At 68.8% G+C, this 54473-nt stretch carries 54 protein-coding genes (2 of these 54 running past the window's edge); 26 read left to right on the forward strand and 28 right to left on the reverse strand.

Translation table 11 applies throughout. The annotated features are described in order from the left end of the window. Positions 1-524 carry the 3' end of an amidohydrolase family protein gene (locus C4F17_RS19975; protein ID WP_106936417.1) on the forward strand. 685 nt of this gene lie to the left of the window's left edge, so 524 of the gene's 1209 nt are visible here — the last part of the coding sequence; the start codon falls outside the window, past its left edge; it ends in the stop codon at positions 522-524. Further along, positions 521-988 (forward strand): RidA family protein, encoded by a 468-nt coding sequence (locus C4F17_RS19980; RefSeq protein WP_081268768.1) that lies wholly within the window; start codon positions 521-523, stop codon positions 986-988. Before C4F17_RS19975 ends, C4F17_RS19980 begins: the two co-directional genes overlap by 4 nt. On the opposite strand, the gene C4F17_RS19985 is transcribed toward C4F17_RS19980, so the two are convergent. The 13 genes from C4F17_RS19985 to C4F17_RS20045 all read right to left on the reverse strand — a co-directional run bounded on the left by C4F17_RS19985 (position 981) and on the right by C4F17_RS20045 (position 13378). After that, complete coding sequence (locus C4F17_RS19985; protein ID WP_106936418.1) at positions 981-1673, reverse strand: TetR family transcriptional regulator C-terminal domain-containing protein; 693 nt, start codon at positions 1671-1673, stop codon at positions 981-983. The genes C4F17_RS19980 and C4F17_RS19985 overlap by 8 nt on opposite strands. Continuing rightward, the gene (locus C4F17_RS19990; RefSeq protein ID WP_106936419.1) at positions 1670-2638 is read right to left on the reverse strand and encodes a PDR/VanB family oxidoreductase; all 969 of its coding nucleotides are present in this window, start codon (positions 2636-2638) and stop codon (positions 1670-1672) included. Before C4F17_RS19990 ends, C4F17_RS19985 begins: the two co-directional genes overlap by 4 nt. Before the next feature lie 35 nt (positions 2639-2673). Beyond that, on the reverse strand, positions 2674-3264 hold the full coding sequence (locus tag C4F17_RS19995) for an NAD(P)H-dependent oxidoreductase (protein ID WP_081268771.1): 591 nt from the start codon (positions 3262-3264) through the stop codon (positions 2674-2676). Between the two features lie 140 nt (positions 3265-3404). Continuing rightward, positions 3405-4433, reverse strand: a complete 1029-nt coding sequence (locus tag C4F17_RS20000) for an ABC transporter substrate-binding protein (protein ID WP_081268772.1) — start codon at positions 4431-4433, stop codon at positions 3405-3407. 240 nt (positions 4434-4673) lie between these two features. After that, positions 4674-6053, reverse strand: a complete 1380-nt coding sequence (locus tag C4F17_RS20005) for an FAD-binding oxidoreductase (RefSeq protein WP_106936420.1) — start codon at positions 6051-6053, stop codon at positions 4674-4676. Further along, on the reverse strand, positions 6043-6927 hold the full coding sequence (locus C4F17_RS20010; protein ID WP_199851872.1) for an ABC transporter permease: 885 nt from the start codon (positions 6925-6927) through the stop codon (positions 6043-6045). Before C4F17_RS20010 ends, C4F17_RS20005 begins: the two co-directional genes overlap by 11 nt. Then, positions 6905-7708: an ABC transporter ATP-binding protein gene (locus tag C4F17_RS20015; protein ID WP_081268775.1), complete on the reverse strand. Its 804-nt coding sequence runs from the start codon at positions 7706-7708 to the stop codon at positions 6905-6907. Before C4F17_RS20015 ends, C4F17_RS20010 begins: the two co-directional genes overlap by 23 nt. An 11-nt stretch (positions 7709-7719) precedes the next feature. Further along, positions 7720-8541: a creatininase family protein gene (locus C4F17_RS20020; RefSeq protein ID WP_106936424.1), complete on the reverse strand. Its 822-nt coding sequence runs from the start codon at positions 8539-8541 to the stop codon at positions 7720-7722. A gap of 169 nt (positions 8542-8710) precedes the next feature. After that, positions 8711-10336: an MFS transporter gene (locus C4F17_RS20025; RefSeq protein ID WP_106936426.1), complete on the reverse strand. Its 1626-nt coding sequence runs from the start codon at positions 10334-10336 to the stop codon at positions 8711-8713. Between the two features lie 32 nt (positions 10337-10368). Further along, positions 10369-11139 (reverse strand): amino acid ABC transporter permease, encoded by a 771-nt coding sequence (locus C4F17_RS20030; RefSeq protein WP_081268778.1) that lies wholly within the window; start codon positions 11137-11139, stop codon positions 10369-10371. Between the two features lie 86 nt (positions 11140-11225). Next, positions 11226-11984 (reverse strand): basic amino acid ABC transporter substrate-binding protein, encoded by a 759-nt coding sequence (locus C4F17_RS20035; protein WP_081268779.1) that lies wholly within the window; start codon positions 11982-11984, stop codon positions 11226-11228. Between the two features lie 79 nt (positions 11985-12063). Then, positions 12064-12837 carry a hypothetical protein gene (locus C4F17_RS20040; RefSeq protein ID WP_106936428.1) on the reverse strand — a complete coding sequence of 258 codons (774 nt, stop codon included), beginning with the start codon at positions 12835-12837 and terminating at the stop codon, positions 12064-12066. Positions 12838-12892: 55 nt separating this feature from the next. Further along, positions 12893-13378, reverse strand: a complete 486-nt coding sequence (locus C4F17_RS20045; protein ID WP_081268781.1) for an Lrp/AsnC family transcriptional regulator — start codon at positions 13376-13378, stop codon at positions 12893-12895. Positions 13379-13556: 178 nt separating this feature from the next. Here C4F17_RS20045 and C4F17_RS20050 point away from each other — a divergent pair, with 178 nt between their 5' ends. From C4F17_RS20050 to C4F17_RS20070, 5 genes are all read left to right on the forward strand, one after another. Next, positions 13557-17168, forward strand: coding sequence for an indolepyruvate ferredoxin oxidoreductase family protein (locus tag C4F17_RS20050; RefSeq protein ID WP_106936429.1), 3612 nt, complete (start codon positions 13557-13559; stop codon positions 17166-17168). A gap of 286 nt (positions 17169-17454) precedes the next feature. Beyond that, the gene (gene yajC / locus C4F17_RS20055) at positions 17455-17790 is read left to right on the forward strand and encodes a preprotein translocase subunit YajC (RefSeq protein ID WP_081268783.1); all 336 of its coding nucleotides are present in this window, start codon (positions 17455-17457) and stop codon (positions 17788-17790) included. Positions 17791-17879: 89 nt separating this feature from the next. Next, complete coding sequence (secD, locus tag C4F17_RS20060; RefSeq protein WP_081268784.1) at positions 17880-19760, forward strand: protein translocase subunit SecD; 1881 nt, start codon at positions 17880-17882, stop codon at positions 19758-19760. Between the two features lie 18 nt (positions 19761-19778). Continuing rightward, positions 19779-20738: a protein translocase subunit SecF gene (secF, locus tag C4F17_RS20065; protein ID WP_081268785.1), complete on the forward strand. Its 960-nt coding sequence runs from the start codon at positions 19779-19781 to the stop codon at positions 20736-20738. A 151-nt stretch (positions 20739-20889) separates the two neighbouring features. Then, entirely contained in the window at positions 20890-23304 is a 2415-nt protein-coding gene (locus C4F17_RS20070) for a DUF1631 family protein (protein WP_106936431.1), read from the forward strand. Between the two features lie 13 nt (positions 23305-23317). Here C4F17_RS20070 and C4F17_RS20075 read toward each other — a convergent pair whose 3' ends face one another. From C4F17_RS20075 to C4F17_RS20085, 3 genes are all read right to left on the reverse strand, one after another. Next, complete coding sequence (locus C4F17_RS20075; RefSeq protein WP_081268824.1) at positions 23318-23836, reverse strand: DUF494 family protein; 519 nt, start codon at positions 23834-23836, stop codon at positions 23318-23320. Between the two features lie 101 nt (positions 23837-23937). Then, positions 23938-25104 carry a DNA-processing protein DprA gene (dprA, locus tag C4F17_RS20080; protein ID WP_106936432.1) on the reverse strand — a complete coding sequence of 389 codons (1167 nt, stop codon included), beginning with the start codon at positions 25102-25104 and terminating at the stop codon, positions 23938-23940. Between the two features lie 30 nt (positions 25105-25134). Continuing rightward, on the reverse strand, positions 25135-26355 hold the full coding sequence (locus C4F17_RS20085; protein ID WP_106936434.1) for a LysM peptidoglycan-binding domain-containing protein: 1221 nt from the start codon (positions 26353-26355) through the stop codon (positions 25135-25137). A 159-nt stretch (positions 26356-26514) separates the two neighbouring features. Here C4F17_RS20085 and def point away from each other — a divergent pair, with 159 nt between their 5' ends. The 5 genes from def to C4F17_RS20110 are packed head-to-tail and all read left to right on the forward strand — an operon-like array spanning position 26515 to position 29575. After that, positions 26515-27033: a peptide deformylase gene (def, locus tag C4F17_RS20090; RefSeq protein WP_106936436.1), complete on the forward strand. Its 519-nt coding sequence runs from the start codon at positions 26515-26517 to the stop codon at positions 27031-27033. Between the two features lies 1 nt (position 27034). Then, the gene (locus C4F17_RS20095) at positions 27035-27547 is read left to right on the forward strand and encodes a hypothetical protein (RefSeq protein ID WP_199851873.1); all 513 of its coding nucleotides are present in this window, start codon (positions 27035-27037) and stop codon (positions 27545-27547) included. Further along, positions 27544-28500, forward strand: coding sequence for a methionyl-tRNA formyltransferase (gene fmt, locus C4F17_RS20100; RefSeq protein ID WP_106936438.1), 957 nt, complete (start codon positions 27544-27546; stop codon positions 28498-28500). Before C4F17_RS20095 ends, fmt begins: the two co-directional genes overlap by 4 nt. Further along, on the forward strand, positions 28500-29240 hold the full coding sequence (locus tag C4F17_RS20105) for an AzlC family ABC transporter permease (RefSeq protein WP_106936439.1): 741 nt from the start codon (positions 28500-28502) through the stop codon (positions 29238-29240). Before fmt ends, C4F17_RS20105 begins: the two co-directional genes overlap by 1 nt. Then, positions 29237-29575, forward strand: a complete 339-nt coding sequence (locus C4F17_RS20110) for an AzlD domain-containing protein (RefSeq protein ID WP_081268792.1) — start codon at positions 29237-29239, stop codon at positions 29573-29575. Before C4F17_RS20105 ends, C4F17_RS20110 begins: the two co-directional genes overlap by 4 nt. A gap of 9 nt (positions 29576-29584) precedes the next feature. On the opposite strand, the gene C4F17_RS20115 is transcribed toward C4F17_RS20110, so the two are convergent. Genes C4F17_RS20115 through C4F17_RS20140 form a run of 6 tightly spaced genes read right to left on the reverse strand, consistent with a single transcriptional unit; the run spans position 29585 to position 35087 of the window. Next, the gene (locus C4F17_RS20115) at positions 29585-30556 is read right to left on the reverse strand and encodes a Bug family tripartite tricarboxylate transporter substrate binding protein (RefSeq protein ID WP_081268826.1); all 972 of its coding nucleotides are present in this window, start codon (positions 30554-30556) and stop codon (positions 29585-29587) included. 43 nt (positions 30557-30599) lie between these two features. Further along, entirely contained in the window at positions 30600-31577 is a 978-nt protein-coding gene (locus C4F17_RS20120; protein WP_106936441.1) for an MBL fold metallo-hydrolase, read from the reverse strand. Then, entirely contained in the window at positions 31574-31780 is a 207-nt protein-coding gene (locus C4F17_RS20125) for a DUF2783 domain-containing protein (protein WP_106936443.1), read from the reverse strand. Before C4F17_RS20125 ends, C4F17_RS20120 begins: the two co-directional genes overlap by 4 nt. Next, positions 31777-33426, reverse strand: a complete 1650-nt coding sequence (locus C4F17_RS20130; RefSeq protein ID WP_106936445.1) for an FAD-dependent monooxygenase — start codon at positions 33424-33426, stop codon at positions 31777-31779. Before C4F17_RS20130 ends, C4F17_RS20125 begins: the two co-directional genes overlap by 4 nt. 7 nt (positions 33427-33433) lie before the next feature. Next, the gene (locus tag C4F17_RS20135) at positions 33434-34555 is read right to left on the reverse strand and encodes an alpha/beta hydrolase family protein (RefSeq protein ID WP_106936446.1); all 1122 of its coding nucleotides are present in this window, start codon (positions 34553-34555) and stop codon (positions 33434-33436) included. Continuing rightward, positions 34548-35087, reverse strand: a complete 540-nt coding sequence (locus tag C4F17_RS20140; protein ID WP_106936448.1) for a VOC family protein — start codon at positions 35085-35087, stop codon at positions 34548-34550. The genes C4F17_RS20135 and C4F17_RS20140 overlap by 8 nt, the downstream gene beginning before the upstream one ends. A 93-nt stretch (positions 35088-35180) precedes the next feature. On the opposite strand from C4F17_RS20140, the gene C4F17_RS20145 reads away from it, so the two are divergent. The 3 genes from C4F17_RS20145 (at position 35181) to pyk (ending at position 38906) form a co-directional block, all read left to right on the forward strand. Further along, positions 35181-36086, forward strand: a complete 906-nt coding sequence (locus C4F17_RS20145; RefSeq protein ID WP_106936450.1) for a LysR family transcriptional regulator — start codon at positions 35181-35183, stop codon at positions 36084-36086. Between the two features lie 91 nt (positions 36087-36177). Continuing rightward, a complete protein-coding gene (locus C4F17_RS20150; protein ID WP_106936451.1) occupies positions 36178-37371 on the forward strand; it encodes a phosphoglycerate kinase in 1194 nt (397 codons plus the stop codon). An 86-nt stretch (positions 37372-37457) separates the two neighbouring features. Further along, the gene (pyk, locus tag C4F17_RS20155) at positions 37458-38906 is read left to right on the forward strand and encodes a pyruvate kinase (protein WP_081268800.1); all 1449 of its coding nucleotides are present in this window, start codon (positions 37458-37460) and stop codon (positions 38904-38906) included. Between the two features lie 20 nt (positions 38907-38926). On the opposite strand, the gene C4F17_RS20160 is transcribed toward pyk, so the two are convergent. Further along, on the reverse strand, positions 38927-39943 hold the full coding sequence (locus tag C4F17_RS20160) for a 1-aminocyclopropane-1-carboxylate deaminase (protein ID WP_106936453.1): 1017 nt from the start codon (positions 39941-39943) through the stop codon (positions 38927-38929). 136 nt (positions 39944-40079) lie between these two features. Between C4F17_RS20160 and C4F17_RS20165 the strand changes: the two genes are divergently transcribed. From C4F17_RS20165 to C4F17_RS20180, 4 genes are all read left to right on the forward strand, one after another. Further along, the gene (locus C4F17_RS20165) at positions 40080-40565 is read left to right on the forward strand and encodes an Lrp/AsnC family transcriptional regulator (RefSeq protein WP_106936454.1); all 486 of its coding nucleotides are present in this window, start codon (positions 40080-40082) and stop codon (positions 40563-40565) included. Between the two features lie 35 nt (positions 40566-40600). After that, positions 40601-41539, forward strand: coding sequence for an alpha/beta hydrolase (locus C4F17_RS20170; RefSeq protein WP_106936455.1), 939 nt, complete (start codon positions 40601-40603; stop codon positions 41537-41539). A 65-nt stretch (positions 41540-41604) separates the two neighbouring features. Further along, on the forward strand, positions 41605-42669 hold the full coding sequence (fba, locus tag C4F17_RS20175; RefSeq protein WP_081268804.1) for a class II fructose-bisphosphate aldolase: 1065 nt from the start codon (positions 41605-41607) through the stop codon (positions 42667-42669). Between the two features lie 107 nt (positions 42670-42776). Further along, the gene (locus tag C4F17_RS20180) at positions 42777-43682 is read left to right on the forward strand and encodes a phosphoribosylaminoimidazolesuccinocarboxamide synthase (RefSeq protein ID WP_081268805.1); all 906 of its coding nucleotides are present in this window, start codon (positions 42777-42779) and stop codon (positions 43680-43682) included. An 11-nt stretch (positions 43683-43693) separates the two neighbouring features. On the opposite strand, the gene C4F17_RS20185 is transcribed toward C4F17_RS20180, so the two are convergent. Further along, positions 43694-44149: an META domain-containing protein gene (locus C4F17_RS20185; protein ID WP_106936456.1), complete on the reverse strand. Its 456-nt coding sequence runs from the start codon at positions 44147-44149 to the stop codon at positions 43694-43696. Between the two features lie 134 nt (positions 44150-44283). After that, positions 44284-45204, reverse strand: a complete 921-nt coding sequence (locus C4F17_RS20190) for a tetratricopeptide repeat protein (protein WP_081268807.1) — start codon at positions 45202-45204, stop codon at positions 44284-44286. A gap of 36 nt (positions 45205-45240) precedes the next feature. Here C4F17_RS20190 and purE point away from each other — a divergent pair, with 36 nt between their 5' ends. From purE to C4F17_RS20205, 3 genes are read left to right on the forward strand one after another with little or no spacing between them, the layout of a single operon-like run. Then, complete coding sequence (gene purE / locus C4F17_RS20195; RefSeq protein WP_106936457.1) at positions 45241-45792, forward strand: 5-(carboxyamino)imidazole ribonucleotide mutase; 552 nt, start codon at positions 45241-45243, stop codon at positions 45790-45792. Continuing rightward, positions 45789-46979 (forward strand): 5-(carboxyamino)imidazole ribonucleotide synthase, encoded by a 1191-nt coding sequence (locus C4F17_RS20200; RefSeq protein WP_106936458.1) that lies wholly within the window; start codon positions 45789-45791, stop codon positions 46977-46979. The genes purE and C4F17_RS20200 overlap by 4 nt, the downstream gene beginning before the upstream one ends. Then, positions 46976-47977 (forward strand): L-threonylcarbamoyladenylate synthase, encoded by a 1002-nt coding sequence (locus C4F17_RS20205; protein WP_106936459.1) that lies wholly within the window; start codon positions 46976-46978, stop codon positions 47975-47977. Before C4F17_RS20200 ends, C4F17_RS20205 begins: the two co-directional genes overlap by 4 nt. 13 nt (positions 47978-47990) lie before the next feature. On the opposite strand, the gene C4F17_RS20210 is transcribed toward C4F17_RS20205, so the two are convergent. From C4F17_RS20210 to C4F17_RS20220, 3 genes are all read right to left on the reverse strand, one after another. Beyond that, positions 47991-49577 carry an alpha/beta hydrolase family protein gene (locus C4F17_RS20210; protein ID WP_106936460.1) on the reverse strand — a complete coding sequence of 529 codons (1587 nt, stop codon included), beginning with the start codon at positions 49575-49577 and terminating at the stop codon, positions 47991-47993. Positions 49578-49747: 170 nt separating this feature from the next. Next, a complete protein-coding gene (gene dacB / locus C4F17_RS20215; RefSeq protein ID WP_081268812.1) occupies positions 49748-51172 on the reverse strand; it encodes a D-alanyl-D-alanine carboxypeptidase/D-alanyl-D-alanine endopeptidase in 1425 nt (474 codons plus the stop codon). Between the two features lie 7 nt (positions 51173-51179). Continuing rightward, the gene (locus C4F17_RS20220; protein ID WP_106936461.1) at positions 51180-51767 is read right to left on the reverse strand and encodes a GDP-mannose pyrophosphatase; all 588 of its coding nucleotides are present in this window, start codon (positions 51765-51767) and stop codon (positions 51180-51182) included. 80 nt (positions 51768-51847) lie between these two features. Here C4F17_RS20220 and C4F17_RS20225 point away from each other — a divergent pair, with 80 nt between their 5' ends. From C4F17_RS20225 to C4F17_RS20240, 4 genes are all read left to right on the forward strand, one after another. Beyond that, complete coding sequence (locus C4F17_RS20225; RefSeq protein ID WP_106936462.1) at positions 51848-52612, forward strand: DeoR/GlpR family DNA-binding transcription regulator; 765 nt, start codon at positions 51848-51850, stop codon at positions 52610-52612. A 114-nt stretch (positions 52613-52726) separates the two neighbouring features. Beyond that, positions 52727-53455, forward strand: a complete 729-nt coding sequence (gene tsaB, locus C4F17_RS20230) for a tRNA (adenosine(37)-N6)-threonylcarbamoyltransferase complex dimerization subunit type 1 TsaB (protein WP_106936463.1) — start codon at positions 52727-52729, stop codon at positions 53453-53455. Next, entirely contained in the window at positions 53452-53994 is a 543-nt protein-coding gene (rimI, locus tag C4F17_RS20235) for a ribosomal protein S18-alanine N-acetyltransferase (protein ID WP_081266028.1), read from the forward strand. The genes tsaB and rimI overlap by 4 nt, the downstream gene beginning before the upstream one ends. Further along, positions 53991-54473, forward strand: the 5' portion of a protein-coding gene (locus tag C4F17_RS20240; protein WP_106936464.1) for a uracil-DNA glycosylase family protein. Its footprint extends 354 nt past the window's final position; 483 of the gene's 837 nt are visible here — the first part of the coding sequence; it begins with the start codon at positions 53991-53993; the stop codon falls past the right edge of the window. Before rimI ends, C4F17_RS20240 begins: the two co-directional genes overlap by 4 nt.

Below are 54473 nucleotides of genomic sequence, written 5' to 3' on the forward strand. Positions count from 1 at the left end.
ACTTCAAGGGCGGCGTGGCCTGCGGCCATGCCTGCTCGCTGTCGGTGCAGGACGATGCGGTCGCGGGCGAAACCCTCGCGCTGTGCGCGGGCGCCGGGCTGCATCTCATCGCGCTGCCCACCACCAACCTCTACCTGCAGGGCGCATGGGACCGCACGCCGGTGCAGCGCGGCATCACGCGCATCCGCGAGGCGGCGGCACGGGGCTTGCGTGCGAGCCTGGCGACCGACAACGTGCAGGACGCCTTCTATCCCTACGGCAGCTACGACCTGCTGGAGACCTTCGGCCTCGGCGTGCAGGTGGCGCACCTGGCGCCCGCGGCCGACTGGCTCGACACCATTACCGTGAACCCCGCGAAGGCGCTGGGGCTCGCGTGGGACGGGCGCATCGCACCGGGCTGCCCGGCGGATCTGCTGGTGCTGTCGGCCACCGGTGAACACGAACTCATCGGCCCGCGCGGACGGCAACGCACCGTCATCCGCGCCGGCCGGATCATCGAGAAAAATCTGGAGAAAACCCAATGAGCATGGGCAAGCCAATGGCCAACTATGCCGCCGCCAAGCGCGTCGGCGATTTCGTCTTCATGAGCGGCGTGGTCGCGGTCGACCCGGCCACGCGCCGCGCCGTCGCCGGCTACGACGCCATTCCCGAAGAAGCGCGCACCGCGCTGCAGGGCGTGGGCTACGCCACCGGCCAGATGTCGGTGGACGTTTTCGAGGCGCCCATCGTGGCGCAGAGCTGGTTCGTGCTGGAGCGCATCCGCCAGATCGCCGCCGAGCACGGCGGCACCATGGAAGACGTGGTCAAGCTGGTGCAGTACTTCCGCCACCTGCCGCACTACGCCTTCTACAACCGCGTGCGCGGCCTTTTCTATCCGGGCGAGCCGCCGGTGAGCACGGTGGTCGAGGTGTCGCGCTTCCTGCCGGGGGACGAGGTGCTCGTCGAGGTGGAGGCCACGATGTACCTTCCTTCGAAGCGCTCTACCTGACCCCCGCGCCCTTGAGCAGGAAATCGGTCACCTGCTCGATCAGGTAGCGCCGGTCTTTCTCGTCGCCTTGCTGGGCCGTATCGCGGAAGTAGGCGGCCTGCGTGGCATGGTCGGCATAGAACTGCGTCACTGCCCAGATGTGGAACAGCACGAGCATCGGGTCGGCCTTGTCCATCAGGCCCTGGTTCATCCAGTTCCGGATCACGGCGGCGGCCTGGTCGGTGCGGGCCTTGCTCGTGGTCATCATGTCGTTGATGACCGGCGCGCCGCGCATCATCTCGGCCGTGAAGATGCGCGAGCGCAGCGGATGGTCGAACGAGAACACCATCTTGCGGTGGATCAGGTCGCCCAGCACCTTGCGCGGGCCGAAGGCTTCGTCGCTGAAACCGAACACCACGATCCAGTCGGTCAGGATGTCCTGCAGCACCTGCCGGTACAGCGCTTCCTTGCTCTCGATGTAGTAGTGCAGCTGCGCCTTCGACAGCCCCGCCTTGTCGGCGATGGCCTGGGTCGACGCGCCGGCCAGCCCCTCGCTCGCGAACACCTCGATGGCGGCCTGGTTGATGAGGCCGAGCACCTGCGTGTACTTGCGCGAGCGTCCGCGCGTGGCGGGGGCCTCGCCGTCGCCCTCGTCGGCAGCGGCGGGGGGCTTGGTGGTGGTGTTGTTGGAAGCGCGCGCGTTCACAGCTGAAGCACCAGCTCCGTGCCCCTGGCGCGGGAGCAGCACAGCGCCACCTTGTGGCGGCGCTCGCTGCCGGTCAGGCAGAAGTCGCGGTGCTCGGCGCCTTCGCCGTCGCCCTCGACCACGCAGGTTCCGCACAGGCCCTGCTGGCACGACACCGGGATGTCGATGCCGACTTCGTGCAGCGCATCGACGGCGGTCTGGTCGGCCGCCACCGGCACGCTGATGCCGCGCCGCGCGAGCTTGAGCGTGAAGGGCAGGCCGGTGGCGGTGTTGGCGTCGGTGGGGGCGGCGAAGTATTCGGCGTGCAGGGCGTCTTCGGGCCAATCCGTCATTGCGGCCGCGTCGCGCACCGCCTGCATGAAGCCGCCCGGCCCGCACACATAGAGATGCGTGCCCGGCGCGCGCTCGGCCAGCAGCGCGCGCAGGTCGATGCGCTGCGAGGCGTCGCCCTGGTCCAGGTGCAGCCGCAGATGCGGCGCCAGCGCGGGCGCGTGCAGCGCGTCTGCAAAGGCCAGGTGCTCCTCGCTGCGCGCGAACACGCACAGCGTGAACGAGGCGCCGCGCGCGGCCAGCGCCTGCGCCATCGCCAGCAGCGGCGTCATGCCGATGCCGCCGGCCAGGAGCAGGTGATGCGCGGCTTCCTCGCGCAGCGGGAAGGTGTTGCGCGGGGCGCTGATCGGCAGCAGGTCGCCTTCGCGCACGCGCTCGTGCATCGATGCCGAGCCGCCGCGGCTGCCGAGCTCGCGCTTCACGCCGATCACGTAAGGCGCCGCGTTGCCCGAAGGCGCCCGCGCCAGCGAGTACTGGCGCGAGAAGCCGCCGGGCATGTGCACGTCGATGTGCGCGCCGGCCTCGTAGGCCGGCAGCGGCCGGCCCCACGGATGGGCCAGCTCGAAGGCCAGGATTTCCGGCGTCTGCCGCGAGATGCGTTCGACGCGGACGGTGAGCGTGCGTTCGAGGCTCATGGTGCGAGCTCCCTATTCTTTCTGTTTGAAATGGCTCAGATGCTCTGCAGCTTGCGCGACACGCGCGCAATGAAATGGCTGCGGTCGTGCGCGGTCGCGGCGTTCATGTCGTGCAGCTGCAGCCACGTCACCTTGCAGCGCCATGCGAACAGCGCCCGCAGCGCGCGCGTGAACAGCCGCCGGCCCGGGTCGCCGATCGCCATCACGAACCAGCGCGGCGAGCCGCCCGTGGTCACCACCGTCAGCCGCTGGATGTGCCGCATGCCCGACTTCGCGAGCTGCCCCTTGCGCTCGGCCGGCAGGAAGGCCACGCCCGGCAGCCACACCCGCTCCAGCCAGCCCTTGAGCATCGACGGCGGCCCGTGGAACCAGGTGGGGTAGACGAACACCAGGTGCTCGGCCCACAGCAGCGCATCGACGTGGGGTTTCACGCGTTCGCGGATCAGTTCGGGGTTGTCCAGGTAGGCCATGCGCTCCTCGCGTGTCAGCGTCGGGTCGAAGCCCTCGGCGTACAGGTCGATGGCCTTGACGGAGTGCCGGGGCTCGAGCGCCTCGAGGGCGGTGCGGTAGAGCGCGTGATTGAAGCTGTCAGGGTTCGGATGGCAGTGGACGACGAGCGTTTTCATTTGAGGGCCGGTTCGCCTGTTCGGCGAGACGGGGTCAGAGCCCAAGGACAAAAGGCCGCGCAGTGCCTTATGGCAACCCAGGCGCCGGCATCTGACCCCGGCGCAAGCCCCGCGCGACCCACGGGAAAAAACCGGCGTGCTTACTTGCCGGTGAGCTTCTTGCGGACGTCGACGCCGACGCCCTTGTTCACGAACTGCGTGGTCACCACCTTCGACAGGTCGACCTCGCCGGGCTTGTACAGGCCGGCCTTGACCATCTTGTCGTAGAAGTCCTTCACGCGGGCCTCGTCCATGGCGCCGATGCCCTTGGTGAGCGACTCGCCGCTGTCGACGATGCCCATCTTCTTCATCAGCTCGATGGAGCCCTGCAGCGCGGCGATGGGCGAGTCGGGGTTGGTCTTGGCGATGAGTTCGTTGGCGGCCTTGTTGTCGCCGTAGAGGTAGTTGTTCCAGCCGATGATCGAGGCCTCGACGAACTTGCGCACCGTCTCGGGCTTGTTCTTGATGAGGTCGGCGCGGGTTTCGATGGTGGTCGCGTAGGTCGAGAAGCCGTTGTCGGCCAGCAGCTGCACCACGGGGTCGAAGCCGGCCTGCGCCTTGATCGACAGCGGTTCCGAAATGGCATAGCCCTGCTGGATGGACTTCTTGTCCGCCAGGAACGGGCCGACGTTGAAGGTGTAGGGCTTGAGCTGCGAGTCCTTGAAGCCGTACTCCGACTTCATCCACTGCCAGAAGCTGAACTGGCCGTCCTTGCCGATGAAGGCCACGGGCGCCTTGGTCATGTCCTTGAAGGTGTCGAAGCCCTGGCCCGGGTGCGCGAACATGGCCTGCGGGTCTTTCTGGAAGAAGGCCGCGACGACCACGGTGGGCACGCCGTTCTTCACGTTGTCGAAGGACTGCAGCAGGTTGCCGGTCATGAGGAAGTCGACCTTGCCGGCCGGCAGCATCGGCCGGTTGTTGACCATCGGGCCACCCTGCTGGATCTCGACGTCGAGGCCGTACTTCTTGTAGGTGCCGTCCACCAGCGCCTGGTAGAAGCCGCCGTGGCCGGCCTGCGCTTTCCAGTTGGTGGCGAACACCACTTTTTCCTGCGCCTGCACGGCGAAGGCGGCAGCAGCGAGGGCGAGGCCGAGGGCAAGCGGACGGATTGTCAGAGCGGGAACGCGCATGGCAGTGGACTCCTGGGTTGAATGCGGTATGGGATTTTGGTGTCGGTCGAATTTTTTCGGGGCGCGTGCGCAGGTCGTCGGGTACTCCCCTCCGCGAATGTCCCCCGGCCTGCGGCCTCCTCCTTTATTTCGCTGCGGGGAGCACCCGACGCCCTGTGCACGGGGCACGCTGCTGGAGCGCGGCCGATCAACGACTGCTCTGTCCAACGATCACGGCGAAAAGGAAGAGGAGATTTCATTTCAGCGCTCGACAGCCATGTCGGCAGTCCAGCCGCGCGTCTTGCCCGGGTTCATCAACCCCATCGGATCGCTGCGCTTCTTGAACTCGATCTGCTGCGTGTCGATGGTCTTCATGCCGCCGTCCTCGATGGTCACGACGTGCGGGTTGAAGATCTTGCAGCCGCCCTGCGACTCGATCTCGCGGATCAGCTCGTACTGGTGGGCCTCGCCCTTCCAGCGCACCAGCAGGATGCCGAAGGTGCCGCATTCGCCGTTGGCGCGGGCGAAGTCCTGGTGCTGCAGCACGTCGTCCCCGAAGATCTGCAGATGGCGCTCGACCACTGCGGGGTCGAAGGGCTGGGCGTAAGCCACCTGCAGATAGGTCCAGCCACGGTCGGCCTTCAGTGCCTGCAGCGTGGTGTGGTTGAACGCGCATTCGTAGGCCGGCGGCAGGCCGTCGGCCAGCAACTCGGCCTCGGTGCCGGCGACCGAGATGGTGCCGCCGTGCGCCTCGGCGAGCGCGCGGAAGTCCGCCATCGAATCGGGCGAGACCATGGTGAACACCGCATGCCGGTCTGGCGGAAAGCGGTCGCGCATGGCCGTGTAGTAGGGCGAGAAGCGTGCCTCCACCGTGGACAGCAGGAAGATGTCGAGCGTTGGCGCCTGCGCCGCGATGCCGAAGTCGAGCGCGCCGCGGTAGGTGTCGAACAGCACCGTGCAGTGCACCCATTCGACCGCGGGGCTCAGCGCCACTTCCACGTCGAGGATCACGCCGTTGGTGCCGTAGGCGTGGTGCACCTGCTGGATCTCGTCGCCGTGCAGCTCGATGACGCGCGGCTCGCGCTCCACCGTCATCACGCGCGCGCGCAGCAGGTTGCCGGGGTCGCGCAGGATGCCGTGGCGGAACGAGCCGATGCCGCCGAAGCCGCCCGCGATGAAGCCGCCGATGGAAGCCACGTGCCAGGTCGACGGCCACATGCGCAGCGCCTGGCCGGTTTCGCGCGCGGCGAGGTCGATGTCGTGCATGCGCGCACCGGCTTCCACGCGCATGCGGCCTTCGCCGATGTCGAGCACGCGGCACATCTGCGTCACGTCGAGCACGATGCCGCCTTCGAGCGGCACGCACTGGCCATAGTTGCCGGTACCGCCGGCGCGCACCGTGAGCGGCAGCTTCCACCTGGCGGCCACGGCCGCGGCCTGGCGCACGTCGTCTTCCGTGCTGACCTTGACCACGAGGTCGGCCACGCAGCCCGCGAGCTGCGCGGTGAGGATGGGGCTGTACCAGTAGAAGTCCTTCGACAGCTGCTTGCGCTGGGCCGGCGCGGTGACGACGTTGAGGCCGCGCAGGTCGGCGCGTACCGCGTCCCAGTCGACGGCGGGCACCGGCGTCCTAGCGTTCACGGCGCATCTCGCTTTCGTGCCAGTGGCCCAATACCAGGCGGGAGAGCGCGGCGAACACGATGAAGATCACGATGCCCAGCAACGAAACCAGCAGCAGCGCCGCGAACATCATCGGGATCTCGGTGCGGAAGCTCGATTCGAGAATGCGCGACGCCAGGCCCGTTTCCTTGCCGGCCGTGCCGGCCGTGAACTCGGCCACCACCGCGCCGATCAGGCTCAGGCCGCCCGCGATCTTCAGGCCCGCCATGAAGTACGGCAGCGCGCTGGGCGCGAGCAGGTAGCGGAAGGTCTGCCAGGGCGATGCCTTGTAGAGCTGGAACAGGTCGCGCAGGTTGCTGTCGGCGCTCTTCAAGCCGATGACGGTGTTCGACAGGATCGGGAAGAAGGCCACGATCCAGGCGCACAGCAGCAGCGCCGCCGTGGTGCTCGACACGTAGATCAGGATCAGCGGCGCGATCGCGATGATCGGCGTCACCTGCAGGATCACCGCGATGGGGAAGAGGCCGATCTCCACCCACTTGAACAGCGCGAACGCAATCGCCAGCAGCACGCCGCCGACGATGGCCGCCGTGAGCGCGAGCAGCGTGAGCTTCACCGTGAACCACAGCGCGCTGGAGAGCGAATCCCAGTTGTCGAACAGCGTGCGAAGAATGAGCGAGGGCGCGGGCAGGATGTAGTGCGGGATGTTGTTGGCGCGCACCGTCCATTCCCAGATCAGCAGCAGCGCGATGACGATGCCCGCGGGCACGACGATGCGCAGCAGCGACTCGCGGCGGCGCAGCCTGTCTTCGTGCGCGCGCAGCATGTCGGCGGACGGGGTGGCGTCGGTCGTGTCCATGGGCATCACGGGTTCAATGGTCGATGTCGAGGCCATGGAGCGCTCCGTGCAGGGATTGGGATACCGCCGTGCAATGCGCGTTGTAGCGGCTCGAGGTGCGGAACTCTTCGCCGCGCGGGTACGGCTCGTCGATGCGGATCTCGTCGATCACCCGGCCCGGGCGCGCCGCCATCACCACGATGCGGTTCGACAGGTACACCGACTCGTACACGCTGTGCGTGACGAACACGATGGAGAAGCGGTGCTCGCGCCAGATGGCCAGCAGGTCGTTGTTGAGCTTGATGCGCGTCATTTCGTCGAGCGCGGCAAAGGGCTCGTCCATGAGCAGCAGGCGCGGGTGCGTGACGAGTGCGCGCGCGATCGACACGCGCATCTTCATGCCGCCCGACAGCTCGCGCGGATACACGTCGGCAAAGCGCGAGAGGCCCACCAGCTCCAGCACCTGCTGCACCACCGGCGCGGCGGCGTCGCGGCTGGTGCCGGCCAGCTTGAGCGGCAGCCAGACGTTGTCGAACACCTTGGCCCATGGCATGAGCGTGGGCTCCTGGAACACGAAGCCCAGGTCGCGGTCGCTCTTGCTGTCCTTGGCCGAGCCGGTGTTGGCACCCGACCAGGCCATCTCGCCCGAGCTCAGGCGCGTGAGCCCCGCGATCAGCCGCAGCGCGGTGCTCTTGCCGCAGCCCGAGGGGCCGAGGAAGCTGATGAAGTCGTGCTCGCCGATGTCGAGCGACATGCCCTGCAATGCGAGCGTGCCGTTGGCGAAGCGCTTGCCTACGTTGCGCAGGCTGACCAGGGGAGGGGTCCGGGTGCTGTCCATGGCGTGCGAGCCTAGCGCCAGGCCGGCACGTTGGCCAGGCGGGAGAGCGGGAAGCGGTCGACTTCGTGCAGCAGCTCGACGAAGCGGCGGCCCACATGGTCGAGCACCGCCGCGCCCTTCTCGGCCGTGGCGCGCGTGGCGTCGCCGGCGGCGCCCGCGGGGTTGATGTCGTGCATCTGCCAGCCGAGCTTGCCGCTGGGCGTGATCGAGAGGAACTTGTTCTCGGCGGCCAGTTGCTCGGTCATGGAGCTGAAGTTCTGGAACTGGTCGCGGCGCACGTAGTCGGGCGTCAGGTGCAGCATCACCGAGCTTTCGAGGTCGCCGGCATGGATGCCGTGCCTGCCCTCGTGCGCGGTGAACAGGCCATCGGGCAGGCCCAGCGTGTACCAGTTGGCGGCCACGACCATCATGTCGTGCTCCTCGCGCAGGTCGCGCGCCACGATGTCCATGACGCTCATCTGCCCGCCGTGGCTGTTGTAGAGCACCAGCTTGCGCACGCCGGCTTTCGCAACGCAGGCGCCGATGTCTTTCCACATCGCGATCAGGGTGGCCGCCGACACGGTGAGCGTGCCCGGGTAGCGCGAGTGCTCGTTGCTCTTGCCGTAGGGCACGGTGGGCAGGAAGAGCACCGGCAGGTCGTCGGGCAGGTGGGGCAGCGTGGCGCGCACCATGCCGTCGATGGTCGCGGTGTCGGTCGACATCGGCAGGTGGGGGCCGTGCTGTTCGGTGGCGCCGACCGGCAGCACCGCGATGAGCCGTTCACGGTCGAGGCGGGAGAACTCTTCGCTGGTCAGGTCGGACCAGAAACGGCTGCGCAGGGGAGGTGTATTCATCGGGGCTGTACCTCGTGACGCCGGAGTTGGCGGTGGCTTAAATTATCCATATGGTCAAAAAAGACTGGCTATCCGTGGATACCCGGCGATTTTTCGCATGCAAGCGCCATGCCATCAAATTCACCCGTTTGGTCAAAAATTGACCCGCCGGGCGCCCCGAACCGGTGCGTCAGCGCCGCACCACGTAGCGCGTGATGACCGGCGCCGCCTCGCCGATGTGGAAGGCGAGCCTGCGTTCCCGCAGCGCCATGTCGCTCGCGGTGGCGCGGTTGAAGCGGCGCAGGTGGTCGGTCCACGAGTCGTCGACGATCTGCTCCACGTAGCGCTCGGGCTGCACGATGTCGTGCAGCAGCTCCCAGCCGATGGCGCCCTGGCTCAGGCGCGCGCGGCGCGTCTGCTGCATCACGAGGTGGAAGGCGGCGGCGCGGGCGGGGTCGATGATGTATTCGACCGTGATCACCACGCGGCCTTCTTCCTGCGGTGCCTCGGCCGGCGGGCCGGCGGCCCAGCCGGCCGCGGCGGGGCTGGTGTCGTCCTCGCCGCTCACGTCGGTCACCCAGCGCAGGGCCAGCAGCATCACCAGCGTGCCGCTGATGGCGCCGATGACCAGGCTCAGCTGCAGCGTCGTGACCGTGGCCACCTGGCCCCAGATGGCCGCGCCGATCGCGCTCGCACCCATGATCGCCATCTGGTACATCGACATGCCGCGCGCGCGCACCCAGTCGGGCAGCGCGAGCTGGGCCGACACCGAGAGCGAATTGGCCACCGTGATCCACGCCATGCCGCCGAAGAACATCGCCGGCACCGCCACCCAGGCATTGGGCGCGACGGCCATCACCGCCGTGGCGCCCGACTGCAGCAGCGTGCCGCGCAGCACCAGCTGGTCGCGCCCCAGCGCCTGGCGCAGCCGCGGCAGGAACAGCACCGCGATGATCGCGCCCGAACCCATGGCCGCCAGCAGCAGCGTGAAGGTGCCGGCGCCGCCGCCCTTCAGGTTGCGCGCCAGCAGCGGCAGCAGGGCCAGCAGGGCGGTGGAGTGGAAGAAGAAGATCGACACGCGCACCAGCACCGCGCGCATGCGCTGCGACTGCCGCACGAACTGCACGCCCACGCGCATCGCGCCGATGAGCTTCTCGCGGCCCAGCGGATTGGGCGTGTGCGCGCGCCGCCAGCGCAGCACCACGAAGCCCGAGGCCACCGACAGCACCGCGTTGAGCGCGAACACCCACACGGTGCCGGCGCTCGCGATCAGCACGCCGGCGGTGAGCGGGCCGACGATGCGCGATGCGTTCATGGCGATGCCGTTGAGCCCCAGCGCGGCCGGCAGCTGCGGCCGCGGCACCAGCTCGGGCACGATGGCCGCGAACACCGGCCAGCGCAGCGCCAGCCCGATGCCGTTGGCGAAGGTGAGCGCCAGCAGCAGCGGCGCCGTCATCACGTCGAGCGCCAGTGCCGCGCACAGCACGATGGCGGTGCCGGCCAGCCAGAACTGCGTGGCCACCAGCCAGCGCCTGCGGTCGAGGATGTCGGCCAGCGCGCCGCTGGGCAGGCCCAGCAGGAACACCGGCAGCGTGGAGGCCGACTGCACCAGCGCCACCCAGATGGGCGAGGAGGTGAGCGAGGTCATCATCCACGCCGCGGCCACATCGTTCATCCACATGCAGATGTTGGCGATGAGCCAGGTGCTCCACAGCATGCGGAACACGGGGAGCTTCAGGGGCTCGAGGGCCGCGAGCTTCGAGGGCTGCGGCCGCTTGGGCGGGATCGGTGTCTCTTCGGGGGATATGGGTGGCATGTGCCGTTATTGTGGCGCGCCCCTTTCCCGTCTCAGCCCCGATCGCTGCGGGCGAGACGGATTTCCAGGCGGCGCAGCATCGTCGTGAGCACCAGCGTCATCACCCAGTAGATCACCGAGATCGCAAGGTACGGCTCCCAGTAGCGCGCATAGGCGCCGGCCACGGTGCGGGCCGCGTAGGCCAGCTCGGCCAGGCCGATGGCGGACACCAGCGAGGTGTCTTTCAGCAGCGCGATCGCGTTGTTGCCCAGGGGCGGCAGCATGCGGCGGAAGGCCTGCGGCAGCACCACGTAGCGCATCACCTGCGCGGGCGAGAAGCCGAGCGAGCGGCCGGCATCGAACTGCCCGCGCGAGATCGACTGGATGCCGGCGCGGAACACCTCGGAGATGTAGGCCGCCGAGTTGAGCGTGAGCGCCACCACGCCCGAGATGAGCGCACCGTGCTCCTGCTTGAGCGTGCGCGCCAGTTCGCCGTCGATCAGCAGGCCGCTGGTCGGGTGGATGAACACCGGCATCACCGCGAAGTGGATCAGCAGGATCTGCACGAACAGCGGCGTGCCGCGAAAGAAGCTCACGTACACCGTGGCGGGCCAGCGCAGGAAGAAGCGCGCGACCCAGGTCCAGGGCGCGTGGCGCGGCTGCGCCAGCCGCGCGAGCGCGAGGCACAGGCCCCAGCTGGACCCCAGCAGCACGCAGACCACGGTCATGCGCAGCGTCATCCAGGCGCCCTGCCAGAACAGGTCCTTGTATTCGACCAGGATGTCCCATCGGAACCATCCGAACAGCAGCACCGGTTGTTCCATGTTTGCGTCCTCAAACTCTCTCGATCAGTCAACGGAAAACGAAACGGCCGCTTGGGGCGGCCGTATTCAATGAAATGCCGTGCGGCTCAGCGCACGTTCGGATCCTTGTTGAACCACTTCTTGTAGATGGTCACGTAGCTGCCGTCGGCGCGAATCGCAGCGAGGCCGGCGGTGAGCTTGTCGAGCAGGGCCTTGTCGCCCTTCTTCACGACGATGCCGAAGCCTTCCTCGGGGAAGGACTTGTCGTCGATGGTCTTGAGCTCGGGGTTCTGCGCCACGCGATAGGCGATGACGCCGTTGTCGCCCATGGCCGCATCGACGCCGCCGCCGGCCAGCTCGGAAATGATGAGCGGCGTGCTCTCGAAGCGGCGGATGTCGGGGTTGGTCTTGCCGAACTCGCGCGAGGCGATGTCGTCGGCGGTGGAGGCGCTGACCACGGCGATCTTCTTGCCGGCCAGGTCCTTCAGCGAGGCGACCTTGCTGTTCTTCGGCAGCGCGATCAGCTGGCGGGCCGCGAAGTAGGGCGGCGTGAAGTCGTAGCTCTGCTTGCGCTTCTCGTTGATGGTCACGCCCGAGATCACGAGGTCGACGTCGCCGTTGTTCAGCGCGCCGAAGATGCCGGTGAAGGGCGTGTTGACGACCTTGATCTTCAGGCCCTGCTGCTTGGCGATGGCATTGATGATGTCGATGTCGAAGCCGACGATCTGCTTGTCCTTGTTCTCGAAGGCGAACGGCGCGTAGGTGGCGCTGGAGGCCACGATCAGTTCGCGGTTCTGCGCCTGGGCGCCGAAGGCGAGCGTGGCGGCGGCAAGGCCGAGGGCCAGGGCGCGGCGGATGGGGTTCATTGAGGGTCCTCGTTTCCGCGGTTGGCGGGGTATGGTGGGCGACGATTTTAGGCGGCCGCCGGGCCGCGCCACGGCGCGATCAGCGCCCGAACAGGACGTACAGCACCACCAGGGCCGCCACGACGGCGCCGATCATCTTCCAGCGGGCGGGAACGAGGCCGGGCGAGGTGTTGACGGAAATCGTGGTCTTGGAGAAATACGCCGAGGTGGAAGAGGTCGAGGAAGACGCCGAGCTCGAAGTCGACGTGACGAACGACGTCGCCGTGCGCGAAGGCTTTCTGGCCTGTGCGACGCGGGCCGCCGCGTCGGCGACGATGTCGGCGTGTCCCGCGCGCCCGGCCAGCGCCGCCAGGTCGTCGTCGCTCAGGGCGCCCGATCCGAGCACTGTCCAGGCGAGCGTCGCGGGCAGCGAATCGGGCGCGGCCCAGGCTGCCTGGTGCGTGGGCAGCATCGTGAGGCTGTGCGCATGCTGCACCGCGTCGACGAGCCCGAGGGCGAGCAACCGGTCGAGCGCGTCGGCGCTCACGCCGTCCTGCATCCGGCGCTCCCGCAGGCGCAGCTGGAACTGCGCCCACGGCGGCAGCGGCAGCTCGCTGCTCACCAGGCCGGTCGCTTCCGACACGATCGCCTGCGCTTCGTTTGCGCGGCCGGCGGCCGCGCGGGCGGGCAGGTCGGCCAGCTGCGCGGTCGAGACGATCTCGCGCGCCACCACCCAGGCCAGGGCTTCGGCGGGCGTGCGCAGCGTGACCACGCTGAGCTCGGGGTCGCTGGCGGCGGCCGTGTGTTCGGCGTCGGTCAGCAAGCGCATTTCATGCAGCCAGGACAGTGCCCGGCGGCCGGTGTCGGGATTCATGGAGCAGCCCTTCCTCTTCGTTGTGATCGGCGCATGCTCGCACACCGCCGCGCGGCTACTTGCCCCGGGCGGCCAGGTGCCCCAGCGGCAGCGCGCTGCTGGCCTTCACCTCGCCCAGCGAGAAGCTGGTGTGCAGGTCTTTCACGTTCGGCAGGTTCATCAGGTGCTGGCGCGCGAAGGCCGAGAAGCTGTCCAGGTCCTGCGCCACCACCTGCAGCTCGAAGGTGCCGGTGCCGCTGATGTAGTGGCAGGCGACCACGTCGGGCAGCTTGCGGATGGCGTCTTCCAGCTTGCGGGTGGCCTCGTGCGTGACGCGCTCGGTGTCCACGCGCACGAAAGCGAGCACGCCCAGCCCTATCTTGTGGCGGTCGATCTCGGCGTGGTAGCCCTTGATGAAGCCGGCCTCCTCCAGCGCCCGCACCCGGCGCCAGCAGGGCGCGGCCGAGAGGCCCACGCGCTGCGCAAGCTCGGCGTTCGTGAGGCGTCCGTCGGCCTGCAGTTCTTGCAGGATTGCGAGGTCGAACTTGTCAATGCTTTCCATGGAGTCGAATCTTAAGCAAGATTCTTTCTGGAACAGGGTTTTTCAGGGCAAAGAACGCAAACACCTGTCGCGGACCCCGGCATACACTTTGCATGATCATGGGCTCGTGCCCTACCCGGGCGAAGACCCACAGCAATCAGCCAGGCCCACAAGGCCCTGCCATACGGAGACAGAAAAAATGAATGCACCGCTGCCCGCGCACATTCGCAAGGCCCTGGAAACGGTCACGCTCGACGACAAATACTCGCTCGACTACGGCCGGGCCTTCATGAGCGGCGTCCAGGCCCTCGTCAAGCTGCCCATGCTGCAGCGCCTGCGCGACCAGCAGGCCGGCAAGAACACCGCCGGCTTCATCAGCGGCTACCGCGGCTCCCCGCTCGGCGGCTATGACCAGGCCCTGTGGAAGGCCAGCAAGTTCCTGAAGGAACAGAACATCGTCTTCCAGCCCGGCGTGAACGAAGAGCTGGCCGCCACCGCGCTATGGGGCACCCAGCAACTGGGCTTCTCCCCGCAGGGCACCAACAAGTTCGACGGCGTCTTCGGCATCTGGTACGGCAAGGGCCCGGGCGTGGACCGCTGCTCCGACGTCTTCAAGCACGCCAACATGGCCGGCACCACCGAGTTCGGCGGCGTCATCGCGGTGGCGGGCGACGACCACATCTCCAAGAGCAGCACGGCCGCGCACCAGAGCGACCACATCTTCAAGGCCTGCGGCACGCCGGTGTTCTTTCCCGCGAACGTGCAGGAAATCCTCGACCTGGGCATCCACGCCTTCGCGCTGAGCCGTTTCTCGGGCGTGTGGTCGGGCATGAAGACGATCCAGGAGATCGTCGAGTCGAGCGCCACGGCCATGATCGACCCCGAGCGCGTCGAGATCGTCATTCCCACCGACTTCGAAATGCCGCCCGGCGGCCTGCACATCCGCTGGCCCGACCATGCGCTGGAGCAGGAAGCCCGGCTCATGCACTACAAGTGGTACGCCGCGCTGGCGTACATCCGCGCCAACCGGCTGAACCACAACGTCATTCAAGGCCCGAACGACCGCTTCGGCATCATGGCCAGCGGCAAGGCCTTCAACGACACCCGCCAGGCGCTGATCGACCTGGGCCTGGACGATGCGGCCTGCCGCCAGCTGGGCATCCGCCTGCACAAGGTGGGGGTGGTTTGGCCGCTGGAAGCGCAGCTCACGCGCGAGTTCGCCACCGGCCTGCAGGAGATCCTGGTGGTCGAGGAAAAGCGCCAGGTCATCGAATACCAGCTCAAGGAAGAGCTCTACAACTGGCGCTCCGATGTGCGGCCCAACGTGGTCGGCAAGTTCGACGAAGGCGAGGTGCACGCGGCGGAGGGCTACTCCGGCGGCGAATGGTCGATGCCCAACCCGACCGCGCACACCCTGCTGCGCGCCAACGCCGACCTGAACCCCGCCATGATCGCCAAGGCCATTGCCGGGCGGCTGCGCAAGACCGGCCTGCTGGCCGCCGCCGGCGCCGACATGGCCGCGCGCATCGACGCCCAGCTGGCCATCCTCGAGGCCAAGGAGCGCTCGATGGTGGTGCAGCAGGCCTCCACCAGCGTGGTCGACGCCACCCGCCAGCCCTGGTTCTGCTCGGGCTGCCCGCACAACACCAGCACCGTGGTGCCCGAAGGCTCGCGCGCGATGGGCGGCATCGGCTGCCACTTCATGGCGACCTGGATGGACCGCTCCACCATCGGCTTCACGCAGATGGGCGGCGAGGGCGTGCCGTGGGTGGGCCAGCAGCCCTTCACCACCGACCAGCACATCTTCGCGAACCTGGGCGACGGCACCTACTTCCACAGCGGCCTGCTCGCCATCCGCCAGAGCATCGCGGCGGGCGTGAACATCACCTACAAGATCCTCTACAACGACGCGGTCGCCATGACCGGCGGCCAGCAGGTCGGCGAGCGGCCCGAAGGCCACTCGGTGCTGCAGATCGCCGAGAGCCTGCATGCCGAAGGCGCGGTGAAGGTCGTGATCGTGACCGACGAGCCCGAGAAGTACGAGGGCGTGAACATCCCCGGCGACCATGTGCAGGTCAAGCACCGCGACCTGCTCGACGACGTGCAGCGCGAGTTCCGCAAGATCCCCGGCACCACGGCCATCATCTACGACCAGACCTGCGCCACCGAGAAGCGCCGCCGCCGCAAGCGGGGCACGGCCGTCGATCCGGCCAAGCGCGTGGTCATCAACGAGCTGGTGTGCGAGGGCTGCGGCGACTGCAGCGTGCAGAGCAACTGCCTGAGCGTGGAGCCGCTGGAAACCGAATTCGGCCGCAAGCGCACCATCAACCAGAGCAGCTGCAACAAGGACATGAGCTGCCTGAAGGGCTTCTGCCCGAGCTTCGTGACGGTCGAAGGCGGCCAGCTCAAGAAGAAGGGCAAGAACAAGGCGGCCACGCCGGCCGAGTTCGGCCTGCTGCCCGAGCCCGCGATTCCGTCGCTGGTCGGCGGCAAGGTCTGGGGCGTGGTGGTGGCGGGCGTCGGAGGTACCGGCGTCATCACCATCGGCCAGCTGCTGGGCATGGCCGCGCACATCGAGGCCAAGGGCATCGTCACGCAGGACGCGGCCGGCCTTGCGCAAAAGGGCGGCGCCACCTGGAGCCACGTGCTGATCGGCGACACGCAGGACGACATCCGCACCACGCGCGTCGGCACCGCGGCGGCCGACCTGATCCTGGCCTGCGACCCGCTGGTCACGGTCAACGGCGAAACCATGGCGCGCATGCGCGAAGGGCGCACGCACGTGGCGCTCAACAGCCACAGCTCGCCCACCGCCGCCTTCGTGCGCAACGCCAACTGGCAGAACCCGGAAGACGCCTGCGCCGCCGAGATCGCGCGCGCCGTGGGCATCGACGCCATGGGCACCTTCGACGCCGATGCAGCCGCCACCACGCTGATGGGCGACAGCATCTACGTCAACCCGATGATCCTGGGCTACGCCTGGCAGAAGGGCTGGATCCCGCTGGAGCACGAGTCGCTGATGCGCGCCATCGAGCTGAACGCCGTGGCCGTCGAGAACAACAAGACGGCCTTCGAATGGGGCCGCCAGGCGGCGGTGCGGCCCGAAGAGCTGCAAAAGCGCGTGCGCCCCGGCCAGGTCATCGAGTTCAAGAAGCGCGAATCGGTCGAGAGCCTGGTGGCGCGCCGCGTGGAGTTCCTGACGGGCTACCAGAACGCCGCCTACGCCGACGAATACAAGCAGTTCGTGGGCAAGGTGCAGCGGGCCGAGGCGGCCGTCGGCAAGAGCACCGCGCTGACCGAGACGGTCGCGCGCTACCTGTTCAAGCTGATGGCGTACAAGGACGAATACGAAGTCGCCCGCCTGCACACCGACCGCACGTTCCTCGACCGCGTCGAAGGCATGTTCGAGGGCGACTACAAGCTCAACTACCACCTGGCGCCGCCGCTCATCGCAAAGAAGAACAGCAAGGGCCAGCTGCAGAAGCAGAAGTTCGGTCCCTGGATGCTGACCGGCTTCAGGCTGCTCGCTAAGCTCAAGGGCGTGCGCGGCACGGCGCTCGACATCTTCGGGCGCACCGAGGAGCGCAAGGCCGAGCGCGCGCTGATCGGCGAGTACCGCGCCAGCATCGAGGAAGTGATCGGCGCGCTGCGGGCCGACAACTACGCGCTGGCGCTCGAAATTGCCGGCCTGCCCGAGCAGATCCGCGGCTACGGCCACGTCAAGGAGCGCAATCTCGCGGCCGCCCGCACACGCTGGAACGAGCTGCTGGCCAAGTGGCGCAACCCGCAGGCGCAGCGCGCGGCAGCCTGATTTTTCGACGGAATCCCACCGCAAAGAGCGCCCGACGGGCGCTTTTTGCTATTGAAAAGATAGCATCCGATGGGCGGAACGGATGGCCGGAAAGCCCTCCCCGCCGCGCCGGATAAGCCCGTGGAACGGCCATCCGCGCCGAATACAATGCCCGGTGCTGTGCGCGGCCAAGCCCCGCCGAGCTTTGACTTGCGGCCCCAATTCCGTTCGTGGCCGCGAAGCCATGAGAAGAGTCGGGACCGGCCCGCCTTCCTCTCGTTTTCTCTTCCCTCTGCTGGAGACTCTTTTGTTCATTTCCTCTGCTTTCGCCCAGACCGCGCCCGCTGCAGCCGGCGGCGGTGACATGTTGTCCTCGCTCGGCAGCATGCTGCCCCTGGTGCTGATGTTCGTGGTGCTGTATTTCGTCATGATCCGCCCGCAAATGAAGCGCCAGAAAGAAGCCCGCGCAATGATCGAGGCGCTGGCCAAGGGCGACGAAGTCGCCACCGCCGGCGGCGTGCTCGGCAAGATCACCTCGCTGAGCGACCAGTACCTGGGCCTGGAGATCGCCAACGGCGTCGAGATCAAGATCCAGCGCAGCGCCGTGGTGCAGGTCCTGCCCAAGGGCGCCGTCAAGCAATAAAAGCGTGAGCTGAACCTTGCGCTTTGCGGCGCAGGGCCCCAAGTCACGCGGTGTTCCATTTCTGAAAAGCTTGAGAAAAGCGCCCGCTCATGAACCGCTACCCGGTCTGGAAGTACACGATCATCGTGATCGTGTTGCTCGTGGGGCTCATCTACGCCCTGCCCAATTTCTTCGGTGAGGCGCCTGCGGTGCAGGTGTCGGCGGCCAAGACGGTCGTCAAGGTCGATGCCTCCACCCAGACCCGGGTCGAGGAGGCGCTCAAGGCCGCAGGCCTGACGCCCGACCTGATCACCCTGGACGCCACCTCGCTGCGCGCCCGCTTCGCAACCACCGACGACCAGCTCAAGGCGCGCGACGCCGTGCAGCGCGCGCTGGTGCCCGACGCGAACGACCCGCCGTACACGGTGGCGCTCAACCTGGTGTCGCGCTCGCCCAAGTGGCTGACCGCGCTGCACGCCTTCCCCATGTACCTGGGCCTCGACCTGCGCGGCGGCGTCGACTTCCTGCTGCAGGTGGACATGAAGGGCGCCATCGACAAGAAGGCCGAGTCCTTCGCCAGCGACCTGCGCACCACCTTCCGCGACAAGAGCATCCGCGGCACCGCGGTGAGCCGCAACGGCCAGACCGTCGAGGTGACCTTCCGCGACGCGGCCTCGCTCGACGCGGCCAAGCGCATCATCCAGGACCAGTTCCCCGACCTCGCCACCACCGACAGCCAGGACGGCGGCAACTGGCGCCTCGTGGCCACCATCAAGCCCGAGGCCGCGCGCCGCATGCAGGACGCCGCGCTCAAGCAGAACATCACCACGCTGCACAACCGGATCAACGAACTCGGCGTGGCCGAGCCCGTGATCCAGCAGCAGGGCCTGGACCGCATCGTCGTGCAGCTGCCCGGCGTGCAGGACACCGCCAAGGCCAAGGAAATCCTGGGCCGCACCGCCACGCTCGAAATGCGCATGGTCGACGAAAGCGCCGAGGGCCGCGCCGCCGAGCTGAGCGGCGGCCCCGTGCCCTTCGGCTCCGAGAAATTCCTCGACCGCCAGGGCCGGCCCGTGATCGTGAAGAAGCAGGTGCTCGTCACCGGCGAGAACCTCACCGACGCGCAGCCCGGCTTCGACCAGCAGAGCAACCAGCCCAAGGTCGACCTGACCATGGACGCCAAGGGCGGCCGCATCATGCGCGACGTCAGCCGCGAGAACTACAAGAAGCGCATGGCCATGCTGATCTTCGAGAAGGGCAAGGGCGAAGTGCTCACCGCCCCGTCGATCAACGGCGAACTCGGCAACCGCTTCCAGGTCTCGGGCTCCATGACCGTGGTCGAGGCCAACGACCTCGCGCTGCTGCTGCGCGCCGGCTCGCTGGCCGCGCCCATGGAAATCATCCAGGAACGCACCATCGGCCCGACGCTGGGCGCCGACAACATCGAGAAGGGCTTCAAGAGCGTGATGTACGGCTTCCTGGCGATCATGGTCTTCATGTGCGCGTACTACGCACTGTTCGGCCTGTTCTCCTCGATCGCGCTGGCCGTCAACCTGATGCTGCTGGTGGCCATCCTCTCGCTGCTGCAGGCCACGCTCACGCTGCCCGGCATCGCGGCCATGGCCCTGGCCATCGGCGTGGCGATCGACTCCAACGTGCTGATCAACGAACGCGTGCGCGAAGAGCTGCGCAACGGGGCGTCGCCGCAGGCGGCCATCCATGCCGGCTACGAACGCGCCTGGGGCACCATCCTGGACTCCAACGTGACCACCCTGATCGCGGGTATCGCGCTGCTGGCCTTCGGCTCGGGCCCGGTGCGCGGCTTCGCGGTGGTGCACTGCATCGGCATCGTCACCTCGATGTTCTCCGCCGTGTTCTTCTCGCGCGGCCTCGTGAACTTCTGGTACGGCCAGAAGAAGAAGCTCAAGACGGTGTCCATCGGCACGGTCTGGCGCCCCGCAACCGACGGCTCGGCCGTGGCAACCAAGTAAAGGGCGAGGACAAGCGTCATGGAATTCTTCCGCATCCACAGGACCATCCCGTTCATGCGCCACGCGGTGGTGCTGAACATCGTCTCCGTCGTCACCTTCGCGCTGGCGGTGTTCTTCCTGTTCCACCGCGGGCTGCACCTGTCGGTGGAGTTCACGGGCGGCACGGTGATCGAGGTCGCCTACGAGCAGTCCGCCGACATCGGCAAGGTGCGCGATGCCGTCACCAAGCTCGGCTACCCGGAGGTGCAGGTCCAGAACTACGGCACCTCGCGCGACGTGCAGATCCGCCTGCCGGCCCAGAAGGGCATGAGCTCCGACCAGCAGAGCGCGCAGGTCATGCAGGCGCTGAAGTCGGTCGACCCGTCGGCCACGCAGCGCGGCATCGAGGTCGTCGGGCCGCAGGTCGGCGAAGAGCTGACCACCAACGGCCTCAAGGCCCTGGGCATGGTGGTCGTGGGCATCATGATCTACCTGGCGTTTCGCTTCGAATGGAAGTTTGCGCTGGCTACCGTGCTGGCCAACCTGCACGACGTGGTGATCATCCTGGGCTTCTTCGCGTTCTTCCAGTGGGAGTTCTCGCTGGCGGTGCTGGCGGCGGTGCTGGCGGTGCTGGGCTACTCGGTGAACGAATCGGTGGTGATCTTCGACCGGATCCGCGAGAACTTCCGCCGCTACCGGAAGATGACGACCACCGAGATCATCGACAACGCGATCACCTCGACCATCAGCCGGACCATCATCACCCACGGCTCCACCCAGCTCGTGGTGCTGTCGATGTTCTTCTTCGGCGGGCCGACCCTGCACTACTTCGCCCTGGCGCTGACCATCGGCATCTGCTTCGGCATCTACTCTTCGTGCTTCGTGGCGGCGGCCATCGCCATGTGGCTCGGCATCAAGCGCGAAGACCTCGTCAAGGGCGGCCCGACCAAGCGCGACGGCGAATCGGGGGACGACCCGAACGCCGGGGCCGTGGTCTGACGGATACTTCAGGCTTAATTCAGGCGGCCAGGGCGGCGCCGCGGTATGCATGCAACGCCGCGCGCTCTCCACACTTGTGCGGTTGAGCATCCCGATGCAAGCTCGCGGTTGTCGCCGATAAACCGAACACCCTGGCCTTTCCGACTTTTCAATGAGCATTGCGCGGTCCGCTTCTTCCCTGCAGCTCGCTCGCGAGACGCGTGAGCGCTTCGTGGCGGCCACGGAAGGCGCGATCGTGCCGCTGGCCCGCGCAATCCGGGACCGGCTGACCGCGCTGGCCTCGGAAGCCGGCAACGCCCGCGCCATGCAGGAGCACCGCGACGATTTCGTGGCGTTCCAGGGGCAGGGCACCCGCTGGGTCTCGCTCGCGCAGACCGGCTGGCGCAAGGCGCTGGCGGGCTCGGGCGGCGGCGCGGCCGCGGCGTCTTCGGGTTTGCGCCTCGAGCTCATCGGCGACGAGGAGGTCGAGAGCAACATCCTCTCATCGCGCCTGGCGCAGGTGATCCACGACAAGGCCAGCTTCGAGCTGAGCGACCTGCGCCTGCGCATCCAGCACCTCGAAGGCACCTCCGAACTCGACGCCCACGACGTGCTCAAGCCCGAGACTCTGGCCAAGCTGCTGGTCGAGCAATGGCTCGGCGCGGGCCTGAGCCGCGGCATGTGGACCCGGGTGCAGGACACCGTGCAGCTGGCGCTGGTCGACGTGGTCGTCAAGGCCTACAAGGACGCCAACGTGTTCCTGGTCGCCAACGGGGTGATGCAGGAGATCGATCTCAAGAGCTTCGTGCGGCGCACGGGCAGCAGCGGCGGCGGCGCAGCGGGCGCAGGCGGCGGCTCCGGCGGCCCGACCACGTCGAGCGGCTCGATGGCCCGCGACAGCGGCATGTCCGGCGGCCCCCACAGCGCCCAGCGCCCCGGCTTCGGGTTCGCCGGCTCGCAGCAGGGCTCGGTGCCCTCGGCCGTGGCGCCTCCCGCAACCACCGGTGGATCGCCGTTGATGATCGCCCGGCAACGCGCGCAGACCGCCCTGCTCAGCCTCAAGCGGTTCGTGACCGCGCGCATCGGCGGCGACACGGGCGCAGGCGCGGGACAGCATTACCAGGCCGCGAATCCCGATGGACGCGCCACCGATGCCGGCGGCGGCGGGGGGCCGGCGGCTCCGCGCGTGTTCTCGCGCACCTTCGCCGGCGCCATCGCCGACGCCGAAGTCGCCTATCGCATGGCGGCCACCCAGTTCATGGACGGCCCGGGCGAGCAGGCCACGCTGATGCAGCAGACCGCCGTCGACCTGCGCAAGCGGACCACCGAGCTCAAGAAGCGTGCGCCGACCACCGCCGACAAGGCCACGGTCGAGATCGTGGCGCTGATGTTCCAGGCCATCCTGGCCGAGGAACGCATTCCTTTTTCGGCGCGCGTGTGGTTCGCGCGCCTGCAGATGCCGGTGCTGCGCGTGGCCATCGCCGAGCCCGAGTTCTTCGGCACCCTGCAGCACCCCGCGCGCATGCTGATCGACCGCATGGGCTCGTGCGTGATGGGCTTCGACGCGGCGGCCATCACCGGCAGCGCGCTCGAAGGCGAGATCCGCCGCGTGGTGCAGGTCATCGAGCAATATCCCGAAACCGGCCAGCGCGTATTCAAGCTGGTGTTCGACGAGTTCGTCGCCTTCCTCAACCGCTATCTGACCCAGAGCGACACCACGCAGCGCGTGATGAGCGTGGCGCAGCAGGTCGAGCAGAAGGAAACGATGGCGATCCAGTACACCATCGAGTTGCGCAAGATGCTGAACGACATGCCCGTGCGCGACGAGATCCGGGAGTTCCTCTTCAAGATCTGGGCCGAGGTGCTGGCCATTGCCGCGCTGCGCTACGGCGCGCAGGGCGAGCAGACGGTGATGCTCAAGCGCGTGGCCTCCGACCTGGTGTGGGCCGCGAGCGCCAAGCCCAACCGCACCGACCGCGCCCGCGTCATACAAGACCTGCCGCAGCTGCTGCAGCGCCTGCGCCAGGGCATGGCGCTGCTGGGCATCGTCGACGAGCCGCAGGAAGCGCACATCAAGATCATCGGCGCCACGCTGTCCGACGCCTTCCTGTCGAAGACCGAGGCGATTCCGCAGGCCAAGATCGAAGCCATGGCCGAGCGGCTGACGCACCTGGAAGACTTCGTGACCGACGTCGGCGGCGCCTCCGACCTGCCGCTCGACGCCCACAGCATCGAGCTGCTGCTCGGCGTGGACGCCGCCTCGATCGAGGTCGTTCCCGATGCCGCCGGCGCCAAGGTGGCCGAGGACATGCTCGCCTGGGCGCATGAGTTGCAGGTGGGCAACTGGTTCATGCTCGACCACAACGACCGGGTGAGCCAGGTGCAGTTCGTGTGGCGCAGCGACCGCAAGCAGCTGCACCTGTTCGCCTCCGCGGACGGCCGCAGCTTCCTGATCCAGGCCGGTCGCCTGGCCATGTACCTGCAGGCCGGCCTGCTGGTGCCGGCCGAGGAAGAAACGCTCACCGTGCGCGCCACGCGCGAAGCGCTGGCCAAGCTCGACGCCAACCCCGAGCGCCTGCTGAACTAGCCGGGAGGCGAGCTCAGTGTGCGGTGCGGCCTTCGCGGCTTTCGCAGAGTTCGTCGAGCACCAGCGCATCGGGCTCGATGCCGGTGCTCCAGTGGACCATCAGCACGATGATCTTCAGCTCGTCGATCGCGACCGGATCGCCCGGTGCGGCCATCGCGCGCTCGATCACGATCTCACGCAGCCCGCAGGGCAGCACGTCCGATGATTCGAGGAAGCGGATGAAGCCCAGGCATTCGGCGCCGAGGTGCTCCTGCTCCGCCTGGGAGTAGATGCGCATGGCATCGGGGGATTGGGGCAGGGCCGCTTCGGGTGCGCCGCGCAATGTGACGGTGGCCGAGGCCGCGTCGTCGGCGTGGTGCTCGATCTGCATGCCTTGCGTTGCAAGGCTCAGGCCGTCTAGCCAGTGAAGGGCTTCGCGGATTTCTTCTGCCTCGAAGCCGTGCGCGCTGAGCTTGCGGCCCAGTTGTTCGGGTTCGGGGCATGCATCGCCGCGCCAGTAGTTCTCGTAGACAAAAACAAGTACTTCGAACATGCGCACCAATATAGCCCAGGAAGTGGCCGATCGCCCCCGGGCTTTGCGCACTTCGCATCACTTTTCCTTCCTGCATGCGCAGGCGTTCGCGCGGACCTCGATCAGCTGCTGGCAGATCGCTGGAAGAGCCCGCCGGGCAGGCGCGAGACATGGCCGTCCAGTTCGAGCGAGAGCAGCTTCGCCTGCAGCGCGGCGGCGCTCCAGCCGGTGCGGGCGCTCAGTGCGTCGAGGCTGACCGGGTCGAAGCCCAGGGCCTCCAGCAGCGGGGCCTCGGTCGATGACGGCGCCTGCTGCGCTTCGGCTGCGTCGCTGCTGCCGTTGCCGTTCTTGGGCGGCGATGCGGACGGTGTGTGCTGCAGCGGCGGCAGCTCTTCAAGGATGTCGTTGACCGATTCCACGAGCTTGGCGCCCTGCCGGATCAGCGCGTGGCAGCCGCGCGACTGGGGCGAGTGGATCGAACCCGGTATCGCGAACACTTCCTTGCCCTGCTCCGAGGTGAGCCGCGCGGTGATCAGCGAGCCCGACTGCAGCGCCGCCTCGACCACCAGCGTGCCGCGTGCCAGCCCGGCGATGAGCCGGTTGCGCTTCGGAAAGTTCTGCGTGAGCGGCGGCGTGCCCAGCGGCAACTCGCTGACGATCAGGCCTTGTTGGGTGATGCGGTGCGCCAGGTCGCGGTGCCGCGCCGGGTAGACGCGGTCGAGCCCGGTGCCGACCACGGCGACCGTGGCGAGGCAGGGCGTCTCGCCGGCGGCGTCCAGCGCGCCCTGGTGCGCGGCGCCGTCCACCCCCAGCGCCAGCCCCGAGACCACCGGCAGGCCGGCTTCGCCCAGCGCGCGCGCAAAGCTGCGCGCATTGCTGGCGCCTTGCGGTGTCGGGTTGCGGCTGCCCACGACCGCGATGCTGTGGCCGAGTTGCGTGAGGTCGTAGTCGGCGGCGCCGAGCACATAGAGCATGGGCGGCGGATCGGCCATTTCGAGCAGCGAGGCCGGGTAGCCTGCATCGCCGAGCGTGACGAGCCGGCGCGAGCTGCCGTTGTCGGTGTTGTGCAGCCATTGCCAGGTCTGGTCGACCTGGGCCTGGAGATTGGCGGGCGGCTGCCGCAGTGCCTCGGCCTGCGCGAGCGACACCACTTCGCGCAGCGCTTCTTCCGGCTGCGCGAACACGCGCTCGGGCAGGCCGAACGCCGCGAGGAGCCGGCGCACGGTGCCGTCACCGATGCCGGGGGTCAGTGAAAGTCGCAGCCAGCCTGCGAGTTCTGCGCGTTCCAAACGAATGTGCGAAAGAGCCGTAGCCGTGGGTCAGGGATTGACGAGGAAGTCGCCAGCGCGCGGAGTGTCGTTGATTTCCAGGACCAGCGCGTAGGACACTTTCTCGAAAGTGCGAAACACCATCAGCAGGCCGATGCGTTCATTGGGCAGCTTGATGGTTTCCTTGCGGGCGCCGGTACGGTCGACGATGGTCTCGCCGTTCTTCAGGATGGCCAGCACGTGGCCGCTGTCGATGCCGTCGCGCGTGCCCTTGTTGATGGCCACCACCTGGTTCTGCGCCGCGAACTGCACCGCGTTGCCGTAGACCGAGATGATGCGGCCGTCGACCTGCGTCGAGGGCGCGCGCGGCACGTAGCTCAGCAGCTGGCGCGGCGGCTCGGGCAGCAGGCGGTCGCCGGCGCGGATTTCCTCGCGCGACGCGATGATGTCGACGGTCGCTGGCACCACCGTGATGACGTCCTTGTCCTCGACCGTCTCGACGGTGGTCGACTCGCCGCGCTGCAGCTGCGCCTTGCCCAGGTACTGCGCCTCGTAGCCGAGGATTTCGCCCGTGCCCGGGTCTTTCAGCGGGGTGGCGTTGCGGAACACGCGGAAATGCTGCACCGGGCCCGGGGCCTCGACCAGCGGGGAATTGGCGTTGCCGCGCGCATAGGCGCGGTCGCCGCGTGACAGCAGAACACGGTTGTCGTTGCCGGCCACGATGCGCGGCGCGCTCTCCAGCGTGCCGGCGTCGACCACGATGGGCTCGCTCAGGAACGGCTCGATGATGCTCGGGTTGAGCGTGGGCAGCGCCATGCCGGCCAGCGAATCGAAGCGGGTGCGCGGTGACAGCTTGATGGTGCCGCCGTCGCCGCTGAAGCCGCCGCGGCGGGTGGTCGTGAGGCGGGCGCGGCCGCCGGTCTTGTCCAGGTAGAGCACCTGGCCGGGGTAGATGCGGTGCGGGTTCGCGATTTCGTCGAGGTTCATGCCCCACAGCTCGGGCCAGCGCCAGGGGCGCAGCAGGTAGAGGCGGGAGATGGCCCAGAGCGTGTCGCCGGGCTTGACGGCGTATTCGTCGGGGGCGTTGGGGGAGAGTTCGCTCAGCGGCACGCCGGTCTGCGCGGTCTGCTGGGCCGTGGCGCGCTGCTGCGGCGTCACCGGGTAGTTCTGGGCCCAGGCCGTCGTGGCGCCGCAACTGCCGAGCACCGCCAGGGCGGTCAGCGTGGCAAGAAATGAGGGGCGCTGGCGTTCAGCTGATCTGAGCTTTTTCATGTCTGGATGGGTGAGCGCGCGAGGTATCGCCGCACATACGAATCTCACAATTTGCTACGAATTCTGCGCTGAAGCCCTTGGCAGGGCAACGTTTTCGGGCTCGCGGAACCCGCCGCGTCGCGGAATTGGCGAAAATAGCCACAACTTTCCCCCGATTTCATGGCCAAACGAATCATTCTGAGTTACCCGGACAAGCGCCTCCACACGGTGGCCAAGCCGGTGCAGGGCGTCGACGCGCGCATCAAGGCGCTGGTGGCCGACATGCTGGAAACAATGTACGACGCCAACGGCATCGGCCTGGCAGCCACGCAGGTCGACGTGCACGAGCGGCTTGTCGTCATCGACGTGTCCGAAGAGCGCAACGAGCCCATTGTGCTCATCAACCCCGAGATCACCTGGGCCAGCGACGAGAAGGTGCTGAACGAGGAAGGCTGCCTCTCGGTGCCCGGCATCTACGACGGCGTGATGCGCTCGACCTCGGTCAAGGTGCAGGCGCTCGACGAGAACGGCGAAAGCCGCACCATCGAGGCCGACGGCCTGCTGGCCGTGTGCATCCAGCACGAACTCGACCACCTGCTGGGCAAGGTGTTCGTCGAATACCTCTCCCCCCTGAAGCGCAACCGCATCAAGAGCAAGCTGCTCAAGCAGCAGCGCGAAGAACTGCGGGAACGGGCCTGACATGACGATGCGGCGCGGCTTTCGCACCTTCGCCACGCTGGCGGTCTTCGCGGCCGCCGGCCTGGGGCTGGCGGGCTGCGTGAGCGAGCCCGCGCGCATCCGGCCCGGCACCTCCGCCGCCGAAACGCTGCAGCTGCTGGGCACGCCCACGGGCCGCTATCCGCTCAACGGCGGCGGCGAGCGGCTGCAGTATTCGCGCATGCCCGCCGGCTTCGAGGTGACCGACATCGACGTCGACGCGTCCGGCAAGGTTGTCTCGGTGACCCAGGTGCTGAGCGAAGCGCGCTTCGGCCAGGACATCAAGGTCAACCAGTGGCGCCAGGACGACGTCATGGCCTTCTACGGCCGCCCCTATGAAATCTCCCGCGTCAGTTCCTTCGACGGTGCCGTCTGGACCTGGCGCTACAAGGCCGTGAACGAGCGCCGCATGCTGTACATCTACATCGATCCGACCGGCGTGGTCCGGCGCTATCACACGGGGGACGATCTCGAGCTCGATCGGATCCGCGATTGAGCCGCCTGCGCGTCGTTTTCGCGGGCACGCCCGAGTTCGCTCGCGTCGCCCTGGAGGCCATCGCCGCCGCCGGCCATGACATCGTGCTGGTGATGAGCCAGCCCGACCGCCCCGCCGGCCGCGGCATGAAGCTGCAGGCCTCGCCCGTCAAGCAGTGCGCAGCGGCCAACGGCTGGCCCGTGGCCCAGCCGCGCAGCCTGCGCCTGGACGGCAAGTACCCCGACGAAGCCTCGGCCGCGCGCGACACCCTGCTGGCCGCCAGGCCCGACGTGATGGTGGTCGCCGCCTACGGCCTGATCCTGCCGCAGTGGGTGCTCGACCTGCCGGCGCACGGCTGCCTGAACATCCACGCGAGCCTGCTGCCGCGCTGGCGCGGCGCGGCGCCGATCCACCGCGCCATCGAGGCCGGCGACGCGCAGACCGGCATCACCATCATGCAGATGGACGCGGGCCTGGATACCGGCGACATGCTGCTGCGCGAGTCGGTCGACATCGGCGACGACAACACCGCGCGCCTGCACGACCGGCTGGCCGGGCTGGGCGGCCGCATGATCGTCGAGGCGTTGGCGAACATCGGCGGCCTCACCCGCACGCCCCAGCCCGCCGAAGGCATCACCTACGCCCACAAGGTCGAGAAGCACGAAGCGCTGATCGACTGGGCCCAGGCCGCCGACGCCATCGTGCGTCGCATCCGCGCCTTCGACCCGTTTCCCGGCGCCAACAGCCCGCTCGACGGCGAGGCCATCAAGCTGTGGGCCGCCCACGCGACTGCGGCCACCGATGCGTCGGCTGCGCCGGGCACGATCCTGGCCGTCACCGACGCCGGCGTTGCCGTGGCCGCTTCCGGCTCGACCGTCACCATCACCGAACTGCAGCGCGCGGGCGGCAAGCGCCTGCCCGTGGCCGATTTCCTGCGCGGCTTCGACCTGAAGCCCGGGCAGGTGTTCGGCTGATGTTCCTGTCGACCGCCATCCGCTCGCGGCCCGAATTCCGGACGGGCGTGCGCGACATGTCTTCCGTGGCGCTGGGCATCGGCGCCTGGGGCCTCATGACCGGCGTGGCCATGGTCAAGTCGGACATGAGCGTGATCGAGGCGATTGCGATGACCCTGCTGGTCTACGCGGGCAGCTCGCAGCTGGCGGCCATTCCGCTGCTGGCCGCGGGCGCGCCGGCCTGGGTGATTCTGGCCACGGGCTTCTGCGTGAACCTGCGCTTCGTCGTGTTCAGCCTGCACCTGCGCCCCTACCTCATGCACATGCCGCGCTGGCGCCGCATGCTGCACGGCTACCTCACGGCCGACATGAGCTATGCGCTCTTCACCAGGAAGTACCCCAAGCCGCCGCTCACCATTGCCGAGGAGCAGTCGCAGGAGGCCTACCTCACCGGCAACTACTTCGTGACCTGGTGCGCCTGGATGGGCATGAGCATGCTGGGCGTGGCGCTCGCCAACTTCATTCCGCAGAACTGGGGCCTGGGCTTCGCGGGCGTGCTGAGCCTGGTGGCCATCGTCTGCTCGATGGCGACGACGCGGCTGCGCGTGCTGGCCGCGCTGATTGCCGGCGTCACCGCGGTGGCCGCCTATGCGCTGCCGCTGAAGCTCAACATCGTGGTCGCCATCGGCGTCGCGGTGCTGCTGTGCTTCTGGCTGGAGAAGCAGTTCGGGCTCGACCCGGCGGCGGAGGACGACAAGTGAGTGGAACCACCGACCTGTGGACCATTTGCGTGATCGTCGGGCTGGCGCTCGTCACCGTGCTCACGCGCTGCTTCTTCTTCATCCTGGACCGCCCCTGGGGCCTGCCCGAGTGGGCGCACCGCGCGCTGCACTATGCGCCGGCCGCCGCGCTCGCGGCGGTGATCGCGCCCGAGATCGTCATGACGCAGGGCCACCTGATCGGCACGCTGCACGACGCCCGCCTCTATGCGGCGGTCGTCGGCGCGGCTTACTACTACTGGCGGCGCGGCGTGCTCGGCACCATGCTCGCGGGCATGGCGGTGTACCTGCCGCTGCACTTGGGCCTCGGCTGGTAGTTCGCGTCTTCAGTCGAGCTTCACGCCGGCTGTTCTGATGATGTTGCCCCAGCGCTCGCTCTCGGCGCGCGATAGCTTGTAGAAGTCCTGCGGCGAGCCCGGCAGCGCCTCGAAGCCGAAGTCCGCGAACAGCTTCACCACCTTCGGCGCCTTCATGGCCTTGTGCAGTTCGGCGTTGAGCCGCGCCACCGCTTCCGGCTGCATGCCGGCCGGGCCGATCAGGCCGTGGAAGGCGTAGGCGTTGACGTCGGGAAAGCCGGCCTCGACGAAGGTCGGCACCTCGGGCAGCGCATTGGCGCGCTGCGGCAGCGCGATGGCCAGCACCCGCACCTTGCCCGACTTGATGATCGACAGGCCCGAGGCCAGGTCGAGCATCATCACCGGCACCTGTCCGCCCATCACGTCGGACATGGCGGGCGCGGCGCCCTTGTACGGCACGTGCACGATGCTCAGCCCGGCCTTCTGCTTGAACAGCTCCATCGCCATGTGATGCGGCGAGCCGTTGCCCGGCGAGGCATAGCTCACCTTCTCGGGGTTGGCCTTCACGTAGCGCACGAACTCCGCCACGTTCTTCGCGGGGAAGTCGGGGTGCACCACCAGCGCTACCGGAAAGCGGCCGATGGTGCCGATGTAGGTGAAGTCGCTCGCCGGCTTGTACGGCAGCTTGGTGAACATGTGTTCGTTGAAGAGCAGCGCCGCGTTCTCGGCCTGCATGATCGTGTAGCCGTCGGGCTTGGCCTGCATCATCACGGACACGCCGATGTTGGTCGACGCGCCGGGCCGGTTGTCGATGATCAGCGGCTGCCCCAGCGAAGGCTGCATGGCCTCGGCCAGCGAACGCGCCAGGTTGTCGGTGCCGCCGCCGGCCGAGTACGGCACGATCCACTTGACCGGCTGGTTCGGGTAGGCCGCCGGCTGCGCCGACGCGAAGGAAGCAGCCAGCGCGAGGGTCGCGGCCAGCAGGGGAAGGAAGCGTTTCATCATCGTCTCTTGTCTCCGTTGCCTGTTTTGAAATCGGTTCTGTTCAGTCGCCGCGCAGCACTTGCCACAGCTCGCGGTCGCGCTCGGCGGTCCACACCACGGGGTGCTCGATGCCGCGCAGCTCGTCATAGGCGCGCGACACGTCGAAGGGCAGCACATGCTGGAACACGGGCCAGCCGCCGAAGCGCGGCGTCATGGCCGCCTCTGCGCGCGCGAAGCAGCCCTTGAGCGTGTCGCCCGCCGCGATGCCGGCCTTCACGCTGTCCAGCAGCGTCGACAGGAATGCCTTGGTCAGGCCGATCGCCTCGGCGCATGCGGCTTCGTCCTGCAGCACCGCGCCGCGGCCCGGCACCAGCACGCGCGGGTTCAGCGCATGCACCGCGTCGAGCGTGCGGGCCCAGTCGCCGATGTAGGCGTCGCCCGCGTACACGCCGCAGTGGTTCTCGACCACGTCGCCGGAGAACAGCACGCCGCAGTCGGGCAGCCAGGCGACGGTGTCGCCGCTCGAATGGCCGCGGCCCAGCGCCATCAGCCGCAGCTCGCGGCCGGTGCCCGGGCGGGGGCCGAGCCACAGGCTCATTTCGCCCTGGAAGCTCATCGTCGGGAAGGTCAGGCCCGGAATCTCTTCCACGCCCGCGAACAGGCGCGGGAAGCGGCCCACCTCCGAATCGAAGTCGGCCTGGCCGCGGGTGCGTATCCAGTCGAGCGTGCCGTTGCTCGCGATGATCTGCTCCACCTCGTCGAAGGCGCTCGCGCCCATCACGCGCACCGCGTGGTAGTGGGTGAGCACGATGGTCCGGATCGGCTTGTCGGTCACCGTGCGGATGGCCGCGAGGAAGTCGCGCGCCATGCGCGGCGTGGGGCGCGTGTCGATCAGCACCACGTGGTCGTCGCCGACGACGAAGCCGCAGTTGGGATCGAAGTCGCTGATGTAGCCGTATGCATCGGGCGCGAGCTCGCGCAGCTGCGGCTTCTGCTCGCGGGTGTCCGAGGCAGAAGCGAAAGAGACGTTGGCGGTCATGGGGTGTGGTTGGTCGTGGGGTTGTCTTCGGCGGCCGCGCGGATGCAGGCGAGCAGCACGTCCTGGTCGGCGCACTGGTTGGCCAGCAGCAGCACGAGGCGGGCATTGAGGTCGGCGCTGTGCGCCTCGCTCATGCCTTCGTGCGCGGCAAGCAGGGCCGCGTAGAAGCCGTCGGGGTCGGGGATGCGGGGCGCTGTGTTCATGGGGCGGTGTCGTGGGCGAGGGCGGTGCGCAACGCGGCGGCGATGGCTTCGGGCGTGGCTTGCGTCAGCACGGCGGCGCGGTAGGCGTCGGGCCGCACGAGGACGAAGCCGCCCGCATGGCCGATGCCGAGATGGCGCGCCAGTTGTTCGTCGGGCTGCAGCGTGGGCAGGCCGCTGTCGCCGCCCACGGCCAGCAGGCGCAGCGGCAATGCGGCGGTGGCGTCGAGCGCGGCCCGTGCCTGTTCGCGCGTCGGCGCGAACCACAGGCCGATGCACTGCGTGCCCTCGGCCAGCAGCTGCATCAGCGTCGTCCCGCGGCCGTCGGTCCAGCGCAGCGCCAGGTTCTGCACCGTGCGGCCGCCTTCGGGCAGCGCGGGCGCGGGCGGGTAGTCGTTGGCGACCGACATGCGTCCGGTGTTCACCAGCGCCCGGGCGAAAGGATGGCGCGCCGCCAGCGCCACCACGGCGCGGCGCAGCGTGTGCTCCGCCGGCGAGCGCGGCGCCAGGAAGCGCGCCGAGCGGCTGGTCACCTGCAGGTTCTGCGCGGCGGCGGGCTGGCGCTCGGCGTCGTAGCTGTCGAGCAGCGCATCGCCGGCCTTGCCTTGCGCGACCAGCGCGAGCTTCCAGCCGAGGTTGGCCGCGTCCTGGATGCCGCTGTTGCCGCCGCGCGCGCCGAAGGGGCTCACCACGTGCGCCGCGTCGCCGACGAAGAACACGCGGCCGTGCCGGAAGCTGTCGAGCAGATGGTCGCGGTAGCCGTACGGCCCGATCCACACGAACTCGAACTCCACGTCCGGCCCCAGTTGCTCGCGCAGCCGCGCGCCGGCCACCTCGGGCTTGCTGATGTGGGCCGTGTCGCAGTCTTCGGGCATCTGGTAGTCGATGCGCCACACGCCGTCGGCCATCAGGTGCTGCCACACGCCGCGGCCTTCGTTGAAGGGCGCGTCGACCCAGGTCCAGCGCTCGGTGGGCAGCGGCTTCCTGAAGCGCACGTCGCTGATGCACCAGCGGTCGGTGCTGCGCGAGGCGTGCGCCTCGATGCCGAGCTGCGCGCGTATCGGGCTGTTGGCGCCGGTCGCGTCGATCAGCCGGTCGGCCTCGATGGTGTAGCTGCCCGCGGGCGTCTCGATGTCCAGGCGCACGCCGTCGGCCAGTTGCTCGACGCGCGTCACGCGGCTCTTCCAGCGCACTTCGGTGCGGCCGAGTTCGAGGATGCGCTCGACCAGGAACCACTCGACGTAGAACTGCTGCAGGTTGATGAACGGCGGCTGCCTGGAGACGCTGTTCGCCTGCAGGTTGAAGTTGTAGACCTCCTGCTCGCCCGAGAAGGTGCGCCCGAACGACCAGGTGATGCCCTTGGCCGCGATGCGCTCGTAGATGCCCAGGCGCTCGAAGATCTCCAGGCTCTTCTGCGCGTAGCAGATTCCGCGCGACGACGCGCCGCGCACGCCGACGGTGTCGTCCTCGTCGAGCAGCACCGCATGCACGCCGCGCTGCGCGAGGTCGCAGGCCAGCGTGAGGCCCGAGGGGCCGGCGCCGACGATCACGATGGGGTGGCGCACGACCTTCGCGCTGTTCAGCTCGGGCGGGGGCGTGAAGGGCCAGACCGGCAGCTCGTAGGCCGGTGCGAATGCAAAGTTTTCCATGTCTCTTCTACAGCGCGTGGGCGAACTCGGCGATGGCGTCGGCCGCCTGCGGAATCAGGTGCGGCTGGCCCGCCAGGTAGTGGTTGCCGCCCACGATGTCGACGTTGCGGATGCGAGATCCGCCCGCCGCCATCCATGCGTCGCGGGTGCTCGGGAAGGTCGACTGGTCGCCGGTGTAGGTCAGCAGCAGCTTCGGCACCGTGGTGCGCGCGAGGTTGGTCGGCCCGTCGGCCTGCGAGCGCGAGGACCACTGCGACAGGAAGGCCGTGAGCGAGGTGGTGCGGCCCATCGCGTTGGCCGAGTAGTTCACCTGCCGCGCGTCGCCCCACACGCTGCCGGGCAGGCGGTCGTTGGGGTCGAGCGAGACGTCGACGCAGCGCGGATCGGCATGCGTGCGGTAGACGATGAAGGTCTGGTCGCGCGGCGCGCCGGGCGTGTTGCGCAGCAGCGCGAGGCGGTCGAGGCACCACTGCTCGATGCGGTCCAGCCGCGCCTTCTGCGCGGCGCTGAAGCGGGCGAGGAAGTCGCTGTCGTAGGGCACGCGGTGGCGCGGGTCGTACATGTCGAGCTCGGGGTCCACCGAGAGCGGGTCGTGCTCGTCGGTGACAGATGGGTCGATCCAGTCGCGCATCAGCCGGGTGCGGCCCAGGTGCGCGGCGCACAGCGCGATGCCGTCCACCGGGGGCAGGTCGCCCGGGTGCAGGTGCGTCGGGTCGCCGTCGGGCAGGTGCGTGGCGGTGAGCTTCTCGGCCTGCGCCTGGTAGAAGGCCGAGAGCGCGGCGCCGCCGGAGTTGCCGACGAGGAACACCTTCTCGTAGCCCGCCGCGCGCAGGTACTGCACGCCGGCGCCCAGGTCTTGAATGGCGCGCTCCATCAGCAGCACCGTGTCGTTCCCCACGAAGCGCGAGTTCAGCCCCATGCAGCAGATGCCGCGCTCGGCCAGCGGGCCGATCAGGTAGTGGCCCATGAAGTTGCTGGTCGGGTGCATCACGATGGCCGCGACCTTCTTCGGCCCCTGCGGTGCCTGGCAGGCGCCGTAGATGCGCGGGCGCAGCAGCTGCAGGCCCGACTGGCTCTCCATCGAGGCGCCGGGCTTCACGTCGATGACGGCGAGTTGCAGCTCAGGCATTCGACGCACTCCTCGCAGCGCGCAGCTCGGCCTTGCGCGCGGTCCAGGCGTCCAGGTCGGCACGGGCGCGCAGGGCATGCGCGTCCATCTCGGACTGAGGCACGGTCGGCGTGGTCAGCTCCACGCGGATGCCGTTGGGGTCGAAGAAGTAGATCGACTCGATGATGTGGTGGTCGGTCACGCCCAGCACCTCGACGCCTGCGCCCTCGAGCCGCGCCTTGGCGGCCAGCAGGTCGTCCACCGAATCGACGCGCAGCGCGATGTGGTTCACCCATGCGGGCGTGTTGGGCGAGGGCAGCGCTGCAACGTCGTCGCCCAGGTCGAAGAAGGCGATGTACGAGCCGTCGCGCATCTGGAAAAAGATGTGCACGTAGGGGCAGTACTCGCCCGTGCTCGGCACGTGGTCGCTCTTGATGACGTGGGCCAGCGGCAGGCCCAGCAGGTCTTCGTAGAAGCGGCGGGTTTCCTCGCTGTCGCGGCAGCGCCAGGCGAAGTGGTGCAGCCCGCGCACGGGCGGTGGTGGGGTTGGCATGGCTCTGGTGTCTCCGTTGAGCCGGTATTGGGCGACGCCGGGTCTTATGATGCAATCGAAATTAATTCATCGATTGATGAAATAACCATATATATGAACCTGACCCTGCGCCAGTTGCGCGCATTCGCCGCCGTGGCCGAAAGCGGCAGCTTCACCGCCGCGGCGCAGCAACTGCACCTCACGCAGTCGGCGCTCAGCGTGCTGGTGCGCGAGCTCGAACGCGAAATGGGCGTGCAGCTGCTCCACCGCAACACCCGCAGCGTGCAGCTGTCGGAGGCGGGGCGCGAGTTTTTGCCGTCGGTGCACCGGCTGCTCGGCGACCTGGCGGGCGCGGTGGCTGGCGTCACCGACCTGCGTGACAAGAAGAAAGGCTTGTTGCGGCTTGCGGCGCCGCAGCTCATGGCCTGCACGCTGATGCCGCGCGTCATCGCGGTCTACCGCGAGGCCTATCCCGACGTGGACGTGCGGCTGGCCGACACCCTGCCGGAGCACCTGCTGGCGGGCGTGAGCGCCGGCGACGTGGAGCTGGCCGTGGGCCAGGACGTGGCGGTGGACGGCGCCATCGAGCGCCGCACGCTGTTCCGAGACCGGCACTGGCTGATCTGCCCGCCGGAACACGCCTTCGCCAACCGCCGCAAGGTGCGCTGGCACGAACTGGGCCCCTACACCTTCATCGCGCCCACGCGCGACTTCCGCCAGCGCGTGCTGCCCGAGCTGGCGCCGGCCGAGCGCGACTACATGCTGCGCCCCGGCACGCAGGAGGTTTCGTACATGACCACCGCGCTCGGCATGGTGGCCTCGGGGCTGGGGCTCACGGTGTGCCCGACCTATTCCGCGCCGCTGGTGCGCGCCCACGGGCTGCGCATGGTGCGGCTCGAGTCGCCCGACTTCCACCGCGAGGTTTGCGTCTACAGCGCGGCCCGGCGCAGCCTTTCGCCGGCTGCCGCGGGCTTCGTCGAGATCCTGGAGCAGTTCGCCAGCGCGCAGCAAAAGGCCTGAAAAGCATCGGCCCGCGGCAACAGGCGCTCAGGGCGGGCAAAGTGCAAAACCTACAATGCAGGCCGACCCGTCTTCCACCTCTTCCAGACCCATGAACGTCATTCGATTCACCGACCTCTGCGCACAGGGCAAAGCCGCCGGCCAGCGCGTCTTCATCCGTGCCGACCTCAACGTGCCGCAGGACGACGCCGGCAACATCACCGAAGACACGCGCGTGCGCGCCTCGGTGCCCTGCATCCAGCTGGCGCTCGACGCCGGCGCGGCCGTGATGGTCACCTCGCACCTGGGCCGCCCGACCGAAGGCGAATTCAAGCCCGAAGACTCCCTGGCCCCCGTCGCCAGGCGCCTGGGCGAGCTGCTCGGCCGTGAAGTGCCGCTGGTCGCCAACTGGGTCGACGGCGTCGACGTCAAGCCCGGCCAAGTCGTGCTGCTCGAGAACTGCCGCGTCAACAAGGGCGAGAAGAAGAACGACGAGGCGCTGGCCCGCAAGCTGGCCGCGCTCACCGACATCTACGTGAACGACGCCTTCGGCACCGCCCACCGCGCCGAGGCCACCACCTACGGCATCGCGCAGTTCGCCAAGATCGCCGCCGCCGGCCCGCTGCTGGCCGCCGAGATCGACGCCATCACCAAGGCGCTGGCGCAGCCCAAGCGGCCGCTGGTGGCCATCGTGGCGGGCTCGAAGGTCAGCACCAAGCTCACCATCCTCAAGAGCCTGTCGGCCAACGTCGACCAGCTGATCGTGGGCGGCGGCATCGCCAACACCTTCATGCTGGCCGCCGGCCTGAAGATCGGCAAGTCGCTGGCCGAGCCCGACCTGGTCGACCAGGCCAAGGCGGTGATCGACGCCATGCGCGCGCGCGGCGCCGACGTGCCGATTCCGGTGGACGTGGTCACGGCCAAGACCTTCGCGGCCGACGCGGCCGCCACCGTCAAGGACGCGAGCGACGTGGCCGACGACGACCTGATCCTGGACATCGGCCCCAAGACCGCCGCGATCCTGGCCGCGCAGCTGCGCGAAGCCGGCACCATCGTCTGGAACGGCCCGGTGGGCGTGTTCGAGTTCGACGCCTTCGCGGGCGGCACCAAGGCCATCGCGCAGGCGATTGCCGAGAGCAGCGCGTTCTCGATCGCCGGCGGCGGCGACACGCTGGCGGCCATCGCCAAGTACGGCATCGAGAAGCAGGTCGGCTACATCTCGACCGGCGGCGGCGCCTTCCTGGAAGTGCTGGAGGGCAAGACCCTGCCGGCCTTCGAGATCCTGTCCAGGCGCGCGGCCGGCTGATGCCGGCGGCGGGAAAGCCCGTGGGGTGACTTCCGTCAGACACACAAAGTGTATACAGTAGCGAATACAAAACGGAGACTACCCTCATGAGCACGGACCGCATTCCCCGCCACGCCACCAAGATCGTTGCCACGCTCGGTCCGGCGTCCAACACGCCGGAACTGCTGGAAAAGATGATCCTGGCCAAGGTCAGCGTGGTGCGGCTGAACTTCAGCCACGGCACGGCGCAGGACCACATCGACCGCGCGGCCATGGTGCGCGAAGCCGCTCGCAAGACGGGCCGCGAAGTGGCCATCATGGCCGACCTGCAGGGCCCCAAGATCCGCGTGGGCAAGTTCGCGCAGGGCAAGGTCTGGCTGGAGCCGGGCGCCAAGTTCGTGCTCGACGCCTCGCGCACCGAGCCCGGCGACGTCGATGCCGTGGGCCTGGACTACAAGGACCTGCCGCGCGACGTGAAGCCCGGCGACAAGCTGCTGCTGAACGACGGCCTCATCGTGCTCACGGTCGACGCCGTCAAGGGCGAGGCGGTGCACACCACCGTCAAGCTCGGCGGCGAGCTGTCGAACAACAAGGGCATCAACAAGCAGGGCGGCGGCCTCACGGCGCCCGCGCTGACGGCCAAGGACATGGAAGACATCAAGACCGCGATGAGCTTCCAGGCCGACTACGTGGCCGTGAGCTTCCCCAAGAACGCCACCGACATGGAAATGGCGCGCCAGCTGTGCAACGTGGCCGCGGCCGAGTACGGCCACAAGCCCGGCATGATCGCCAAGATCGAGCGGGCCGAAGCCATTCCCAAGCTGGAAGAGATCCTGCGCGCCAGCGACGGCATCATGGTCGCGCGCGGCGACCTCGCCGTGGAAGTGGGCAACGCGGCAGTGCCCGCGCTGCAGAAGAAGATGATCCGCATGGCGCGCGACATGGACAAGGTGGTCATCACCGCGACCCAGATGATGGAGTCGATGATCACCAACCCCGTGCCCACGCGCGCCGAGGTGAGCGACGTGGCCAACGCCGTGCTCGACGGCACCGACGCCGTGATGCTCTCCGCCGAGACCGCCTCGGGCCGCTACCCGCTCGAGACCGTGCAGGAGATGAGCCGCATCTGCGAAGCCGCGGAAGCGGCCGAAGACAAGACGCTCGACGCCGACTTCAGCGGCAAGACCTATAGCCGCATCGACCAGTCGATCGCCATGGGCGCGCTGTTCACGGCGCACCACCTGGGCGCCAAGGCCATCGTGGCGCTGACCGAGTCCGGCGCCACCATGCTGTGGATGAGCCGCCACCGCGCGCACATTCCCATGTACGCGCTGACCTCGCGGCTGGCCACGCAGCGCAAGCTGGCGCTGTACCGCAACGTGCGCCCGCTGCTGATGGACTCGGAAAGCGACCGCGACACCGCGCTGCTGCAGGCCGAGAACCACCTGAAGAAGCGCGGCATCGTGCAGACCGGCGACGTCTACGCCATCACCTGCGGCGAGCCGATGGGTGCCCCCGGCGGCACCAACATGCTCAAGATCTGCAGGGCGAGCTGAACCCGCCCGGCTGAGCTTGCTCAGCCGTTGCGGAACAGGAAGCTGTAGGCGTTCAGCGCGGGCACCCCGCCCAGGTGCGCATACAGCACCTTCGAGCCGGCCGGGAATTCACCCAGCCGCACCTTCTCGATCATCCCGTGCATCGACTTGCCCTCGTACACGGGGTCGGTCAGCATGCCCTCGAAGCGCGCGCTCAGGCGAATGGCCTCCAGCGTGCCCTCGTTCGGCAGGCCGTATTCGGGGCCGCCGAAGCGGCGGTCGAGCACCACGTCTTTCTCGGTGATGTCGCGGCCCAGCTCGACCAGCTCGGCCGTGTTCTTCGCGATGCGCACGATCTGCTCGAAGGTCTGCTGCGGCTTGGCCGAGGCGTCGATGCCGATCACCCGGTCGGCCCGGCCGTCGGCCGCAAAGCCCACCACCATGCCGGCCTGCGTGCTGCCGGTGACCGAACAGACCACGATGTAGTCGAACTTGAAGCCCAGCTCGGCCTCCTGCTGGCGCACTTCCTCGGCAAAGCCCACGAAGCCGAGCCCGCCGCGCGGATGCTCCGAGCAGCCCGCCGGAATCGGGAACGGCTTGCCGCCGGCCTTGCGCACGCTCTCCATCGCGTCTTCCCAGCTCTTGCGGATGCCGATGTCGAAGCCGGAGGCATCGAGCCGAACGTCGGCGCCCATGATGCGCGACATCTCGATGTTGCCCACGCGGTCGTACACCGCGTCGGAGTAGTTGACCCAGTTCTCCTGCACCAGCACGCACTTCAGGCCCAGGTGCGCGGCCACCGCGGCCACCTGCCGCGTCTGGTTCGACTGGATGCCGCCGATCGACACCAGCGTGTCGTAGCCGCCTTCCAGCGCCTCGGGAATCAGGTATTCGAGCTTGCGCGTCTTGTTGCCGCCGAAGGCCAGGCCGCTGTTGCAGTCCTCGCGCTTGGCGTACAGGTCGACCTTGCCGCCCAGATGGGCGCTCAGCCGCTTCAGCGGGTGGATCGGCGTCGGGCCGAAGGTCAGGGCGTGGCGGGGAAATTTCTTCAGGTTCATGAGGCTGGCTCCGGTGCGTTGAAGCCATCGATCGTAGGAAGAAGGCTTCGCAACGTGCTTGCGAAGTTTGGTGGCTTTCCGTAAGAAAAAAAGGCAGGATCGGCATATTCAGGAATTTCAATCTGCAAGGCAGCCGATGAGCACAACAAAGTTGCGTACACCGCCGGAGCTGGACCGCATCGACCGCGCCATCCTGCGCGCCATGCAGCGCGACTCCTCGCTGTCGAACGTGGCGCTCGCGGCCAAGGTCAACCTCAGCGCCGCGGCCTGCCTGCGCCGGGTCGAGCGGCTCAAGGCGGCGGGGCTCATCAAGGGCGTGGTGGCGCTGCTCGATGCCGATGCGCTCGACCTCGGCATGCTGGTGATGATCGGCGTGGTGCTCGACCGCTCCACGCCCGACTCCTTCGCCGACTTCGAGAAGGCCGCGCAGAAGGTCCTGGGCTGCCTCGAATGCCACGTGGTGACCGGCGAGTTCGACTACTTCATGCTCGTGCGCACCCGCGACAACGACAGCTTCAACCGCCTGCACGCCGAGCAGCTGCTCTACCTGCCCGGGGTGCGCCAGATCCGCACCTTCGTCGTTCTCAAGCAGGTGCTGTCAACCACGCAGCTTCCGATCTGACGAAACCGCCGCCCGCCTTCGTGCGTACTGGTGCGATGAGCTTTCCCACCTTCGCCACCTTCGAGTCCCTCCGCCGGCGCCGCAGCGCTTTCTTCACCGCCTTCACAGTCACCGCCGCCGCCGTGCTCTCGGCCTGTTCGCCGGTCAAGGTGCTCAACGGGCTGGTGCCCGGCGACACCTACCAGTTCCAGGGCGGCATCGCCTACGGCCAGGCGCCGCGCCAGCTGCTCGACGTGTACCAGCCGCTGCCGTCCACGCAACCGGCGCGGGGCTCCCGCCCGCTGGTGGTGTTCTTCTTCGGCGGCACCTGGACCAACGGCGACCGCGCCAGCTACAAGTTCGTCGGCGAGGCGCTGGCCGCGCGCGGCGCGGTGGTGGTGGTTCCCGACTACGGCCTGTCGCCCACCTTCACCTATCCGGTCTTCGTGCGCGACAGCGCGCTGGCCGTGAAATGGGCGCTCGACAACGCCGCGCAGTTGGGCGCCGACCCGAAGCAGGTCTACGTGATGGGCCACAGCTCGGGCGGCTACAACGCCGCGATGGTGGCGCTGGATGATCGCTGGCTGGCCGAGGTGGGCGCCAGCCCCAGGCAGCTCGCGGGCTGGATCGGCCTGGCCGGGCCCTACGACTTCCTGCCCATCGGCGACCCGCAGGCGCAGGCCGCCTTCAACTGGCCGGACACCCCGCCCGACTCGCAGCCGCTGGCGCACGTCACGTCCACATCGCCCCGCGCGCTGCTCCTGGCGGCCTCCAAGGACAACCTGGTCTACCCCGACCGCAACACCGGGCGGATGGCCCAGGCGCTGCGCGCGGCGGGCGTTCCGGTGCAGGTCAGGCTGTACGACAACCTGAGCCACGTGACGCTGATCGGCGCTTTCGCCAAGCCGATCCAGTGGCTGGGCGGGCCGGTGCTGCCGCCGGTCATGGAGTTCCTCGGGTTGGCGTCAGTGCCGTCCGACAAGGCCGCTCGGTAGAATTGGAGTAGTTTTTCTCGTCTTCCAGCCTTCTCTTTTTCCAATTTCCCGCGAGGTATTTCCCCATGGCACTCGTCTCGATGCGCGAACTGCTCGACCATGCCGCAGCCAATGGCTACGGCATTCCGGCCTTCAACGTCAACAACCTCGAACAGGTCCAGGCCGTGATGGAGGCCGCCAAGGAAACCGGCGCCCCCGTCATCCTGCAAGCCAGCGCAGGCGCGCGCAAATACGCCGGCGAAGCCTTCATCAAGCACCTGATCCAGGCCGCCATCGAGCAGTACCCGAACATCCCGCTGGTCATGCACCAGGACCACGGCCAGAACCCCGACGTCTGCAAGGGCGCCATCGACCTGGGCTTCAGCTCGGTCATGATGGACGGCTCGCTCGAGGCCGACGGCAAGACCATCGCCAGCTACGACTACAACGTCGACGTCACCAAGAAGGTGTCCGACATGGCCCACCGCCTGGGCGTGACGGTCGAAGGCGAGCTGGGCTGCCTCGGCTCGCTCGAGACCATGAAGGGCGACAAGGAAGACGGCCACGGCACCGACGACACCATGACGCGCGAACAGCTGCTCACCGACCCCGAGCAGGCCGCCGACTTCGTTAAGCGCACCCAGATCGACGCGCTGGCCATCGCCATCGGCACCAGCCACGGCGCCTACAAGTTCACGCGCGAGCCCACCGGCGACATCCTGGCCATCGACCGCATCAAGGAAATCCACCGCCGCATTCCCAACACCCACCTGGTGATGCACGGCTCGTCGAGCGTGCCGCAGGAGCTGCTGGCCATCATTCGCCAGTACGGCGGCAACATGAAGGAAACCTACGGCGTGCCCGTCAAGGAAATCCAGGAAGCCATCAAGCACGGCGTGCGCAAGATCAACATCGACACCGACATCCGCCTGGCCATGACCGGCGCGGTGCGCAAGTTCCTGTTCGAGAACCCCGAGAAGTTCGATGCCCGCGAATGGCTCAAGCCCGCGCGCGAAGCCGCCAAGCTGATCTGCAAGCAGCGCTACATCGAGTTCGGCTGCGAAGGCCAGGGCGCCAAGATCAAGGGCGACACGCTGCAAGTGGTTGCCGCCAAGTACGCCAAGGGCGAGCTGGCTCAGGAAGTCGTTTAAAAACCTCTCCGCGATTCGAAGGCCACCGTTCGCGGTGGCTTTTTTCTGCGCGCACAATCCGCTTTCACCGTCTTTCAGTTTCCGTCGTTTCCCCACCGCAATTGCCCATGACCACCGTCCACACCTCCTCCATCCAGAGCCTGCCCCTGCTTGCGCGCGGCAAGGTGCGCGACAACTACGCCGTCGGTGAAGACCGCATCCTCATGGTCGCGAGCGACCGGCTGAGCGCCTTCGACGTCATCATGGGCGAGCCGATTCCCGGCAAGGGCGAGATCCTGACCCAGATGGCGCTGTGGTGGTTCGAGCGGCTCGGCCAGCTGTGCCCCAACCACCTGACCGGCGATGCGCCCGAGAGCGTGGTCACCGAGGCCGAGGTGCCGCAGGTCACCGGCCGCTCGATGCTGGTCAAGCGCCTGAAGCCGATCCCGGTCGAGGCCGTGGTGCGCGGCTACCTGGCCGGCAGCGGCTGGAAGGAATACCAGGAAAGCCAGTCGGTCTGCGGCGTGCCGCTGCCCGAGGGCCTGACCAACGCCAGCAAGCTGCCGCGCCCCATCTTCACGCCCGCGGCCAAGGCCGCGGCCGGCGAGCACGACGAGAACATCAGCTACGAGCGCGTGGTCGAGATCGTCGGCCCCAAGCTGGCCCAGCAGATCCGCGAGACCAGCATCGCCATCTACGAAACCGCGGCGCAGATCGCCCTGGCCAAGGGGATGATCATTGCCGACACCAAGTTCGAGTTCGGCCTCGACGAAGCCGGCACGCTGGTGCTGATGGACGAGGTGCTCACGCCCGACAGCTCGCGCTACTGGCCGGTGGAGGGCTACCAGGCCGCGCTGGCCGCCGGCGCCAACCCGCCGAGCTACGACAAGCAGTTCGTGCGCGACTGGCTCGAAGCCACCAAGATCAACGGCAAGCCCTGGGACAAGACGCCGCCGGCGCCGCGCCTGCCGGCCGAGGTCATCGAGAAGACCGCCGCCAAGTACCGCGAGGCGCTCGAGCGCCTCACCGGCTGATCAGCGGCTGATCAGCGCGCTCCGGCCGAGCTGAAGGTCGCCACGGTCCGGCCGCCGGCGTCCAGCAGCGCCAGCCGGCCCGGCCCCGCGAGGCTGTAGCTCGCGGTGTTCTGCAGCGCCGAAATGAACTGCGCCTCGTTGGCGCCGCGCGTCGGGTCGAGGCAGGCCATGCGGGTCGAGGCCAGCTGGCCGATCTTCAGCGAGATGCCAGCGCGCGTGAACGAACCCGAAAGGCGGTTGCAGCCGCCCGATCCGCTGACCCGTCCGCTGCTGCGGTCGAACTGAACCTGCGCGCCGCTGTTGGGCGCGATGGTCTCGTCGCCCAGCTGCACCAAGCGCCAGGTCGGCCCCTCGATCGGTTCGTCCAGGCTGATGCCGCTCCCGCATCCGGCCAGGGTGGTCGACAGCGCCGCCGCCGCGAGGGCAAGCAGTGCGATGCGGCTGGTGGGGCGGGCGAATGAGCGCATGGCCGGTCTTTCCTTTTCAAATCTGCAACAAGTTGAATCGGGCGTGATCGTATGCGACCGCGCCGGCCGCGCCAATGCCGTCCCCGCGTGCGGCCGGGCCATGAAAAAAGCGACCCGGAGGCCGCTTTGGGGGATCAGCTCAGCACCACGCTGCTCAGGCGGCGGCGGTAGGTGGCCACCACCGGGTCGTCCGGCGGGATCTGGCCGTCGGCCACCTTGACCTTCGGCGGCTCGATCAGGTCGAGGATCGCGATGTAGGTCTTGCGCGCGAGGTCTTCGCTCCAGGTCTTGTCGCGCATCAGGATGTCGAGCAGCTCGTCCATCGCGTCGGTCCAGCGCTGGGCGGCCATCAGCAGGCGGGCGCGGCCGAAGCGGGCGTCGAAGTCGCGCTTGTTGGCCGCGATCTTCGCGTCGAAATCGGCGACGGCCGGCGCGGCACCGGTGGGCGGTGCTGCGAAATCGATAGCATCCATCCAGCGCTGCAGCGCGTCGAAGCGGCGCACCAGCGTGGTCTTGGCGATCACCGGGGCGAACGCGACCTTGGCGTCGTCGTGGCGGCCTTCCTGCAGCAGCAGCTTGACGTAGTCGAAGCGGGCGTCGTCGTTGGCGGGGTCGGTGGCCACGGCGTGCTGCAGCTTCTCGAGCGCGCCCTGGGTGTCGCCGCCGGCCAGCGCTTCCTGCGCGGCGGCTTCTTCCGAGGCAGCCTCGGCTTCGTCGGCGCCGGGCACGTGCTTGTCGAGGAATTCACGGATCTTCTCGGCCGGAATGGCGCCGACGAAGCCGTCCACGGGCTGGCCGTCCTTGAACATCACGCAGAACGGGATGCTGCGCACGCCGAACATCTCCGACAGCTGGGAGGAGATCTGCGGCACCTTGTCGGCGTCGAGCTTGGCCAGCGTGAAGCGGCCGCCGTACTCGACTTCGAGCTTTTCGAGCACCGGGCCGAGCTGTTTGCAGGGGCCGCACCATTCGGCCCAGATGTCCAGCAGCACCGGCGTGGCGACCGAGCCTTCGATCAGTTCGGCCTGGAAATTTTCGAGAGTGATGTCGATCATCGGAACCAACTGAGGGTGAAACGTAAAATTGAAACCATGAACGAAACCATTCAGGTCGGTGTAGTGATGGGCTCGAGCTCCGATTGGGAGACGATGCGCAACGCGGTCGAGATTCTCCAGCAATTCGGAATCAGCCACGAGGCAAAGGTGGTCTCGGCCCATCGCATGCCCGATGCGCTCTTCGCGTATGCCGAAAGCGCCGCCGGGCGCGGGCTCGCCGCGATCATCGCCGGCGCGGGCGGGGCGGCCCACCTGCCGGGCATGCTGGCGTCCAAGACCACGGTGCCGGTGCTCGGCGTGCCGGTGGCCAGCCGCCACCTGCAGGGCGTCGATTCGCTCTACAGCATCGTGCAGATGCCCAAGGGCGTGCCGGTGGCCACCTTTGCCATCGGCAACGCCGGCGCGGCCAACGCGGCGCTGTTCGCGGTGTCGATGCTGGCGGTGAACGACCCGGCGCTGCGCGCGAAGCTCGACGCCTTCCGCACGGCCCAGACCGCCGCCGCCGAAGCCATGACGCTGCCGCCGGCGCCCGCTGGCGAAGCACCCCCCGTGTCCCCCTTCTCGCCCCAGGGCGGAGGTGCCCTGTGAGCAATGCCGACCTGCCCATTCTTCCGGGCGCCACGCTCGGCGTGCTCGGCGGCGGACAGCTGGGGCGCATGTTCGTCCACGCTGCGCAGCGCATGGGCTATTTCACGGCGGTGCTCGACCCCGACACCGACAGCCCCGCCGGCCGCGTGAGCCACCACCACATCCACACCGACTACGACGACGTCGACGGCCTCGCCCGCCTGGCCGGGCTGGCCGACGCGGTGACGACCGAGTTCGAGAACGTGCCCGCGCCTTCGCTGGAGCACCTGGCGGTGGCGCGGCCGGTGTCGCCGGGCGCCCCGGCCATCGCCATCGCGCAGGACCGCATCGCCGAGAAGGCGCACTTCACCCGCTGCGGCGTGCCCTGCGCGCCCTACGCGGCCATCGAGACGGCAGCCCAGCTGGCCGCGGTGGACGACAGCCTGCTGCCCGGCATCCTGAAGACCGCGCGCCTGGGCTACGACGGCAAGGGCCAGCAGCGCGTGAAGACGCGCGCCGAGCTGGTCGATGCCTGGCAGGCCACGGGCTGCGTGCCCTGCGTGCTCGAGAAGATGCTGCCGCTCGAATTCGAGTGCTCGGTGATCCTCGCGCGCGGCCGCGACGGGCAGGTCGTGCACTTTCCGCCGCAGCGCAACCTGCACCGCGACGGCATACTGGCCGTCACCGAGGTGCATCCGCAGAACATGCCCAAGACGGTGGCGCAGGGCGCCATCAATTCGGCCAAGAGCATCGCCAACGGGCTGGGCTACGTAGGCGTGCTGTGCGTCGAGTTCTTCGCGCTGGCCGACGGCTCGCTGGTGGTGAACGAGATGGCGCCGCGCCCGCACAACAGCGGCCACTACACGATGGAAGCCTGCGACGTGTCGCAGTTCGAGCTGCAGGTGCGCACGCTCGCCGGCCTGCCGCTGGCCGCGCCGCGCCAGCACAGCCCGGCCATCATGCTCAACCTGCTGGGCGACCTGTGGTTCCCGGCCGATGCCGACAAGCCGGTCTCCCCGCGCTGGAGCGAAGTGCTGGCACTGCCGGGCGTGCACCTGCACCTCTACGGCAAGATGGAACCGCGCCGCGGCCGCAAGATGGGCCACCTCACGCTCACCGGCGCCACGCTCGACGCGGTGCGCGCCACGGCCTCGCAGGCAGCGCTGCTGCTGGGCCTGCCGGCGGTGACCTCCACCGACCTCGCATGATCCTCGACGGCCGCTCCCCGGACGCCATCGCCGAAGCCGTGCGCGTGCTGCGCGCGGGCGGGCTGGTCGCCTTCCCGACCGAAACCGTCTACGGCCTGGGCGCCGACGCGAGCAGCGACACCGCCGTGGCCGGCATCTTCAAGGCCAAGGGGCGGCCCGCCGACCATCCGCTGATCGTGCACGTGGCGGCCGGCGTCAAGGGCACCGAATCGCTGTCGCGCTTCGCCCAGCCGCTGCCGGCTTTCGCGCAGAAGCTGGTGCAGGCCTTCTGGCCCGGCCCGCTCACGCTGATCGTCACGCGCCAGCCCGGCGTGGGCGCGGCGGCGGCCGGCGGGCAGGACACCATCGGTCTGCGCTGCCCCTCGCATCCGGTGGCGCAGGCGCTGCTGCAGGCCTGCGCCGAGCAGGGCGTGCCGGGGCTCGCGGGCCCCAGCGCCAACCGCTTCGGCCGCGTCAGCCCGACCACGGCGCAGCATGTGCAAGACGAATTCGGCGACGCGCTGCCGGTGGTCGACGGCGGGGCCTGCGAGGTCGGCATCGAGTCGACCATCGTCGACTGCAGCCGCGGCGCGCCCGTGCTGCTGCGCCCCGGCCTCATCACCCGCGCGCAGATCGAGGCGGCCTGCGGCGAGAAGCTGGCCGACCGCGAAGTGCTCGAGACACCCGACCCGCGCGCCTCGGGCACGCTGGAGGCGCACTACGCGCCCGACGCCAAGGTGCGCCTGATGGACGCCAAGGCCATCCAGACCGGGCTCGACGTGCTGGGCGCCAACGCCGCGCACATCGCCGTGTGGTCGCGCGCCGTGGTGCGCAGCCGTTCGCAGCGCGTGCTGCTGCGGCGCATGCCCGACGACGCAGCGGCCAGCGCGCAGCAGCTGTTCGCCGTGCTGCGCGCGTTCGACACCGAAGGCGTCAAGCTGATCTGGGTCGAGACCCCGCCCGACGCGCCCGAGTGGGAAGGCGTCAAAGACCGCCTGCAGCGCGCAGCGGCCGCCTGATACCGCGTTCCGGTCAGCCTCCGGCGGCGAGCACGCCCTGGAAGAAGCCCCGGGCCGACGCCAGGCAGGACGGCGGCGCCAGCGTGCCGTGGTACGCCTGGGTGACGGCCGTGGCCTTGTCGGTTGCGCTGCCCGGCGTGTTCTGCGCCAGCAGGCTCTTGGCCTGTGCGAAGCCGGCGCGGGCGGCTGAATAAGCGTCGTTGGCGCCCGAATCCTCCAGGTCGACCACCGTCAGCGCGGCGGCGGGCATGCCCTTGGCGCGGAAGTAGCCCGCGGTGGCGCGGGTGCTGGCGAAGTTCACCGTCGGGTCGTTGGCGCCGCCGCACATCAGCACCGGCTTGGCCGGCACCCAGTTGCGCAGGTCGTTCGCCACCGCCGCCCTGCGAAAGCCCGTGGTCGGCTTGCAGTCCAGCGGCGTGGCCGTGCCCACCGAGGCCGCCGTGGTCGGCAGCGCGTTGCCGGCGCAGGGATTCGACTGGATGTCGCTCGCCGCCTGCGTCAGGTAGCTCTGGCGGATCAGGTTGTTGGCGCCGTAGAAGACCGACAGCTGCGGATTCAGCGGGCCCGGAACCGCGTCGGCCGGGAACAGCGCCAGCTGCGGCAGCTTGCCGGTCTGGAACAGCGTGGCGATGGGCGTGTTGCTCGGCAGCAGGGTGTCGATGCCGCTGGCGTACTGGTTCTCGTAGACGTCGGTGGTGGCGTTGTAGACGTTGCCGAACTGCTGCTGCCAGCTGGTCGACAGCAGCGGCACGAACAGCGTGGCGCCCAGCGCCGGCCAGCCTTGGAAGGTGTAGTCGGTCAGCAGGCTGATGGCCGAGGGCGCCGACAGCGGCGCCGCCGCCGTCACCGTCTTGCCGGTGGCCTGCATCTCGCGGTGCGCCGCCATCGCGACGTAGCCGCCCTGCGAATAGCCGGTGATGAACAGCGAGCCCGCATCCGTGGCGCCGATGTCGCCGAAGGTCTTGCGCGCCGCCGTGAGCGCATCGACCATGTCCTTGCCCTGCTGGTCGCCGTTGAGATACGGGTGGTAGGGCAGGGTCGACTTGTCGTAGCCGGCGTAGTTGGGCGCCACCACGATGTAGCCCTGCGCCGCGAACATGGCCGCGACCAGCAGGCCCTCGCCGGCGGCCGGCTGGGTGGTGTCGGTCCATTTCGCCAGGTTGTAGTTGCGTGCCGGCGTGGTGCCGTGCGCATAGAGCACCACCGGCCGCGCGCCGCTGCAGGCCGCGTCGCTGCCCGTGGGCACCATGATGGCGGCGGTGGCGTTGGTGGCTTCGTTCTTGCCGCCGATGGTGCGGTACTCGAGGTAGCGCAGGTCGATGCCGCATTTGGGCGCGCCGGCCACCTGCAGCAGCGCCTTGCCCTGGTCGCTGGCCTGCAGGCTGGCATTGAACTGGGAGGCGGTGAGGTTGGCCGTCTGCGCGGGCGGCCCCGATACGACCGAGCCGCGCCCGGTGTCGCCGCCGCCGCCACCGCCGATCGGCAGCCCGCCGAAGCCGATGCCCCCGCCGCCTCCACCACCACCGCCGCAGGCGGTCAACAGCAACGCGACGCCCGCCAGCGCGAACGCCGATGCGGGAATGTGCAACGGTCTTTTCATCGGGAATGTCTCCTGCGTGGATGTTTGTTGTCGTGCCGGAAGGCCGAAACGAACGGTCGTTCGCATGACCCGCAGCGATTTTGCGCAGGGGCCGGGCTGCGCGCAAGCGGCGCACCCCGGTAGATTTTTTCAGTACACCGCTGTAGCGGCCTGGCCGCTGGGGCCGCAGGTCAGTCCTGCGAGGCCCAGTCGACCAGCGCGTCGAACGCGGCGCGCGCGGCCGCCGCGTTCTCGGCATTGGCGATGGCCACCAGCACGTAGCGCCGGCCGCTCGCGCCGTCCACGAAGCCGGCCACGCCCGAGGCGTCGCGCAGCGTGCCGGTCTTCAGGTGGGCCGAGCCGCCCGAGCGCAGCGTGCGCTTCTTCAGCGTGCCGTCCACGCCCATGGCCGGCAGCGAAGAGACCAGCTCCGGCATCACCGGCGAGCGCCACGCCACCTGCAGCATCTTGCCAAGCGCGGCGGCGCTGATGCGCTCGTCGCGCGACAGGCCCGAGCCGTTCTCGAACACCGGCTGCGCCTCGCCCGTGCCGATGCGGTCGCGCCACCACTGGCCCAGCGCGGTGCGCGAGGCCTCGAAGGTGCCGCGGTTCTTCTGCGTGAGCCCGATCGTGAGGAACAGCTGCTGCGCCATCACGTTGTTGCTGTACTTGTTGATGTCGCGCACCACCTCGGCCAGCGGCGGCGACTCGAACTCGAAGGCCGGCTTCAGCCCCGCCGGCACGCGCCCCTCGCGCATCTGCCCGCCCACGCGGCCGCCCATCTCGGCCCACATGCCGCCGATGGCGCGCAGGCTGTAGGTGCGCGGGTCGGCATACGCCACGGCCCAGCTCTTCTCGCCGCAGCCGGCGGGAAAGCCGCCGTTGAAGCGGATGCGGTTCACGTCGGTGAAGTCGGCGCGCAGCGCGGTGCGCCAGTCGCCGCATTCGCCGGGCACCAGCGGCACCGTGGCCGGCATGGCCACGCTGGCCAGCGGGGGCTCGTAGTTCACGCGGGCGAACTGCCCCGCGCGGTCGGGCGCGAAGCTCATGTTGACCGACTTGAAGTTGACCAGCAGCGCGTCCGGAGAGGCGTTGTACGGCCGCAGCGGCTCGCCGTCGAAGGCGGCCGGGTCGCCCTCGACCGTGTTCTCGAAGGCGCTGCGGTCGATGACGATGTCGCCGCTCACCGTGGTGATGCCCAGCCCCTGCACGTGGCGCAGCAGCAGCCACATGCGCTCGAGCACCAGCTTGGGGTCGCCCTGGCCCTTGATGTAGAGGTTGCCGTTGAGCACGCCGTTGCTCACCGTGCCGTCGGTGTAGACCGGGGTGGTCCAGTTGTAGGCCGGCCCGAGCAGGTCGAGCGCGGCGTAGGTCGTCACCAGCTTCATGATCGACGCCGGGTTCACCGGCACCTGCGTGCGCCAGGCCAGGCGCGGCGGGCGCGAGCCGTCGGCGTCGGCCACCAGCATCGTCACCGCGTCGCGCGGCACCTTGGCGCGGGCGAGGGCGGCGTCGACCTGGGTCGGGAAGGCTTGCTGGGCGAGGGCGGCGCCGGCCGGGGCCAGCATCGCGACGAGGGTCAGTGCGCGAGCGGCGCGGCGGGAGGCAAGAGGCATGCGCCCATTATCCCGGCGCGAAAAGATGCAGCTTCGCGTGGTACAGCAGCATCACGGTCTTGGCGTCGGCGATGCGGCCGTCGGCCACCATGGCCAGCGCCTCGTCGATGTCCAGCTCCAGCACCTTGATGTCCTCGCCTTCCTCGGCCAGCCCGCCGCCCGCGCCGATGCGCATCGAGGCCTCGTAGGGCGCGACGAAGAAGTGCAGCTTCTCGGTCACCGAGCCGGGGCTCATGAAGGTCTCGAAGATCTTGCGCACCTCGCCGAGCCGGTAGCCGAGTTCTTCCTCCACCTCGGCGCGGATGCGCTCTTCGGGCGCCGCGTCGTCGAGCAGGCCGGCGGCCGCCTCGATCAGCAGGTCGTCATGGCCGTTGACGAACGCCGGGTAGCGGAACTGGCGCACCAGCAGCACCGTGCGCCGCGCGAGGTTGTACGGCAGCAGCGTGGCGCCGTTGCCGCGATCGTAGGTCTCGCGGTGCATGCGCTGCCACCGGCCGTCGTTGCGCCGCCAGTCGAAGGCGGTGGTGCGCAGCGTGTACCAGTTGTCGGAAAGCAGGGTGACTTCGTGCACCCGGACGCGGTCTTGGAGTGTCATGGGTGGCGAGCATATGTGCATCTTCGTGCAATAACAAGAAAATTCGTGCAGAAAGCGTGCAAGCCCGATACCATCGCCCGATGCTCACCAGCCAGCGCAAGCAACACATCCTCTCGGTCCTGCGGCGCGACGGCAACGTCGTCGCCAAGGCGCTCAGCGAAGAACTCGGCCTGTCGGAAGACACGCTGCGCCGCGACCTGCGCGAGATGGCCGCCGAGGGCCTGCTGCAGCGCGTGCACGGCGGTGCCTTGCCGCTGGCGCCGGCCGAGGCCGATTTCGCCGGTCGCCAGCAGCTGGCCTCCGGCGAGAAGGTCGCCATCGGCCGTGCCGCCGCGCGGCTGGTGAAGCCGGGGCAGGTGGTGTTCATCGACGGCGGCACCACCGCCGTGCAGCTCGCGCGCCATCTGCCGCTCTCGCTTCAGGCCACGGTGGTCACGCACAGCCCGTCGGTGGCGGTCGAGCTGGTGTCGCATGCCGGCATCGAGGTGGTGCTGATCGGCGGGCGCCTCTTCAAGCACTCGGTGGTGGCCGTGGGCTCGGCGGCGATGGCAGCCATTTCGCGCATCCACGCCGACACGTATTTCATGGGCGTCACCGGCGTGCACGCCGAGGCCGGCCTGACCACCGGCGACCTCGAGGAAGCCGAGATCAAGCGCGCCCTGATGGCCGCGTCGGCCGAGACGGTGGTGCTGGCCTCGTCCGAGAAGCTGGGCGCGGCCTCGGCCTGGGTGGTCAACCCGGTCGCCTCGGCCGCCACGCTGCTGGTGTCGCCGGATGCGCCCGCCAAGGCGCTGGCGCCGTTGCGCAAGGCCGGGCTGGCCGTGCTGCTGAGCGAAAAGGCCTGATATCGCAGGGCGGCGACCGGGATTGGCCGCCCCTCGATAATCGGGGCATGCCTCTTTCGCCCCGTTTCCTTCTCCGCCCGCCCGCCGCGGGCGCGGCCCCGGGGTGTCCCGCCAATGCCTAGATTGCTGGCCTTCGACACGAGCACCGAGCACCTGTCGGTCGCGGTGCTGCACGGCGAGCGGCTGCTGGCCCACAACGGCGTGGGCGGCGCGCAGGCCTCGACCACGCTGCTGCCGCTGATCCAGCAACTGCTGGGCGAGGCCGGGCTGGCGCTGGCCGACCTGGACGCCATCGTCTTCGGCCGCGGCCCCGGCTCGTTCACCGGCTTGCGCACCGCCTGCTCGGTGGCGCAGGGGCTGGCCTTCGGTGCCGGCGTGCCGCTGCTGCCGGTCGACACCCTGCTGGCCGTGGCCGAGGAAGCGCGCCATGCCTTCGGCGCGCGGCAGGTGGTGGCGGTGCTCGACGCCCGCATGGACCAGGTCTACGCCGCGCGCTACGACTTCGCCGCCGGCCCCCTGGGTGGCCTGGCCGGCGAGGACGAGCTCCTGCTGCTGTCGCCCGAGGCCCTCGAAGTGCCCGCCGGCCATGCGCTGGCCGGCAACGCCTTCGCCGCCTACGGCCCGCGCCTGGCGCCGGCCGCCGCCCGCCACGAGGCCCTGCCGAGCGCCACCGCCATGCTGCGGCTCGCGCCCGCGCTGCTCGCGGCCGGCCGCACCGTGCCCGCGGCACAGGCCTGGCCGCTCTATGTTCGCGATAAAGTGGCGCAGACCACCGAAGAACGCGCCGCCATCAAGGCGGCCGCGGCATCGGCGGCAGCAGCAGCCCCTTCCAGCCACGCATGAGCGCCGTCCTCCAGCCCGTCGAAGCCCGCCTCGAACCGCTCACCATCGAGCGGATCGACGCTGTCTGCGCGGTGGAACAGACGGCCTACAGCCACCCCTGGACGCGCGCCAACTTCACCGACTCCATGGCCGTGGGCTACCACTGCCAGTGCCTGCTGGCACCCGGCGTGGCGCAAGGAGTCGCCTCGCCCGTCACCAGCCTGGGCGAAACGCTCATCGGCTATTTCGTGGCCATGAAGGGCGTCGACGAGGTGCACCTGCTGAACATCACCGTGGCCCCGGCCTTCCAGCGCCAGGGCTGGGCGCCGCTCATGCTGGAGGCCCTCGGCGGATGGTCGCGCAGCCAGGGCGCGCAGTGGCTGTGGCTCGAAGTGCGCCAGAGCAACCAGCGCGCGCTGGACATCTACGTGCGGCAGGGTTTCCGCAGCGTGGGCGTGCGCAAGGGCTACTACCCGGCCCATGACGGCAAGCGCGAGGACGCCGTCGTCATGAGCCTGCGATTGAACGAAACAGGCACCGCCTGGGGAGCCTTGCGATGAGCGCGGTGCAGACATTGAAGCTCGACGCGCGCCAGCGCGCGATGCTCGACGAAATGGGCGTGAAGGTCTGGTGGCCCGTGCCCCAGGTGGCGGAAGCCGAGCCCGAACCGGTACCGGTGCAGGCCGCGCCCGAAGCCGGACCGCCCGACGACGAGGAATACATCCCGAGCGCCGAGGAGCGCATGGAGGCGGAAATGCCCGTCTCCGCGCCGCGCCCGCCGCGCGCGCCGGCCGCCCGCCCCGTGGCGGCACCCGCGCCGGCTGCGCGCCCCGCCCCCGCCCCGGCGTCGATGGGCGCCGCCGTGCTGCTCGAGGCGCCCTGCCGCCTCTATGCCGATGCCGGCACGCCACACGACATGGCCGCGACGCAAGGCGGCTGGCTGGTCGTCGCCGACATGCCGCCCGAGGCCGACGGCCGCCACGGCGAGCCCTTCGCGGGCGACGCCGGCCGCCTGCTCGACAACATGCTGCGCGCCCTG

Source organism: Variovorax sp. PMC12, from assembly GCF_003019815.1.
Lineage (GTDB): Bacteria > Pseudomonadota > Gammaproteobacteria > Burkholderiales > Burkholderiaceae_C > Variovorax.

What these genes read in the sequence shown, in the direction of transcription:
- C4F17_RS20040 (WP_106936428.1), bottom strand. Translation starts at nt 12,837, where the DNA reads ATGAATCCCGACACCGGCCGCCGGGCACTGTCCTGGCTGCATGAAATG.
- C4F17_RS19990 (WP_106936419.1), bottom strand. Translation starts at nt 2,638, where the DNA reads ATGAGCCTCGAACGCACGCTCACCGTCCGCGTCGAACGCATCTCGCGG.
- C4F17_RS20150 (WP_106936451.1), top strand. Translation starts at nt 36,178, where the DNA reads ATGAACGTCATTCGATTCACCGACCTCTGCGCACAGGGCAAAGCCGCC.
- tsaB (WP_106936463.1), top strand. Translation starts at nt 52,727, where the DNA reads ATGCCTAGATTGCTGGCCTTCGACACGAGCACCGAGCACCTGTCGGTC.
- secD (WP_081268784.1), top strand. Translation starts at nt 17,880, where the DNA reads ATGAACCGCTACCCGGTCTGGAAGTACACGATCATCGTGATCGTGTTG.
- C4F17_RS20105 (WP_106936439.1), top strand. Translation starts at nt 28,500, where the DNA reads ATGTTCCTGTCGACCGCCATCCGCTCGCGGCCCGAATTCCGGACGGGC.
- C4F17_RS20075 (WP_081268824.1), bottom strand. Translation starts at nt 23,836, where the DNA reads ATGTTCGAAGTACTTGTTTTTGTCTACGAGAACTACTGGCGCGGCGAT.
- def (WP_106936436.1), top strand. Translation starts at nt 26,515, where the DNA reads ATGGCCAAACGAATCATTCTGAGTTACCCGGACAAGCGCCTCCACACG.
- C4F17_RS20035 (WP_081268779.1), bottom strand. Translation starts at nt 11,984, where the DNA reads ATGAACCCCATCCGCCGCGCCCTGGCCCTCGGCCTTGCCGCCGCCACG.
- C4F17_RS20205 (WP_106936459.1), top strand. Translation starts at nt 46,976, where the DNA reads ATGATCCTCGACGGCCGCTCCCCGGACGCCATCGCCGAAGCCGTGCGC.
- rimI (WP_081266028.1), top strand. Translation starts at nt 53,452, where the DNA reads ATGAGCGCCGTCCTCCAGCCCGTCGAAGCCCGCCTCGAACCGCTCACC.
- C4F17_RS20050 (WP_106936429.1), top strand. Translation starts at nt 13,557, where the DNA reads ATGAATGCACCGCTGCCCGCGCACATTCGCAAGGCCCTGGAAACGGTC.
- pyk (WP_081268800.1), top strand. Translation starts at nt 37,458, where the DNA reads ATGAGCACGGACCGCATTCCCCGCCACGCCACCAAGATCGTTGCCACG.
- C4F17_RS20070 (WP_106936431.1), top strand. Translation starts at nt 20,890, where the DNA reads ATGAGCATTGCGCGGTCCGCTTCTTCCCTGCAGCTCGCTCGCGAGACG.
- C4F17_RS20015 (WP_081268775.1), bottom strand. Translation starts at nt 7,708, where the DNA reads ATGGACAGCACCCGGACCCCTCCCCTGGTCAGCCTGCGCAACGTAGGC.
- C4F17_RS20120 (WP_106936441.1), bottom strand. Translation starts at nt 31,577, where the DNA reads ATGACCGCCAACGTCTCTTTCGCTTCTGCCTCGGACACCCGCGAGCAG.
- C4F17_RS20115 (WP_081268826.1), bottom strand. Translation starts at nt 30,556, where the DNA reads ATGAAACGCTTCCTTCCCCTGCTGGCCGCGACCCTCGCGCTGGCTGCT.
- C4F17_RS20140 (WP_106936448.1), bottom strand. Translation starts at nt 35,087, where the DNA reads ATGCCAACCCCACCACCGCCCGTGCGCGGGCTGCACCACTTCGCCTGG.
- C4F17_RS20000 (WP_081268772.1), bottom strand. Translation starts at nt 4,433, where the DNA reads ATGCGCGTTCCCGCTCTGACAATCCGTCCGCTTGCCCTCGGCCTCGCC.
- C4F17_RS20130 (WP_106936445.1), bottom strand. Translation starts at nt 33,426, where the DNA reads ATGGAAAACTTTGCATTCGCACCGGCCTACGAGCTGCCGGTCTGGCCC.
- secF (WP_081268785.1), top strand. Translation starts at nt 19,779, where the DNA reads ATGGAATTCTTCCGCATCCACAGGACCATCCCGTTCATGCGCCACGCG.
- C4F17_RS20180 (WP_081268805.1), top strand. Translation starts at nt 42,777, where the DNA reads ATGACCACCGTCCACACCTCCTCCATCCAGAGCCTGCCCCTGCTTGCG.
- C4F17_RS20095 (WP_199851873.1), top strand. Translation starts at nt 27,035, where the DNA reads ATGACGATGCGGCGCGGCTTTCGCACCTTCGCCACGCTGGCGGTCTTC.
- C4F17_RS20165 (WP_106936454.1), top strand. Translation starts at nt 40,080, where the DNA reads ATGAGCACAACAAAGTTGCGTACACCGCCGGAGCTGGACCGCATCGAC.
- C4F17_RS20125 (WP_106936443.1), bottom strand. Translation starts at nt 31,780, where the DNA reads ATGAACACAGCGCCCCGCATCCCCGACCCCGACGGCTTCTACGCGGCC.
- C4F17_RS20225 (WP_106936462.1), top strand. Translation starts at nt 51,848, where the DNA reads ATGCTCACCAGCCAGCGCAAGCAACACATCCTCTCGGTCCTGCGGCGC.
- C4F17_RS20020 (WP_106936424.1), bottom strand. Translation starts at nt 8,541, where the DNA reads ATGAATACACCTCCCCTGCGCAGCCGTTTCTGGTCCGACCTGACCAGC.
- C4F17_RS20085 (WP_106936434.1), bottom strand. Translation starts at nt 26,355, where the DNA reads ATGAAAAAGCTCAGATCAGCTGAACGCCAGCGCCCCTCATTTCTTGCC.
- C4F17_RS19995 (WP_081268771.1), bottom strand. Translation starts at nt 3,264, where the DNA reads ATGAAAACGCTCGTCGTCCACTGCCATCCGAACCCTGACAGCTTCAAT.
- C4F17_RS20135 (WP_106936446.1), bottom strand. Translation starts at nt 34,555, where the DNA reads ATGCCTGAGCTGCAACTCGCCGTCATCGACGTGAAGCCCGGCGCCTCG.
- purE (WP_106936457.1), top strand. Translation starts at nt 45,241, where the DNA reads ATGAACGAAACCATTCAGGTCGGTGTAGTGATGGGCTCGAGCTCCGAT.
- C4F17_RS20010 (WP_199851872.1), bottom strand. Translation starts at nt 6,927, where the DNA reads ATGGCCTCGACATCGACCATTGAACCCGTGATGCCCATGGACACGACC.
- C4F17_RS20190 (WP_081268807.1), bottom strand. Translation starts at nt 45,204, where the DNA reads ATGATCGACATCACTCTCGAAAATTTCCAGGCCGAACTGATCGAAGGC.
- C4F17_RS20220 (WP_106936461.1), bottom strand. Translation starts at nt 51,767, where the DNA reads ATGACACTCCAAGACCGCGTCCGGGTGCACGAAGTCACCCTGCTTTCC.
- C4F17_RS20210 (WP_106936460.1), bottom strand. Translation starts at nt 49,577, where the DNA reads ATGAAAAGACCGTTGCACATTCCCGCATCGGCGTTCGCGCTGGCGGGC.
- dacB (WP_081268812.1), bottom strand. Translation starts at nt 51,172, where the DNA reads ATGCCTCTTGCCTCCCGCCGCGCCGCTCGCGCACTGACCCTCGTCGCG.
- C4F17_RS20025 (WP_106936426.1), bottom strand. Translation starts at nt 10,336, where the DNA reads ATGCCACCCATATCCCCCGAAGAGACACCGATCCCGCCCAAGCGGCCG.
- C4F17_RS20160 (WP_106936453.1), bottom strand. Translation starts at nt 39,943, where the DNA reads ATGAACCTGAAGAAATTTCCCCGCCACGCCCTGACCTTCGGCCCGACG.
- C4F17_RS20170 (WP_106936455.1), top strand. Translation starts at nt 40,601, where the DNA reads ATGAGCTTTCCCACCTTCGCCACCTTCGAGTCCCTCCGCCGGCGCCGC.
- C4F17_RS20185 (WP_106936456.1), bottom strand. Translation starts at nt 44,149, where the DNA reads ATGCGCTCATTCGCCCGCCCCACCAGCCGCATCGCACTGCTTGCCCTC.
- C4F17_RS20030 (WP_081268778.1), bottom strand. Translation starts at nt 11,139, where the DNA reads ATGGAACAACCGGTGCTGCTGTTCGGATGGTTCCGATGGGACATCCTG.
- C4F17_RS20045 (WP_081268781.1), bottom strand. Translation starts at nt 13,378, where the DNA reads ATGGAAAGCATTGACAAGTTCGACCTCGCAATCCTGCAAGAACTGCAG.
- C4F17_RS20145 (WP_106936450.1), top strand. Translation starts at nt 35,181, where the DNA reads ATGAACCTGACCCTGCGCCAGTTGCGCGCATTCGCCGCCGTGGCCGAA.
- C4F17_RS19980 (WP_081268768.1), top strand. Translation starts at nt 521, where the DNA reads ATGAGCATGGGCAAGCCAATGGCCAACTATGCCGCCGCCAAGCGCGTC.
- fba (WP_081268804.1), top strand. Translation starts at nt 41,605, where the DNA reads ATGGCACTCGTCTCGATGCGCGAACTGCTCGACCATGCCGCAGCCAAT.